The 57,671-nt window shown below is 37.9% G+C and carries 44 protein-coding genes and 1 tRNA gene; 19 read left to right on the top strand and 26 right to left on the bottom strand.

Translation table 11 applies throughout. From position 1 onward, the window contains the following. Positions 1-138: 138 nt before the first annotated feature. Complete coding sequence (locus KO529_RS01280) at positions 139-969, bottom strand: hypothetical protein (protein ID WP_215946116.1); 831 nt, start codon at positions 967-969, stop codon at positions 139-141. A 140-nt stretch (positions 970-1,109) separates the two neighbouring features. Here KO529_RS01280 and gcvP point away from each other — a divergent pair, with 140 nt between their 5' ends. The 4 genes from gcvP to KO529_RS01300 all read left to right on the top strand — a co-directional run bounded on the left by gcvP (position 1,110) and on the right by KO529_RS01300 (position 6,824). Next, positions 1,110-3,959 carry an aminomethyl-transferring glycine dehydrogenase gene (gene gcvP / locus KO529_RS01285; RefSeq protein WP_215946117.1) on the top strand — a complete coding sequence of 950 codons (2,850 nt, stop codon included), beginning with the start codon at positions 1,110-1,112 and terminating at the stop codon, positions 3,957-3,959. A 168-nt stretch (positions 3,960-4,127) separates the two neighbouring features. Continuing rightward, the gene (locus tag KO529_RS01290; protein ID WP_215946118.1) at positions 4,128-5,186 is read left to right on the top strand and encodes a 3-oxoacyl-ACP synthase III family protein; all 1,059 of its coding nucleotides are present in this window, start codon (positions 4,128-4,130) and stop codon (positions 5,184-5,186) included. Between the two features lie 105 nt (positions 5,187-5,291). Continuing rightward, positions 5,292-5,834, top strand: coding sequence for a class I SAM-dependent methyltransferase (locus KO529_RS01295; protein ID WP_215946119.1), 543 nt, complete (start codon positions 5,292-5,294; stop codon positions 5,832-5,834). A gap of 135 nt (positions 5,835-5,969) precedes the next feature. Next, positions 5,970-6,824, top strand: coding sequence for a glycosyltransferase family 2 protein (locus KO529_RS01300; RefSeq protein WP_215946120.1), 855 nt, complete (start codon positions 5,970-5,972; stop codon positions 6,822-6,824). 40 nt (positions 6,825-6,864) lie between these two features. Here the strand turns inward: KO529_RS01300 and pafA are convergent, their stop codons facing one another. Beyond that, the gene (pafA, locus tag KO529_RS01305) at positions 6,865-8,568 is read right to left on the bottom strand and encodes an alkaline phosphatase PafA (RefSeq protein ID WP_215946121.1); all 1,704 of its coding nucleotides are present in this window, start codon (positions 8,566-8,568) and stop codon (positions 6,865-6,867) included. Between the two features lie 115 nt (positions 8,569-8,683). Here pafA and KO529_RS01310 point away from each other — a divergent pair, with 115 nt between their 5' ends. Further along, on the top strand, positions 8,684-9,421 hold the full coding sequence (locus tag KO529_RS01310; protein ID WP_215946122.1) for an MlaE family ABC transporter permease: 738 nt from the start codon (positions 8,684-8,686) through the stop codon (positions 9,419-9,421). Further along, positions 9,421-10,188, top strand: a complete 768-nt coding sequence (locus KO529_RS01315; protein WP_215946123.1) for an ABC transporter ATP-binding protein — start codon at positions 9,421-9,423, stop codon at positions 10,186-10,188. Before KO529_RS01310 ends, KO529_RS01315 begins: the two co-directional genes overlap by 1 nt. On the opposite strand, the gene KO529_RS01320 is transcribed toward KO529_RS01315, so the two are convergent. From KO529_RS01320 to KO529_RS01330, 3 genes are read right to left on the bottom strand one after another with little or no spacing between them, the layout of a single operon-like run. Next, positions 10,185-11,645, bottom strand: coding sequence for a DUF389 domain-containing protein (locus tag KO529_RS01320; protein ID WP_215946124.1), 1,461 nt, complete (start codon positions 11,643-11,645; stop codon positions 10,185-10,187). The genes KO529_RS01315 and KO529_RS01320 overlap by 4 nt on opposite strands. Positions 11,646-11,647: 2 nt before the next feature. Next, positions 11,648-12,727, bottom strand: a complete 1,080-nt coding sequence (locus tag KO529_RS01325) for a mannose-1-phosphate guanylyltransferase (RefSeq protein ID WP_215946125.1) — start codon at positions 12,725-12,727, stop codon at positions 11,648-11,650. 11 nt (positions 12,728-12,738) lie between these two features. Further along, entirely contained in the window at positions 12,739-13,341 is a 603-nt protein-coding gene (locus KO529_RS01330) for a SprT-like domain-containing protein (RefSeq protein ID WP_215946126.1), read from the bottom strand. Positions 13,342-13,532: 191 nt separating this feature from the next. Between KO529_RS01330 and KO529_RS01335 the strand changes: the two genes are divergently transcribed. Further along, positions 13,533-14,603: an AI-2E family transporter gene (locus KO529_RS01335; RefSeq protein ID WP_215946127.1), complete on the top strand. Its 1,071-nt coding sequence runs from the start codon at positions 13,533-13,535 to the stop codon at positions 14,601-14,603. Here KO529_RS01335 and KO529_RS01340 read toward each other — a convergent pair. The 7 genes from KO529_RS01340 to porV all read right to left on the bottom strand — a co-directional run bounded on the left by KO529_RS01340 (position 14,598) and on the right by porV (position 21,712). Then, positions 14,598-15,239: an HAD family hydrolase gene (locus KO529_RS01340; RefSeq protein ID WP_215946128.1), complete on the bottom strand. Its 642-nt coding sequence runs from the start codon at positions 15,237-15,239 to the stop codon at positions 14,598-14,600. The two genes, KO529_RS01335 and KO529_RS01340, sit on opposite strands and share 6 nt — an antisense overlap. Positions 15,240-15,251: 12 nt before the next feature. Further along, positions 15,252-15,932 (bottom strand): SDR family NAD(P)-dependent oxidoreductase, encoded by a 681-nt coding sequence (locus tag KO529_RS01345; RefSeq protein WP_215946129.1) that lies wholly within the window; start codon positions 15,930-15,932, stop codon positions 15,252-15,254. Further along, complete coding sequence (locus tag KO529_RS01350) at positions 15,932-16,963, bottom strand: M28 family metallopeptidase (RefSeq protein WP_215946130.1); 1,032 nt, start codon at positions 16,961-16,963, stop codon at positions 15,932-15,934. The genes KO529_RS01345 and KO529_RS01350 overlap by 1 nt, the downstream gene beginning before the upstream one ends. 185 nt (positions 16,964-17,148) lie before the next feature. Continuing rightward, a complete protein-coding gene (locus KO529_RS01355) occupies positions 17,149-18,792 on the bottom strand; it encodes a pyruvate dehydrogenase complex dihydrolipoamide acetyltransferase (protein ID WP_215946131.1) in 1,644 nt (547 codons plus the stop codon). Between the two features lie 4 nt (positions 18,793-18,796). Further along, entirely contained in the window at positions 18,797-19,795 is a 999-nt protein-coding gene (pdhA, locus tag KO529_RS01360) for a pyruvate dehydrogenase (acetyl-transferring) E1 component subunit alpha (RefSeq protein ID WP_215946132.1), read from the bottom strand. A 196-nt stretch (positions 19,796-19,991) separates the two neighbouring features. Further along, entirely contained in the window at positions 19,992-20,477 is a 486-nt protein-coding gene (gene cdd, locus KO529_RS01365) for a cytidine deaminase (protein ID WP_215946133.1), read from the bottom strand. A gap of 89 nt (positions 20,478-20,566) precedes the next feature. Continuing rightward, positions 20,567-21,712 carry a type IX secretion system outer membrane channel protein PorV gene (gene porV / locus KO529_RS01370; protein ID WP_215946134.1) on the bottom strand — a complete coding sequence of 382 codons (1,146 nt, stop codon included), beginning with the start codon at positions 21,710-21,712 and terminating at the stop codon, positions 20,567-20,569. Positions 21,713-22,141: 429 nt separating this feature from the next. Between porV and gldJ the strand changes: the two genes are divergently transcribed. Then, positions 22,142-23,806 (top strand): gliding motility lipoprotein GldJ, encoded by a 1,665-nt coding sequence (gene gldJ, locus KO529_RS01375; protein ID WP_215946135.1) that lies wholly within the window; start codon positions 22,142-22,144, stop codon positions 23,804-23,806. A gap of 67 nt (positions 23,807-23,873) precedes the next feature. Beyond that, a complete protein-coding gene (locus KO529_RS01380) occupies positions 23,874-25,148 on the top strand; it encodes a UDP-N-acetylmuramoyl-tripeptide--D-alanyl-D-alanine ligase (RefSeq protein ID WP_215946136.1) in 1,275 nt (424 codons plus the stop codon). Positions 25,149-25,169: 21 nt separating this feature from the next. Here KO529_RS01380 and KO529_RS01385 read toward each other — a convergent pair. The 3 genes from KO529_RS01385 to KO529_RS01395 all read right to left on the bottom strand — a co-directional run bounded on the left by KO529_RS01385 (position 25,170) and on the right by KO529_RS01395 (position 27,721). Next, positions 25,170-25,244, bottom strand: a tRNA-Val gene (locus KO529_RS01385). Between the two features lie 234 nt (positions 25,245-25,478). Further along, the gene (locus KO529_RS01390) at positions 25,479-26,948 is read right to left on the bottom strand and encodes an arylsulfatase (RefSeq protein WP_252734273.1); all 1,470 of its coding nucleotides are present in this window, start codon (positions 26,946-26,948) and stop codon (positions 25,479-25,481) included. A gap of 95 nt (positions 26,949-27,043) precedes the next feature. Beyond that, complete coding sequence (locus KO529_RS01395) at positions 27,044-27,721, bottom strand: hypothetical protein (protein ID WP_247097836.1); 678 nt, start codon at positions 27,719-27,721, stop codon at positions 27,044-27,046. Positions 27,722-27,904: 183 nt separating this feature from the next. Here KO529_RS01395 and KO529_RS01400 point away from each other — a divergent pair, with 183 nt between their 5' ends. The 10 genes from KO529_RS01400 to KO529_RS01445 all read left to right on the top strand — a co-directional run bounded on the left by KO529_RS01400 (position 27,905) and on the right by KO529_RS01445 (position 38,168). Next, complete coding sequence (locus KO529_RS01400) at positions 27,905-29,137, top strand: alkaline phosphatase family protein (RefSeq protein WP_252734274.1); 1,233 nt, start codon at positions 27,905-27,907, stop codon at positions 29,135-29,137. A 334-nt stretch (positions 29,138-29,471) separates the two neighbouring features. Next, entirely contained in the window at positions 29,472-29,645 is a 174-nt protein-coding gene (locus tag KO529_RS01405; protein WP_215946137.1) for a hypothetical protein, read from the top strand. A gap of 508 nt (positions 29,646-30,153) precedes the next feature. Further along, positions 30,154-31,410, top strand: a complete 1,257-nt coding sequence (locus tag KO529_RS01410; protein ID WP_215946138.1) for a tyrosine-type recombinase/integrase — start codon at positions 30,154-30,156, stop codon at positions 31,408-31,410. 646 nt (positions 31,411-32,056) lie between these two features. Further along, the gene (locus KO529_RS01415; protein WP_215946139.1) at positions 32,057-33,091 is read left to right on the top strand and encodes a hypothetical protein; all 1,035 of its coding nucleotides are present in this window, start codon (positions 32,057-32,059) and stop codon (positions 33,089-33,091) included. Further along, positions 33,084-34,055 carry a glycosyltransferase family 2 protein gene (locus KO529_RS01420; protein ID WP_215946140.1) on the top strand — a complete coding sequence of 324 codons (972 nt, stop codon included), beginning with the start codon at positions 33,084-33,086 and terminating at the stop codon, positions 34,053-34,055. Before KO529_RS01415 ends, KO529_RS01420 begins: the two co-directional genes overlap by 8 nt. 160 nt (positions 34,056-34,215) lie before the next feature. Next, the gene (locus tag KO529_RS01425; RefSeq protein ID WP_215946141.1) at positions 34,216-34,494 is read left to right on the top strand and encodes a hypothetical protein; all 279 of its coding nucleotides are present in this window, start codon (positions 34,216-34,218) and stop codon (positions 34,492-34,494) included. A gap of 71 nt (positions 34,495-34,565) precedes the next feature. Then, positions 34,566-35,603 carry a BF3164 family lipoprotein gene (locus KO529_RS01430; RefSeq protein WP_215946142.1) on the top strand — a complete coding sequence of 346 codons (1,038 nt, stop codon included), beginning with the start codon at positions 34,566-34,568 and terminating at the stop codon, positions 35,601-35,603. Further along, positions 35,600-36,142 (top strand): hypothetical protein, encoded by a 543-nt coding sequence (locus KO529_RS01435; RefSeq protein ID WP_215946143.1) that lies wholly within the window; start codon positions 35,600-35,602, stop codon positions 36,140-36,142. Before KO529_RS01430 ends, KO529_RS01435 begins: the two co-directional genes overlap by 4 nt. A 247-nt stretch (positions 36,143-36,389) precedes the next feature. Continuing rightward, on the top strand, positions 36,390-37,376 hold the full coding sequence (gene lepB, locus KO529_RS01440; protein ID WP_215946144.1) for a signal peptidase I: 987 nt from the start codon (positions 36,390-36,392) through the stop codon (positions 37,374-37,376). A gap of 45 nt (positions 37,377-37,421) precedes the next feature. Next, complete coding sequence (locus tag KO529_RS01445; protein ID WP_215946145.1) at positions 37,422-38,168, top strand: methyltransferase domain-containing protein; 747 nt, start codon at positions 37,422-37,424, stop codon at positions 38,166-38,168. A 74-nt stretch (positions 38,169-38,242) separates the two neighbouring features. Here KO529_RS01445 and KO529_RS01450 read toward each other — a convergent pair whose 3' ends face one another. From KO529_RS01450 to KO529_RS01500, 11 genes are all read right to left on the bottom strand, one after another. After that, the gene (locus KO529_RS01450) at positions 38,243-40,189 is read right to left on the bottom strand and encodes a hypothetical protein (protein WP_215946146.1); all 1,947 of its coding nucleotides are present in this window, start codon (positions 40,187-40,189) and stop codon (positions 38,243-38,245) included. 4 nt (positions 40,190-40,193) lie between these two features. After that, positions 40,194-43,337, bottom strand: a complete 3,144-nt coding sequence (locus KO529_RS01455) for an efflux RND transporter permease subunit (protein WP_215946147.1) — start codon at positions 43,335-43,337, stop codon at positions 40,194-40,196. A 276-nt stretch (positions 43,338-43,613) separates the two neighbouring features. Further along, on the bottom strand, positions 43,614-44,837 hold the full coding sequence (lepB, locus tag KO529_RS01460; RefSeq protein ID WP_215946148.1) for a signal peptidase I: 1,224 nt from the start codon (positions 44,835-44,837) through the stop codon (positions 43,614-43,616). After that, positions 44,815-46,320 (bottom strand): TolC family protein, encoded by a 1,506-nt coding sequence (locus KO529_RS01465; RefSeq protein ID WP_215946149.1) that lies wholly within the window; start codon positions 46,318-46,320, stop codon positions 44,815-44,817. Before KO529_RS01465 ends, lepB (KO529_RS01460) begins: the two co-directional genes overlap by 23 nt. After that, positions 46,310-49,375, bottom strand: a complete 3,066-nt coding sequence (locus KO529_RS01470; RefSeq protein WP_215946150.1) for an efflux RND transporter permease subunit — start codon at positions 49,373-49,375, stop codon at positions 46,310-46,312. The genes KO529_RS01465 and KO529_RS01470 overlap by 11 nt, the downstream gene beginning before the upstream one ends. A 62-nt stretch (positions 49,376-49,437) precedes the next feature. Further along, positions 49,438-50,568, bottom strand: a complete 1,131-nt coding sequence (locus KO529_RS01475) for an efflux RND transporter periplasmic adaptor subunit (RefSeq protein WP_215946151.1) — start codon at positions 50,566-50,568, stop codon at positions 49,438-49,440. A 530-nt stretch (positions 50,569-51,098) separates the two neighbouring features. After that, positions 51,099-52,274, bottom strand: a complete 1,176-nt coding sequence (locus KO529_RS01480; protein WP_215946152.1) for a 6-bladed beta-propeller — start codon at positions 52,272-52,274, stop codon at positions 51,099-51,101. Beyond that, positions 52,225-52,677, bottom strand: coding sequence for a hypothetical protein (locus KO529_RS01485; RefSeq protein WP_215946153.1), 453 nt, complete (start codon positions 52,675-52,677; stop codon positions 52,225-52,227). Before KO529_RS01485 ends, KO529_RS01480 begins: the two co-directional genes overlap by 50 nt. Then, entirely contained in the window at positions 52,674-53,813 is a 1,140-nt protein-coding gene (locus KO529_RS01490) for a DUF4221 family protein (protein WP_215946154.1), read from the bottom strand. The genes KO529_RS01485 and KO529_RS01490 overlap by 4 nt, the downstream gene beginning before the upstream one ends. Positions 53,814-53,902: 89 nt before the next feature. Next, positions 53,903-54,133: a hypothetical protein gene (locus KO529_RS01495; protein WP_215946155.1), complete on the bottom strand. Its 231-nt coding sequence runs from the start codon at positions 54,131-54,133 to the stop codon at positions 53,903-53,905. 1,231 nt (positions 54,134-55,364) lie between these two features. Continuing rightward, the gene (locus KO529_RS01500; protein WP_215946156.1) at positions 55,365-57,266 is read right to left on the bottom strand and encodes an O-antigen ligase family protein; all 1,902 of its coding nucleotides are present in this window, start codon (positions 57,264-57,266) and stop codon (positions 55,365-55,367) included. Positions 57,267-57,671: the final 405 nt, after the last annotated feature.

The raw sequence follows: 57,671 nt of genomic DNA on the forward strand, positions 1-57,671 counted from the left end.
ATTAAGCTTCACGTATTGTTTTGCAAAACCTGTAAAACCTTTTCCAAAAAAAATACCGAACTAACATCTCTCTGCTCACAAGCCAACATTAAGACGCTTCCCATTGAGGAAAAGGAAAAGATGAAAACGAAGTTAAAATCAAGGACTTAAAAAGGCATCCAATACCAAAATACAGACCCACCAAAAAATTGGAATGGCCTCGACCCAAAAGGAAGAAAAAAATTGGGATTGATTTCTTCTGGTCACCAACATTAACATTCCTAGAACCAGAAATGCCAGGCCTTTACTCAACACCTCCAAATACGTCAGGGAATCTTTCATAAAAGTTAAAAAGAAAAAAACAACCACGCCGGCGGCACCCAAAATTTTTGTGTTCAGGTAACCATATCGTTGGGGCAAAGTTCTAAGTTCCGGATCATCATAATCCAAATCCCTAATTTCAAATGGCAACATTAGGATCAGCACCATTAAAAATCGCTGCACCAACTCCACTGCAACATCCCAATCCAAAACCATATCTGCAGCTACAATTGGTAAAACTACCGTTGTACCCGCCCACACCAAAGCCACTATAAAAATCTTGAGCCCCCCCAAACTTCTAAGATTTTTTGCGTTGGGCAACAACGGAACAGCATATAAACTAGTCAGAACCGACAAAACAGCAAGGCCGATCCAAGCTTCATAGGACACAAAAAAAGAATGGTACAGAGCAAAGGCCCCTGCAATAAAACTTACGACCTGAATATTCTTATGGTAAGTATTGGCCACTAAAAAATACTTCTTTGCCTCCACCCCATATTTCACAAAATTGTAGCACGCAATTGTACCGAAAAAAACAAGATACGAGATATGATTGTCCCTGGACAGACCGAAAAAAACGCAGGAAATTTCAATTAATGCAAACACCGATAATGCTACATGTATACTGGCATCCAAGTAAAAATGAAATAAGTAGCTACGCCAGTTCATAAATCAAAAATAACCAAAGTGTTCATAACCTCTTATTTTAGTTAAAAACTTTGAAGGAGTTGGAAGTAAAAGCTGCAAAATAAACATAAATAATGAGTATTTTTGCTCACCTATATTTTAGATTAAAAATGCTTGAATTTATGAGGACAGACGTATTTGCCTTGCGCCATATCGGCATTAGGGAGGAAGACCTTCCACAGATGCTAAGAACCATCAATGCCAACTCAGTGGACCAATTGATAACCGAAACAATTCCAGACGATATTCGCCTTGAAAAACCCTTGGCTCTGGAGCCGCCTATGAGTGAGCACGAGTATTTGTCCCATATCCAAGTTTTATCCGAAAAGAATAAAGTTTTTAAATCCTATATCGGTCTTGGTTATCATGAAAGTATAACCCCTTCAGTGATAAAGAGAAATATTTTGGAAAATGCAGGATGGTATACGGCCTACACACCTTACCAAGCTGAAATTGCCCAAGGGCGCCTAGAGGCCTTATTGAATTTCCAGACCGTAATAGCAGAACTCACAGGAATGGAATTGGCCAACGCCTCACTTTTGGACGAGAGTACTGCCGCTGCAGAAGCCATGACCATGCTCTTTGATGTACGAAGTAGGGATCAAAAGAAAAACAACGTTTTAAAATTCTTTGTTTCCGAAGAGATATTGCCCCAGACATTGTCCCTGTTAAAAACAAGGTCGACCCCACTTGAAATAGAACTGATCGTTGGAAACCACGAAAGCTTTGAATTTGGAGATGATTATTTTGGCGCCTTGTTGCAATATCCAGGAAAGCATGGCCAAGTAAATGATTATGCCCCATTCGTGGCCAAAGCGGTTGAAAAAAATATAAAAGTTGCCGTTGCTGCAGATATCTTAAGTTTGGCATTATTGACCCCTCCGGGTGAATTTGGAGCCGATGTGGTGGTAGGAACCACTCAACGATTTGGAATTCCTTTAGGCTACGGTGGACCTCATGCCGCTTTTTTTGCCACTAAAGAAGAGTACAAAAGAAGTATTCCAGGCAGAATAATCGGAGTTACAAAGGACACCGATGGCAAGCCGGCTTTAAGGATGGCGTTACAAACAAGGGAGCAGCACATAAAACGCGACAAAGCTACCTCCAACATCTGCACAGCTCAGGTCCTGTTGGCTGTAATGGCCGGAATGTACGCTGTTTATCACGGACCTAAGGGACTAAAATATATCGCAAACAAGGTACATTCCACAGTGGTTACCCTAGTGGATAGTCTTGAAAAATTAGGGTTATATCAAACCAACACTAGTTATTTTGATACCATAAGCATAAAGGCAGATTCCTCAAAAGTGAGGCCCATTGCCGAAAAACATGAGGTTAATTTCCTATACGTTGATGCAGACACCATATCGATTGCATTGAACGAAGCTACCTCCCTGAAAGATCTACAATTAATAGTAAATATTTTCGCAGAAGCCATTGGGAAAGAACCCATTGTTATCAATGGCCTTTTAGCACAATCCCTTCTTGAAAACAAGCTGGTGCGCACTTCAACGTTTTTGGAGAATAGTGTATTCAATTCCTATCACTCGGAAACCGAATTGATGAGGTATATTAAAAAATTGGAACGAAAGGATCTGGCGTTGAACCACTCCATGATTTCCTTGGGCTCATGTACCATGAAATTGAACGCGGCCTCCGAAATGTTGCCATTGAGCTTGGCGCGTTGGGGAAATATCCATCCCTTTGTACCTATTGACCAAGCGGAAGGCTATCAGATCATCCTTAAGGAATTGGAAAAAGATCTTAATATCATCACCGGGTTTGCCGGAACTTCTTTACAGCCAAATTCTGGAGCGCAAGGAGAATTTGCCGGCCTAATGGTCATAAGGGCATACCACGAGTCCAGAGGGGAAGGTCATAGAAATATTTGCTTAATACCTGCCTCGGCACATGGCACCAACCCTGCTTCAGCAGTTATGGCGGGCATGAAGGTAGTAGTTACAAAAACTGACGAAAACGGGAACATAGATGTGACCGACTTAGCTGAAAAAGCCGAGTTGCACAAAGACAATCTATCCGCTTTAATGGTAACCTACCCGTCTACCCACGGTGTATTCGAATCATCCATTAAGGAAATTACAAAATTGATCCATGACAACGGAGGTCAAGTCTATATGGACGGGGCCAATATGAATGCACAGGTAGGATTGACCAATCCTGCCACCATTGGGGCCGATGTCTGCCACTTAAACCTACATAAAACATTCGCTATCCCTCATGGTGGTGGTGGCCCTGGAGTTGGCCCCATTTGCGTGGCAGAACAACTAGTACCATTTCTACCAGGAAACCCCGTAATTAAAACGGGCGGAGACAAGGCTATTACAGCCATATCGGCTGCTCCTTGGGGAAGCTCGTTGGTATGTTTAATTTCTTATGGATATATAAAAATGTTGGGGGAAAACGGATTGACCCAGTCTACAAAGACCGCTATCCTAAATGCGAACTACATTAAAAATAAGCTTAGTGGAAAATTTGATGTACTCTATACGGGAGAAAGAGGTAGAGCTGCCCACGAAATGATTATAGACTGTAGACCATTTAAAGAAAATGGAATAGAAGTTACCGATATCGCAAAAAGATTAATGGATTATGGATTCCATGCACCTACAGTTTCTTTCCCGGTAGCCGGAACACTTATGATAGAACCTACGGAAAGCGAAAGCCTGACAGAATTGGACCGATTCTGTAGTGCCATGCTATCTATTCGTGAAGAAATTGATGCAGCATCCGTTGAGGACAATAACAATGCTCTAAAAAATGCACCCCACACTTTGGAAATGATTACCAATGACAAATGGGAGTTTCCTTACAGTAGACAACAAGCGGCCTTCCCATTGCCATATATTTTGGATAACAAGTTTTGGCCTAGCGTAAGACGCGTGGACGACACATATGGAGACCGTAATTTAATATGCACTTGTGCGCCCATCGAAGCTTATGTAGAAGCCTAAAAATCTCAACAAAATCAAGCCTTTTAAAGCCTTTCCATCAAATGTGAAAGGCTTTTTTTTGAGCAAATACAAAAGCTTAATTATCTTGAACATCATATCAAATCCGAAGGACATAAATTACCGCGGCCCAATTGGTTTATATTTATACTATTAAAATTGCACATTATTATGAACATAGGCATTACTGGCACTGGTTCTTACCTTCCATCTATCGTAACAAAAAATTCAGATTTTAAAAATCACGATTTTTTAAATGAGGATGGCACTCCCTTTAAGCATCCAAATGATGTGATCATTCAAAAATTCCAAGGCATTACCGGAATAAGCGAAAGGCGCTATGCCGAGGATAATTTAAACACCTCCAAACTGGCATTTTTTGCTGCAGAAAAGGCAATAGCCAATGCCCAAATTAACAAAGAGGAACTAGACTATATAATTTTTGCCCATAATTTTGGTGATGTATCAGTTGGTAAAAACCAAGGGGACACCTTACCAAGTTTGGCCACTCGGGTAAAACACCAATTACAGATCAAGAATCCCAAATGTGTTGCCTATGACCTCCTATTTGGTTGCCCAGGTTGGATAGAAGGAGTAATCCAGGCAAATGCATTTATCAAAAGTGGGATTGCCAAAAAATGTCTTGTAATTGGCGCAGAAACCCTATCAAGGATTGTGGACAAGCATGATAGGGACTCCATGATCTATTCGGATGGTGCCGGGGCAACCATTATTGAAGCCAGGGAAAATGCTGGCCAAATCCTGTCGCACAATAGCGCAACCTATGCCAATGAAGAAGCCTTTTTTCTCTTCTATGGCGAGTCCTATTCCAAAACTGCAAAAGACGATACGCGATACATAAAAATGCATGGCCGAAAAATATATGAATTTGCGGTAACCCATGTACCCCAGGCCATGAAAGACTGTTTGGATAAAAGTGGAGTGGCGATCAACGAAGTAAAAAAGATATTCATTCATCAGGCCAATGAAAAAATGGATGAGGCCATAGTAAAACGTTTTTATAATCTTTTCAATATGGAAGTGCCCAATAGAATTATGCCCATGAGCATAGAAAAATTGGGAAATAGTTCCGTAGCTACCATTCCCACCCTATTTGATATGGTGAAAAATGGAAAAATGGAAAATCAATCGATAAAAAAGGGAGATGTTGTTATATTTGCCAGTGTTGGTGCAGGCATGAACATAAACGCCATTGTCTATATGGTATAATCCATAGACTGCTAAACACTTTTTCAAATATCTTTGTTTCTGGTTTTTGGATAATTCCTTATTAAACCGTAAAAAACATCTTAACAACAAACCAGATTACCGCCGATGTACGAAAGAACCTTCCCGAACAAACGTTTTAAACATACTCTGGAATTTCTACAAAAACATGTGTCTACCGATCAATCTATTTTAGATCTTGGGGTTGAAAATCCCTTTTCCAAGATTATGAAAGAAAATGGTTACCAAGTGGAGAATACAACAGGTGAGGATTTAGACCTCGATTTTTCCGCTGCCTTGACCACCAAGGCCGATGTTGCCACTGCCTTTGAAATCTTTGAACATCTTTTGGCCCCATTCAATATTCTCAGCCAAATCAAAACCGATAAATTGGTAGCCAGTATCCCTTTAAGATTATGGTTTTCATCGGCCTACAAAAGCAAGACAGACCCTTGGGACAGACACTATCACGAGTTTGAAGACTGGCAGTTTGATTGGTTACTGGAAAAGGCGGGATGGGAAATTAAGGATCGGGCAAAATGGACCAATCCCGTGAAAAAAATTGGGATAAGACCACTGCTCCGTAGTTTTACCCCCAGATATTACATTGTTTATGCCGAAAGAAAAAACAGCAATAAACCAGTTCTTTAAAGACCAGCAAGTAAAAACCATCTAATAGATATACCGTAATTCCAAATAGGGAATACCAATTGAAATGTTTACACATGGATTACCTAAGATAGAAAGCAGACCGGCCCTACCAATAAATCAAATAAAATTTTAACGGTGAACTACTACATTATCATTCCAGCACACAACGAAGGCCAATACTTAATGGAGGCCCTGCAATCCGTGGTTATACAAACCATGCCTCCAAAAAGAGTTGTTGTAGTAAATGATAATTCATCGGACAATACAGAAGAAATAATAGACAGCTTCACTGCCAAACATAATTATATCTCAAAGATCAATGCAAAGTCTTCCACTGCCCATTTGCCCGGTAGCAAAGTTATTAATGCCTTTAATAAAGGCTTGGAGCAATTGGATGACGACTATGACTTTATAGTGAAGTTAGATGCCGATATAATCCTTCCCGAGTCCTATTTTGAAAAAGTAGCCAAGATATTTTCAACAGATGCAAAAATTGGGGTAGCAGGTGGTTTTGCTTATGAACAGGACAAAAACGGGGAATGGAAATTAAATCACCCAATGGACAAGGACCATGTACGTGGTGCTTTTAAAGCTTACAGCAAGAGGTGTTTTAATTCCATTGGCGGACTTAAAACTGCCATGGGATGGGACACCGTGGACGAGTTACTTGCCCAATACAATGGTTTTAATATCTATACCGATAGTAACTTACAAGTTAAACACTTACGGCCTTTAGGAAATGCATATAATAATAAAGCCAAATTACTTCAAGGAAAGGCCATGTTCACCATGAGATACGGGTTACTGATTACGTTTATTGCCTCCATAAAAATGGCTTTGAAACAAAAAAAGCCAAGAGCGTTTTCAGATAATCTTCAAGGGTATTTTCTGGCCAGAAAAGAAAAAATAGATTTTCTGGTAAGTCCCGCGGAGGGTCAGTTTATTCGCCAATTGCGATGGAGAAAAATAAAAGCCAAACTCTTCCAATAAGAAAAGTTTGGCTTTTTAATTTTTACAATAAAACTTACTATTATTCTATCACCTCTTCAATTGGCTCTCCTGTAGTACCTGAAGGAGCGTTCATTCCCATTAAGGCAGCTATTGTTGGAGCTATGTCCGGGATTTCAGTTCTATTTACCGTACTCCCTTTCTTAATGCCTTTACCATAAAATAATAAGGGGGCATGAGTGTCGTAATTCCATGGCGACCCATGCGTTGAACCTGTATTGCCATATTTTCCACTTCCTGGATCGAAAACAAAAAGTACATCACCTGAACGTTTTTGATTAAATCCGTTCTGTACGATATAAGGAATTCCGCTGGTATATTGATTCTGCCACATCTGATTGGCCGTAAACACCTTATATATACCATCATACTGGATTAACTCTAAAGCCAAATCTTCTTCAACATCATCAACATCCAAATCCAAACTCTTGATTACCCTATAATCCAAAAACAACTGATTATTGGAATTCTTCTTCACAATATCTGTAGTTCCATAGGTATATTTCAAATATTCAGTAAGCCGATCGTCCAATTTTTTTGATTCCACAACACTACCAGGAAGTTTCAGATCCCTTAAAAAAGCCGGAACATTAATAGCTGCATGATCAGCGGTTAGAAAAACAGTATATTCCCCAGTTCCCACTTTTTTATCCAAAGTTTCAAAAAGACGTTTTAAATCTTGGTCCAAACGCAGATAGGTATCCTCTACCTCCTTCGAGTTTACCCCCCATTTATGCCCCACATAATCCGTACTTGAGAAACTAATTGCCAGGAAGTCTGTATAACTATCCGTTCCAAGCGCCTCTTTATCCACAGCCTCCAAAGCAAAATCAGTGGTTAAACTATTCCCATACGGAGTACTTTTTAAAATACTATATTTACCATTATTATCCCACAAACCAACTAAATCGTGAGGAAAGGTTGGAGTAGACTGACCTTCAAAGAGCCCTTCGTAACTATTGTTATCCTCACCACTTTCCAGATAGCTATTGATGTCCTTAAGGGTCGTCCAAGGTTTTTTATATTTATCCACACTTTTTTGTGCATTAAATTCACTTACCCAATTAGGCAATTTGTCCATATAATAAGAGCTCGTAATCCAATTACCTGCGGACCCGCCATCAAACCAATATGCGGCGTTGGCAGTATGCCCTCCAGGCAGAACGGCACCTCTGTCCTTAATCGCAACAGCAATTACCTTACCGCGCATTTGGGTGTGCAACCTCACTTGGTCCGTAATGGTTGTAGTTTGAACCCTGTGTGGGGACATTTTTCCGGCATCTGAAGACGTTCCAACAGAATTATAATTAGGGTCTCCTGCGCAGTAAACACTTTCATCCGCGTATTTATCATACCAATCATTTGCAATTATACCGTGTATAGACGGCGTTGTCCCCGTATAAACAGAGGCATGTCCGGCACCAGTAACTGTTGGTGCATAATTAAAATGATTGTTTTTACAATTAAACCCATCATTCACCAATCGCTTAAATCCGCCATCCCCATATTGATTCCAAAAACGCGTCAAATAATCGTACCTCATTTGATCTACCACAATACCCACGACCAATTTAGGGGTGGTAGCAATATTCCGATCCGTAGCATTCTCAGCAATGGAGATGGCTTCTACCTTATTTTTTTTGGATTTTCTCTGGGCATTTACCTTAACAGGATTAAATCCTATTACAAGCGCTAACACCAATAGCAGCAGACTCTTATTTCGCATTCTTCTTGTTTTTAAAAAAACAAAAATATAGAAATAAAACCTTTAAATTTTAATTGGAAGTTAAATGATTCTTAATATTGTTATTTTTACATTCCTAAGCAATATTTTACATTGAATGAATTATATAGCATCAATAGGCAGTTATTTTATAATGATCAGGGAGGTTTTCAAAAAACCCACCAAATGGTCCATTATGAAGACCCTAATATTAAAGGAAATAGACGAACTGGTTTATGGTTCCATGGGTATTATTATTTTCATTTCCTTTTTCATCGGAGGTGTAGTTTCCATACAGACCGCCCTAAACATTACCAACCCACTTATACCTCGAAATCTTATTGGGTTTGCCACCAGGCAATCGGTAATACTTGAATTTGCCCCAACTTTCACCTCTATAATTATGGCCGGTAAAGTGGGTTCCTATATCACATCCAGTATTGGTACTATGAGGGTAACGGAACAAATTGATGCCCTGGAGATCATGGGGGTCAATTCTTTGAACTATCTTGTTTTCCCGAAAATAATAGCCATGTTGTTTTATCCATTTGTGATAGCAATAGCGATGTATGTGGGTATCTTTGGAGGTTGGACAGCCGGTGTTTTTGGAGGATTTAGCTCCAGTGCTGACTTCGTTGAAGGCCTGCAATTGGACTTCATACCGTTTCATATCACATATTCCTTTGTAAAATCGATAGTTTTTGCTCTGATTATTGCCACCATACCATCCTTTCACGGATACTACATGAAAGGGGGGGCGTTGGAAGTTGGCAAGGCTAGTACCACAGCCTTTGTGTGGACAAGTGTTGTGATCATTATTGTAAATTACATCTTAACACAATTACTTTTGGGCTAATGATAGAAGTAGACAATATACATAAATCTTTCGGGGAAAGCCATGTTTTAAAAGGCATTAGTTCCAATTTTGAAAAAGGCAAGACCAACCTTATAATAGGGCAAAGTGGTTCCGGAAAAACGGTATTTTTAAAATGTCTTTTGGGTCTCTTTACTCCTGATGAAGGCACCATTAGCTATGACGGAAAAATATATTCCGAACTATCCGCAAGCGAACAACGCAACTTAAGACAGGAAATGGGAATGGTATTTCAGGGTAGCGCCCTGTTCGATTCCATGACCGTACAGGGCAATGTAATGTTTCCCTTGGGCATGTTCACCAAACAATCGAAATCGGAAATGCAGGATCGTGTAGATTTTGTACTTAAACGAGTAAACCTTGTTGATGCCCATAATAAATTTCCATCGGAAATATCGGGAGGGATGCAAAAGCGGGTGGCCATTGCCAGAGCCATTGTAATGAATCCAAAATACTTATTTTGTGATGAACCCAATTCAGGATTAGATCCCAAAACAGCCATCCTTATAGACAACCTTATCCATGAAATCACCCAGGAATACGATATTACAACCGTAATCAATACCCATGACATGAATTCGGTTATGGAAATTGGCGAGAAGATAATTTTCCTAAAAAATGGCCTAAAGGAATGGGAAGGCAGTAATAAAGAAATTTTTAAAACTGAAAACGAAGCGGTAACCGACTTCGTCTATTCCTCGGAATTATTTAAAAAGGTGAGACAGATGTATATAGAAGAGCGGAATTAACTCTGTTCTTCCCTGACTTGAATCTTCGAATTCTTTAGCCTTAGTCGCAACCAATCCGTTAGTTTCTGGGAATCGGTTTTTATTTGCTGGGCGGGCACTCCCTTTTTCCACTGTACATTAAACACAGGGATAGTATCCAGTTTATTAAAATCCGTTGTAATGGTATACGAAAAGCCCAAGCTGGTCAAATTCTCATAATTGGTCTTGGCTTCGGCACTAATTTCCTGAAAAGGAATCTGCTGCTCAACTATCTTACTCATTTTTCCGACCTCTTCTTTTAAAACCTGAATCTGCTGTTCCTTACTAAGTAATTCCGCCTTTTTGGACTCATACAGTTCGCTGACATACCTCATTTGATCCAACTCTTGGTTTTTAGATCCCTGTACAATTTTTAATTCCACATTTTTAAGCTTGTCGAAGGTATTTTTTTGCGTATTCCAAGTTGCAATAACATTGTCCGGGATGGTTTCGTTACCCATAAACACCAATTCAATAAATCCATCAACCCCGTGATTGTATTGTATATCTGTTAAATTCTCCAAATAACGGCCTTCTCCCGGTAATTCATAAGGCACAATATTGTTGGTCACAAATTGCTTGGCCTCCTTTTTAAACAAGGACTCTTGAAACACATCATAGAAAGTAAATCCAGCAGGAATCATGACCAAAATAGCCACTATGGATGCCATTCGGGCAATAAACCTTCTTCTTTGTGAATTGGCATACCGCACCATGGGAAAACGCAATAATTTTATAACCAAAAACGTGGCCAGCGCAATAAAAATAGTATTTATCGTAAAAAGGTACATGGCACCGGTGGCATAGCTGAAATTACCAATGGCCAAACCAAAACCAACCGTACATAAAGGAGGCATCAAGGCTGTTGCAATGGCTACACCATAAATAACGCTGGCTATGGTCCCTTTTTTTGCACGGGCAATCACCAATGCCAATCCACCAAAAAAGGCAATAAGCACATCCCTAATGTCTGGAGCGGTCCTTGCCAACAACTCCGATGATTCATCCCTTAAGGGGAATAAATAAAAGAATAAAAAGGCCGTAATAACACTTAAGGCAACCATAACCGCAAAATTCTTGAGCGATCGCCTCAAGGTATCTATATCATTGATTGCCAAGGATAGTCCCATACCCAAAATAGGTCCCATTAAAGGTGAAATTAACATGGCACCGATAACAACCGCTGTAGAATTGGCATTAAGACCTACCGATGCTATAAAAATAGAGCATATTAAAATCCAAGAAGTATGGCCTTTAAAAGGAATATCCGCAACAATGGATTCTTTTGTAGCCTCCTGATCCGTATTCTTACGTATATCCAAAAGATCGGCCAGAAATACTTTAACACCTTCCAAAAGACCTCTAAAATCTCTCTTTATGTCCTGCCTACTACCTTCAGGGAATTCCTGTTTCTGGTCTTTATTTAAATTTTCCTCCATAATTAAGCAAGCTGATCTCCAAATTTATCTTTGATTTTTGCAAGTACCTTTTTAATATCCTGTTCCTTAGATTTGGGATATATAAGCAAAACCTCCTCTTTGTCTACTACAATATAGTCTTTTAATCCATCAATAACGATAATTTTTCCTTTTGGGGAACGAATCATATTCCCTTGGGAATCCTCGGCTAAAACCCGACAATTCACCAAAGCGTTCTGGTTATCGTCCTTGTCCAATTTATCGTACAAAGAACCCCAGGTACCAAGATCGTTCCAATCAAAAGTGGCCGGTAAAACAAAAATATTACTGGACGGTTCCAAGATGGCATAGTCTATGGAAACATTCTCTGCCTTGGGGTAATTTTCATTTATGAACGCCCTTTCCTGATCGGTATTATAGTATACTAATCCACTCAGAAATAAATTGTATTGTTCTGGTTGATATTTTTTAAAAGCATCTACTATAGTTTTTACACTCCACATAAAAATACCGGCATTCCACAAAAAATTTCCTTGTTTTATGAAATCCTTGGCCGTTTCATAATCAGGTTTTTCTCTAAACTGATTAACAGTCTTCAATGGTTCCACATCTTTCTTTTCAAATTCTATATATCCAAAACCGGTATTGGGAAAAGTAGGCTTGATACCCAAGGTACATAGAACATTTTCCTTTTCGCACTTATCAAAGCAGGTTATAACATCCTTTGCAAATGCTTCCTCATCCTCTATCCAATGATCACTGGGGGCAACTATCATAACTGCATCCGGGTTCTTCTTCTGTATTTTTAAGGCCGCATACAATATACATGGAGCAGTATTGCGCATGGCCGGCTCCAAAACAACTTGCTCCTGCTTAACCTTCGGCAATTGCTCCAAGACCAGTTCGTTATATCTTTCATTGGTCAAGATCAAAATATTTTCAACCGGTACAAACTTAGCCAGCCTTTTAAAGGTCTTCTGTATCAAGGTATCCCCTGTACCCAACATATCATGAAACTGCTTTGGATACGCAGTTGTACTTATTGGCCAAAATCTGGACCCTACTCCACCTGCCATCAAAACAGCATAATAATTTTTATTCATAGTGCTTTCCTTTAATCTTTTATTAATTCCACTTCGGCATTGGGCTGAAACAGATAGACCTTACCCGTAGCTACTTCGATACATTCGTATCGCTTTACCCTTTTATTCTTTTTTTGAAATAATTTTCCATTATATATCCTGAAAACACTGCCATGTGGCAATTCAAAAATATAGGATTTTTCACTATCCTGTTCATCAAATTGCTTTAGGGCCAAGGAGAGGCCGGCATCTGTATCACTGCTCGCCTTCGGATTTCTAAAATGTCTGGCCAGCATGGGCAAAAGATTGGTTGGAAAAACCTCCGGCCTTAAAAATGGCAACATCAGATATTGAAATGTTCTTTTCCACTCCAATCCGTGAGGTTTTATTTTACGTCCATATTTTTCGAAAGCAACCAAATGAGCTATTTCATGAACCAAAGTGATCAAGAATCGATATTTATTTAAAGTGGCGTTCACAGTAATTTGATGGGATCCGTTGGGCATCCTCCTATAATCACCATGACGGGTAACCCGTTGATCTACAATTTTAAGGTGTACACCATTTTCCTTTATAAGTTCCAAACTTAAACTTACCGCCCTTTCTGGAAGATACTTTTTCAAGGTGTCCTGCATAGTAACAAAATTAGAAATTTTAAGATTCCATATAGCCTTAAGTCTAAATTTTATCCAAAATACAATTAACGAAACCAAAAAAAATGTTTACACGAGAATATTTACACTTTTATTAACGACCAAAGACAACTTCTTTCCACTAACTTTGCATTCCCGTTGCACGGAGCGAAATACAAACTATTATTATAATTATGAACGAGTTAAGAACCACCAATAAGTTATTGCTTATTATAGTAATCCCCTTAGTGTTTTACTTACTAAAACTTCTATCGTTTATCTTTATTCCCCTTATTTTCTCTATGTTCATAGCTTTATTGTTCCTACCCATTATGCGCTGGCTCAATAAAAAGAATGTATCCAAGCCTATCAGTATTTTTATTGTTATACTGATTTTCATTGGGGCCTTAAAAATTGGGGGAGAGCTAATACAACTTACCAGCAAGGAAATACTATCTGCAGACAATGCTTTTTTCCAAAAGGCGGAGACCAAATTGGAAGCCCTATTATTAGGCATGGAAGATTATCTTGGAATTCCCTATTCCAAAGAGGAAAACATCATTAACAATTTTATCCCCAAAGAAAGTATGATGAAGAACTTTGGGTCGACCCTAGATTTTATTGGCAATACGGTCACCATGATATTAATGACGGTGTTTTTCGTTGTGCTTTGGTTGGCAGAATCAATAAACGTTCAAAAATTAATGAACAATACCATTCTAAAACAAAAGCACACCTCGGTTAAAACGTTTGTAAAAGTTGAAAAAGACCTTATTAAATTTATAAAGGTCAAATTTCTGGTAAGCCTTTTTACAGGAATCGGAATTGGGTTGGCCTGCGTGTTCTTTGATGTAAGCTTTCCAATTTTCTGGGGACTGTTCGCCTTTGCCATAAATTTTGTACAAATGGTTGGCTCCATTATTTCCGTAGTGTTATTGGCGCTATTTGCATTTGTAGAATTGGAGCCCACAAGTACACTCTTGTTCTTTGTTCTGTCCATAACCGGGGTACAGGTTTTGTTCGGATCAATACTGGAGCCCATATTCATGGGAAAATCTTTTTCCATTAACATAATTACCGTATTGGTAATGTTGATGTTATGGGGATATATTTGGGGGGTACCTGGATTGATCATGGCAATACCAATCACTGTTTTTATCAAGATTATTTTGGAGCAGTTCCCACAAACGAAAGTAATAGCAAGTTTAATTTCAGGAAACCAACCTTTAAAACCTAACCCCAAAAAGAAAGGTAGTTGGTTATAATTTAAGCAAGGAAATCAACTCTTTCATTTGCTCAAAGGTTTTGGTAACTTCATTTTCAAAATCAGGGTCCTCGTTTAACAGGGTATAACCATAAACATCGAATCCCCCTGAGGTGGCCGCCTTAGCCCCCTTAAAGGAATCTTCTATCACCAAGCATTCGTTTGGAGAATAACCCATGGATTTTGAGGCGTAGAGGTAAATAGCAGGGTCGGGTTTCCATTTTCCAATATCATAACAACTATAGATATTGTTTTCAAAGAATGAGGACAGGCCTGCCGTTGCCAAATTCCTTTTAATTTTTTCCTGTGGCCCGCTTGATGCAACACAATAGGGCACTGTTAATTTTCTCAAGACCTGTTCAACACCCTCTACCGGTTTCAGATGGGTAGAAAACAGTTCGTAGGACCTTTGGCGATATTCTTTTTCAAATCCCAAGGGCAATTGCTTTTGTATAATCGCCTCTACCTGTTTAATACTATCATTTAAAAACCCTCCTTTAAAATGTTGCATGGCATAGGAAATATCTATCCCAGCACCATGTTCATTGGCCATATCCACGAATACCTGATTGCCCAGCACCTCACTGTCTACCAACACCCCATCACAGTCGAAAATAACACACTTGTATTCTTTCATTGGCTTTAAAAATTAAGGTGTTGAGTTGGACACCTGTAACAATTTTCCATTGTACAGTTTATGGCCTGTAAGCGCAAAGTCCTTGATATATGTGGCCATTTCCAAAGCGGTTGTAGGTGCCTTATATCCTGGAAAAGCTTCCTCCAACATTTCGGTCTGTACGGCCCCTAAGGCCAATACATTAAATGATGGCCCCGTTTCCTTAAATTCCTCTGCCCACAATTCTGTCATGGTAATTACAGCACCTTTACTGGAACTATAAGCAGATAATCCTGCAAATTTCATACTGCCCTGAACACCTCCCATAGAACTAATAGTCACCACATGACCGGTTTTGGGCATTAAGGGAATTATTCTTTTGGTGATATTGGCAACTCCAAAAACATTCACTTTATAAACCTCTTCAAATGCCTCCATAGAAGTTTCCAAAAAAGGTTTGTTCAGCAATTTACCTGCATTGTTTATAAGGGCATCAACCTGTTTCCAGTTATTTTCTATGAATTCGTCCAATTGGGCGTAATTGGACTCATTGGCCAAATCAAATGAAAAACTGGATATATTCGGATGATTTAGTGCGGCAATAGGGGCGTTATTTCTAGAAAGGGCCAAGACTTTATGTCCTTCATTAGCAAATAACTGTGCCAATTGAAAGCCAATCCCCCTGCTACTTCCCGTAATTACAATATTCGCCATTACTTGTATTCTATCTCCCCCACCGGGGCATTAATAATATCTTCCAAAACAGGAAGGGTTTTATTTACCAATAGGGCCATATGTTCAAAATCCATTATGGCAACCTCATCGCCTACCTTGTGGTAGTGGTCGAAATTGGTAAAATCGAAGGTACAAAAGGTTTGGGAAGGAACCCCAAACTCTAAATGAAAGGGATAATTATCCGATCTTTTAAACAGATTGTATTCCTTTGCCGTGGGAAGAAATCCAACCAATTTTTCTTGAGCATAGGTATTGCAAATATCCGCTAAATTGGATTCCTCATATCCCGTTACATACATAAAATAGTCCTTCCCTACCAAAGGGACTCCCACCATTTCAAAATTCAGCATGGTATAGAGGTCCAAATTTCGGTCTTTTAGCTTTTTGGCCAAGTGTTTCGACCCCAACAGACCCTTTTCCTCACCACTGAACAGAGCAAAAATTACACTCCGTTTATTATTTTTAAATTTACCAAAATAACGGGCAAACTCCAAGACCGCGGTTGTACCGGAGGCATTATCATTGGCACCATTGGCAATATTATCACCGGCCACCGGATCAGCAGAACCTATATGGTCATAATGGGCACCGATTATTACAAATTCGTTCTTTAAGTGTTCGTCCGTGCCTTCAATATAGCCAACTAAATTGTATGCCGGTTTTTCAAAATTGCTCAACGTATCCCTGTAACTTTTAAAGTAGGGATCAACCCCATTACTCTTAAAAATTGTTTCTATATATTCCGCAGCCATTTCTATTCCTTCACTACCAGTTTCTCGACCCTTCAGGTCATCCGACGCCAAATAGGAAATTATGCCCCCAACCCTTTTTTCTGTGGAAAAATCAGAAATTACCGAAGAAACTCCCTCGCTACCATGAACTACCTCCACATCATTGGCAACTGCACCAGAACCATTGGTCCCTTTTGCCAAACCAACCGACTCATCTATTTTAGCGGCACCACAGCCTAAGGCAATAGATAATATGGCAAGACCTATAATGTTTTTCATAAATTGATTTTTATTTGTCATATAAACGAATTGTATTTTATTCACCAATTTTATACAAAGGCCAAGATGCAACATGAATCTGTTAGTACAATTCATATAACTATCAACAACCAGACAGGACTTAAAGTTAAAAAAGCATCCTGAAAATCAGGATGCTTTTTATATAATTGTTAAAAATATTCAATTTAAGCCAACATGGTAACCGGATTCTCCAGATACGCCCTAAGTGTTTGTAAAAATTGTGCTCCCGTAGCTCCATCCACTGTTCGGTGGTCGCAGGCCAATGTTACTTTCATGGTATTACCAACCACGATCTGACCATTTTTAACCACTGGTTTTTGGACGATGGCACCTACAGACAGTATTGCAGAATTAGGCTGGTTAATAATAGAGGTAAATTCAGAAATTCCAAACATTCCAAGATTGGAGACGGTAAAAGTACTGCCCTCCATTTCCGCTGGACTAATTTTCTTATTTCTTGCCTTTCCAGCCAAATCCTTCACTGAAGCCCCTATTTGGGTAAGTGTCATTTGATCCGCAAATTTTAATACAGGAACCAAAAGGCCTTCATCAACGGCAACGGCAACGCCGATATGAATGTGATGATTATATCTGGTAGTCTCATTGTTCCATGAGGTATTTACCTGTGGGTGCTTTTTTAATGCCATAGCACAAGCCTTAACCACCATATCATTAAAGGAAACCTTGGTGTCCGGCAAGCCATTGATCTGCTCTCTTGAAACCTTAGCATAATCCATATCAACCTCTATGGTCAAATAGTAATGTGGCGCGGAAAACTTCGATTCTCCCAAACGTTTGGCTATAACCTTGCGCATTTGAGAATTTTTCACTTCCTCAGTCCCCTCTTGCCCTACCGGCAAATTAATTGGGGCCGCAACAGCAGCTTGTGGAGAGGAAGCCTTTTCCTGGGCAGGAAGTGCTTTCTCGGCAGCTTTTTGTTTTGGTTGATATTCCTCTATATCTTTCTTTATAATTCTTCCTTGATCACCACTGCCTTTAACATCCTGTAGATTTATTCCCTTATCCTGGGCAATTTTCTTGGCCAATGGGGATGCAAAAATTCTTTGGCCATCATTGGCAGTAATAGGCGCTGATTCCTGACCGTTACTGGAAGAAGTTTCGGCCTTCTTAGTTTCTTCAGGAGCACTTTCTTCTTCAGAAGCAGAACCTGATCCAGCACTCAACACAGCTTCAACATCTGTTCCTTTTGGACCTATAACAGCAAGCACAGAATCTACCGGTGCTGTTTCACCTTCATTGATTCCTACATATAAAAGGGTACCGGAATAAAAAGATTCAAACTCCATGGTGGCCTTATCGGTCTCAATTTCTGCAAGGATATCCCCTTCTTCAACCTCATCCCCAACTTTTTTCAACCAGGTTGCCACGGTACCTTCTTCCATTGTATCACTAAGGCGAGGCATCTTTACAATCTCTACCCCATCAGGGATAGTAGCACCTGAAGCTTCGGACGCTTCCTTCTTCTCCTCCTTCTTGGCTTCAGCCTCTGCTTCTTTTTCCTCTTTGGCATCTGAAGATGCACTATTGATCAGCCCAGAGACATCTTCCCCTTTTTCACCAATTATGGCCAAAAGTGAATCCACAGGAGCCGTATCACCTTCTTTAATACCAATATATAATAAAGTTCCCTCATTGAAAGATTCGAACTCCATTGTAGCTTTATCGGTTTCGATTTCCGCTAAAATATCACCTTCTTCAATCTTGTCACCTACTTGCTTTAGCCACTTAGCAACGGTCCCCTCTTCCATGGTATCGCTAAGTCTTGGCATATTTATTACTTCTGCCATTTACTTATATTTTATGTTTTACAAATGGATAGTCCTCTTGATCGTATACCATATCATATAATTGATTTAGAGGCGGATAATCCGATTCCTCCGCAAATTTTTCACACTCCGAAACCAACTTTTTAACCCGAGCATCTATCTCCTTTATCTGGGCATCGCTGGCATATTTGTTTTCCTTTATAGTAGCCAATACTTGGGATATAGGATCAATTTTCTTGTACTCTTCTACCTCCTCCTTAGTCCTATAATGCTGGGCATCAGACATGGAGTGCCCTCTGTACCTATAGGTCTTCATTTCCAAAAAAGTAGGACCTCCTCCGGACCTGGCACGCTCAATAGCCTTGCTCATTTCCTTGGCAACTGTTACCGGATCCATTCCATCTACTGGCCCACATGGCATTTCATATCCCAATCCCAATTTCCAAATTTCCGTTGAATGTGAGGTTCTGGCCACCGATGTTCCCATGGCATAACCATTGTTTTCGCAAACAAAAACAACTGGCAATTGCCAAAGCATTGCCAAGTTAAAACTTTCATGGAGAGACCCCTGTCTTACTGCCCCATCTCCCATATAACAAAGGGTTACAGCATCCCTTTTAAAATACTTATCAGCAAAAGCCAATCCAGCACCTAATGGAATTTGACCACCGACTATACCATGGCCGCCATAAAAACGATGCTCTTTGGAAAAAATATGCATGGATCCCCCCATTCCTTTGGAAGTTCCCGTAACTTTACCATAGAGTTCCGCCATAACTTTTCTGGGATCGACTCCCATACCTATTGGCTGAACGTGATTCCTATAAGCAGTAATCATTCTATCCTTGCTAAGGTCCATTGCATGCAATGCCCCTGCAAGAACCGCTTCCTGTCCATTGTAAAGATGTAAAAATCCACGAACTTTTTGTTGAATATAGACTGCAGCAAGTTTATCTTCAAACTTTCTCCAGAACAACATGTCCTCATACCACTTAAGGTAGACCTCTTTGGTTATTTTTTCCATTAATTGATAATTTATGTAATAATTCGCTTTGATCAAAAACAAGTTTAAGTCAAAAACGGAAAACAAAAATACATATATAAATCAATAGGAAAAAAATTTAAATCAAAAGCTTCGCGTAAAGCGATTATATAAAACAAAATAGGGAATAGTTGAGAAATACCTAAAACCTAAAAATAGAAGGTCCCAACTTATTGTCCTAACCCAGGAATGTACTGTTAAAGGCTAATGGAAGAATATCGGAAACAGAATTACATTTTAAGATCTCTCCCGTTTCCCCGGACATAATTATAGATATGGGCCTCTGTTGTTTTATTTCATATTCCGAAATGGACTGCCTACAATTACCACAAGGGGCGGCGGGTTTATTCACTACAAAATTTTTGGAAGTAGCACTTATGGCTATGGTCTTGATACCAATACCTGGAAATTTTGCTGAAGCGTAAAATATGGCCACCCTTTCCGCGCACAAACCGGATGGGTATGAGGCATTTTCCTGATTATTGCCAATTACAATTTCATCGTTATCCAATAATACCGCAGCCCCAACATTAAATTTTGAATAAGGGGAATAGGCATTCTTCCTGGCTTTTACAGCTTCATGCATTAAAGCTTGATCCTCCTGTTCCAGTTCATCCACAGATTCATAGACCATTAGATCAAACACCACCCTGCGTAGTTTCATAGAAAATTAGCGTTATATAATTTAGCAAAAATAAACAAAACCTGCTTGTGGGCAGGTTTTGTAGTAAAGCTATATATTTTTTTAGCCCATTAATCGTTAAAAAATTCTTCTCCCAAATTAAATGTCAAAGAAAACCTCAGTGTATTCTCCAAAGGGTTTCTGACCTGAGATGTAGAGAACAAATAGGAAAGGTCTACCTGAGCTGATTTAAATCTAAACCCAGCACCCAAAGTGAAAAATTTTCTCGAACCCTTTAAATCGCTCTCATTAAAATATCCCGTTCTCAACATAAACGCATTTTGGTAGGTGTATTCCGCACCAAGTGCCCAAGTAAATTCTTTTAACTCCTCACTAAAGCCATCGGGTGCATCTCCAAAGGACTTAAATACCCCTTCAAAAAAAGTAGTTTGCTGATATTCGTCATTATCCGTTCCATCAATTACCCCATCCTCATTATAATCTTGTGGAGTAGGTACCAATAACTTATTAAATTCAGTGGTAAGCCCAAGCACATTATCTTGGTCCAAAATAAAATCAAAGCCAACTCCCCCTTTCAAATTGGTAGGAAGAAAATTCTCTTGTCCCGCATCGTCGTACTTTATCTTGCCTCCTAAATTTGAAATATTAAAACCAGCCCTCCATCGTCCATCAAAACTATTGTAGGCAATTTCACGAGAGCGATAGTACCCGGCAACGTCAACCGAAAAAGTACTCGCAGCCTTGGAATCCTCACTGCCATTATCCGGCAATTTAAGGTTGGAACTAATAAACCTACCGCCAACGGCCATAGAAAATGTTTCACTTAGCTTCAACGAATAAGAACCATCAAAAGCCAACTCGTTGGGCTTGGCCAATCTGGCCTGATCCCCTGCAAATTGCCTAAGTTCAATTTCTCCCAAGGTAAAGTACCTGATACTTAAGGCAAAGGCACTTCTCTCATTGATTTTATTATGAAAGTTTGCACTCAACAAGGCTATATCAGTAATTATACTTTCCAAATAAGGTGTATAACTCAACCCGATTCCCATTTTCCTTTCCGCAAAAGCAAATTTTGCCGGATTCCACTGTTGCGAGAAAGCGTCGGTAGATGTCGCAACCCCCATGTCCCCCATACCTGAGGCTCTGGCGTCTGCGGCGATTGTCAAAAACGGAACTGCTGTTGTAATAACCCTATCCTCTTGTGCTGAAACTTTACCCAGAAAAACGAACAGGAATAATATTGAAATTTTTTTCATTTCTAATAGTCTATAAAATTTGGTCGTAAAACTCTTAAATTTAACTGAATTATTAAGACAATTTTAGTTCATATACATTTATTAACGACCATTTTAATAATATCTTGTGTGAACGGTACAATTAATAGGATAATTTTACACATTTATATATAAATATATAGCTAGCATTCCAAAACAGATCTCGCACAACTAATTTATTGATATTTTTCAAAGAATTATCAACTATCCATACTATATTAAATTTTAAGTCGTTATTCATGTTAAGCGATGCTCTTTGCATGTTAAATAAATGATCAATTTTTTTTCATTTAACAAAATATTATGCCTTAATCATCGTTCTAAATGCCGAAAGCGACACAAAATATTAATAAAATATGAATCGCAAACTCCTTTAAAAAGTAGTTTGTCTTTTGAACTCAAGTCCTAATTATGAAAAAACAATTCATCAAAGTTGTACTCTCTTGCGCTATTGTAGCTGGTGGTTTTTCAAGCTGTAAAAACTCATCATCCTCTAAAAATGTTTCAAGGGCTACGGGCTGGAATATTAACGCCAAGGAAGGTGGATTTCAGTACAATTCAGACTTTAAAGAGCAGGAAACTGCACCAGGTTTAGTGTTTGTAGAGGGGGGAACCTTTACAAAAGGTCAGGTTCAAGATGATGTAATGCACGAATGGAACAACACCCCTACCTCACAGCACGTGCAGTCTTTCTATATGGATGAGACCGAAGTTACCAACGTTATGTATTTGGAGTATTTGGATTACCTGAAGAGTGTTTACCCTCCGGAAAATCCTAAATATGTACATATTTACACTGGGGCGTTACCGGATACATTGGTTTGGAGAAACAGGTTAGGTTTCAACGAAACCATGACCAATAACTACCTACGCCACCCAGCTTATGCGGAATATCCTGTAGTTGGTGTTAATTGGATCCAGGCGACCCAATTTGCCGAATGGAGGACAGACCGTGTGAATGAAGTAATGCTGGAAAGGGAGGGCTATCTTTCAGATGAGGCCAAATACAAAGTAATAAACGGTGAGGCAGAAGGAGGCTTTAGCACAGAGGCATATTTAAACAGACCGGAATCCGTATACAACGGACAAATAGACTCTTTACAGGGAAAAAAGAAAAAAGATTCAGTTTCTGTCTTTGCAAAAAGAAGCTCCGGGGTTATTTTACCAGAATATAGATTGCCTACGGAGACTGAATGGGAATATGCAGCCCAGGCTCAGATCGGAAGCAGGGAATACAATAACTACAGAGGTAGAAAAAAATATCCTTGGGAAGGAGATTATACCAGAAATGGACAAAGAGTTGGCAGAGGAGATCAATTGGCCAACTTTAAACAAGGAAAAGGAGATTACGGCGGAATTGCAGGATGGTCAGATGACGGAGCCGATATTACTGCGGAAGTTAAATCTTACAAACCCAATGATTTTGGATTATATGATATGGCAGGAAACGTGGCCGAATGGGTTGCGGATGTTTACAGACCAATCGTAGACGACGAAGTAAGTGACTTCAACTATTTCCGAGGAAACGTTTATATGAAAACGGCTATTGGAAAAGACGGAAAAGTAAATGTAATTCGTGACTCCATTGTGTATGACACCTTGCCCAACGGCAAAGTAGTAGCGGTAAATTTACCCGGAGAGATAAAAATGGTACCGGTAGATGAAGAAGAAACCTTCTTAAGAACCAACTTCTCTTCCAGTGACAACCGCGGATACAGGGACGGTGAACCAGGATCTACCAGATTTTACGATAGGTTTAGCGATGGGGACGAGGAAGAAAAGAATAAAAAGAAAATGTACGATGCTCCTGTCAGCAAGGTACAGGTAGACTCTACAGGAAATATTCTGAGAGCTTATGACAAATCCAACAACAGAACTTCATTGATCAATGACGAGGTAAGGGTCTTCAAAGGAGGTTCTTGGAGAGATAGGGCCTATTGGTTGGATCCTGCACAAAGAAGATATTTACCACAGTATATGGCCACAGATTATATTGGATTTAGATGCGCCATGTCCAGGGTAGGTTCCAAATCCAAAACAAAAAACAAAACCCCTAGAGGCAAGAAAGCCAAATAGGTACAACAACTAAATAAATATACGAAGAAGCCCTTTTTAAAAAGGGCTTTTTTTATATCTTAGATTTATGACAATAGAACATTTGCACCAACTCTTTTTAGAGTTTTCCCAGGTTTGCACGGACACTAGAAAAATAAGCCCTAATTGCATATTTTTCGCCTTAAAGGGAGATAATTTTAACGGCAACACCTATGCTGCCCTAGCACTGGAAAAGGGCGCTTCATATGCCATAGTCGACGAAGAGGAATTTGCAGGCCACGACAATACCATACTGGTGGAAAATGTACTTACAACACTCCAAAAGTTATCCCAATTTCACCGGAATTATTGCAAAGCAAAAGTAATTGGCCTTACTGGAAGTAATGGCAAAACCACAACCAAGGAGCTAATTACTGCTGTTCTTTCCAAAAAATACAAAACTATTGCCACAAAGGGGAATTTGAACAATCATATCGGGGTACCGTTAACATTACTTTCTATTACCCCTGACACGGAAATGGCCATTGTAGAAATGGGCGCCAACCATCTTAAGGAAATAGAGTTCCTTTGTAAGTTGGCCCAGCCAGATTATGGCTACATTACCAATTTTGGAAAGGCGCATTTGGAAGGTTTTGGAAGTGAGGAAGGAGTAATAAAAGGTAAAAGTGAGCTTTACGATTATTTAACCAGCCATGATAAATCCATTTTTTTTAATGCAGACGACCCTATTCAACAAGAAAAACTATCTACCGTCATAAAGAAATTTGGGTATAGCCAGAACAATAGTGAATTCTTTAAAATAAATCTTGTTGGCGCAGATCCATTTGTTAAAATTGCCGTAGGTGATATTCATATTACAACCCAACTGGTGGGCAGCTATAATTTCACCAATTGCTGTGCTGCAATATTAATTGGAAAATATTTTAATGTGGAGCTAGACGAAATAAAAAAAGGAATTGAAAATTACATCCCCCAAAACAATCGATCCCAAATAATAGATAAAAATGGCCACCACATAATTCTGGATGCCTATAATGCCAACCCTACCAGCATGAAGGCCGCCTTGGAAAACTTTCAACAATTAAAGGCCGATTATAAGATTGCATTCTTGGGAGACATGTTCGAATTAGGAAAAACAGCAGAAAAAGAACATCAGGATATTTCCAATATAGCCACCAATATGAATTTTGACCAAGTGTTTTTGATTGGGGAAAACTTTTTTAAGACAAAAAGTGACTTAAGGAAATTCAAGTCCTTTGACCATCTTAAGGAAACACTTAATAACAAAACTTTGAAAAATGCCACTATCTTGATTAAAGGATCAAGGGGCATGGCTTTGGAAAGAATTCTCGATTTATTATAACCCGTAAAAATTAGGTTTTTGTGGGACATACTGGATTCGAACCAGTGACCTCTGCCCTGTCAAGGCAGCGCTCTAAACCAACTGAGCTAATACCCCATTATCTGTAACAACAGAAAAATAGTCCGCCAAAATTACACCAATTTTAAGAGTTTAAAACAACCTTGGAAAGTTTTTTTCAATAAATTGATTCCTTTGGATTCAAAATCGATTTCTCAACTGTTGAAACAAAGGCAGTATGCCTCCACTGTAGAACAAAGCTTCAACATCTCCCAAAAAAATAAAATCAACCCCTAACAAATTGGTATGGAATCCATTACTTTCTACCCTACCTTATTTCGATTTCCCAAATCTAAACACCTCTGAAGGAGTCCTGGCCCTTTTCAAAATGCTTTCCATTTCAGCAACCACCTCTGGAAAATCAGCCGCCAAATTATTCTCCTCACCGGTGTCCTTGGACAAATCATATAGTTCTATACGGGCATCCGGGTTCTGCAGTACATTGTACTTTACCGCCTTCCAGTCCCCCATTCTAACAGCTTGCCTACCCCCTTTTTCATGAAACTCCCAATACAAATACTCGTGTTCTTTCTGTTCTGTGGACTTGCCTAACAAGGTGGGCAATAAGGAAATCCCATCCAAATCTGGAGTTTCCCTTATCCCCGCTATTTCTTCCAAAGTGGGAAAGACATCCCAAAATGCCGAAACATGTCCCGTAACGGTTCCCGGTTTAATCTTTTTAGGCCATTTGACCATCATAGGGACACGAATACCACCTTCGTACAAATCCCTTTTATACCCCTTTAACACACCATTGCTATCAAAATAATCGGGATCCGCCCCGCCCTCTAGATGTGGACCATTATCCGAGGTAAAAATTATAATGGTATTATCTGCTATCCCCAAATCGTTAACCTTCTTAACAATTTCACCTACCTGATCATCCAAGATACTTACCATTGCCGCAAAGGCCGCATGGCTTTCTGTTTGGGAACCATATCCTCCAATCTTATACCTAGAGCCATCATCTATTCCTTTATACACTTTTTCTGGTAAATATTTTCCTCTAAATTTACTCTGCACCTCCTCAGGGGCCACCAACTCCGCATGTGGAATTATAGACGGTACATAAGCAAAAAAAGGTCTATCCTTATTCTCCTCAATAAACTGTAAGGTCTTATCATGAATAAGATTAGGGGCGTAAATACCTTTTTTCGTGCCCGAATTCTCCGGTAGCACTATGGAGTCTTGATTGGACCACAAGTGATAGGGATAATAATTATGTCCCATCGTCTGACAATTATACCCATAAAAAGTATCAAATCCTTGGTTATTGGGATCACCTTCAGACCCTGGATACCCCAACCCCCATTTCCCAAAAGCACCGGTGCTATAACCAGCTTTCTTTAAGACTTCTGCAATGGTAAGGGTGCTATCGGGAATAGGAAATTGACCTTCTGGTTTAATTCCATAATTCCCCCTAACCACCGTATGCCCCGTGTGCATACCGGTCATAAGTGCCGATCTGGAGGGGGCACAAACAGTGCTTCCGGAGTAATGCTGTGTAAAAAGCATACCCTCGGCAGCCAACTTGTCTATATGGGGAGTTTTAAATTTTTTTTGCCCATATACACTTAGATCCCCATATCCCAGATCATCGGCAAGGATATAAATAATATTTGGCGGATCAATTGTTTTTGATACTTCAGCCGAACCTAAATCGGAGGATTTTTTTTCCATTTTGCACGAAGTAAACCCACTAGCCACAATAATCATTAACCCAAATACAACTTTAAAATCCATTACTCATCTATTTTTTATAAACATACGGAGAATTATAAAAAGTCGCAGGTGGAAATTTTGAAAACCCATTGACAAAACCACCAATGACACCGTCTTTAAAATGCTGCAGGTAGTTCAGTTTCAAATGGAACGGTAAATTTAAGATCATGAAACCAATACACAGAGGTAATCACCTCTATGCTCATGGATTTATCGCTTAGCGACTCCCTATTGTACTGCCAAATTATATCCTTGGCATCCGGAAAAGCTCGACCTTCCAATTGGTCCGAAAACAACCTATTCAATAATGTATTCCTAGGCATCCCTGCCACCAATAATCTAATGAGGGATGCTTCAAAATCGGAATTAAACACGGACATATCTTCCTTTTTAGCGGCTTCTATAACCACTTTAAATCTTAGTGCCTCTGGCTGGGGAAACTTGCCATTAAAGGCCTGAAACAATAATTGCCCAGCATTAAAAAAAATTTCGTGCAATGATAAATCCGCATACTCCTCCCACATTTTTTCATGAAGCATTTCATGTGATAAATTGGCAATCTGGCTGCTATTTAAAATATCTTTAAACAAATAGCCCAAAACTATTTCCGCTGCCTCTGGGGGCTCAAAATCTGTTAAGGACAACATACACATTTCCTTCAATTCCGAAACCGGAATCTTGGACGCATCCCCAAACTCCATAACACCCAATAGCTCCATATAATTATTAGGGCTCCAGGCATTGGGCAATTCACGTATGGTTTCAAACTTATTTAGTTCAATTTTGTATTTCATAATTATGGATTTTCTAATTGCCAGCGCAATCCAAGTTACGTAAATGATAGCTAGGTTAGCACATATAAATCCCAGAAAATGCGTACTTCAAATTAATTCCAATTCAATATACTATTCCGTAAAATTAAAAGTAAATTTATCCCTGTCACATGCTCTAAAAGAAACCAATAAACAGTCTTCATCTTGAAAATTTATATCCTTATTATAATCAGTTTTATTTATAGCTCCACCCTCTTGGGACAGCCTCAAAATACCAAAATAGTGTTTGTTATAGTTGATGGTATTTCTGCTGACGTTTTGGAAAAACTGGAAACACCCAATATTGATGCCATTGCCAAGGAAGATGGCTATACCCGTGCCTACGTAGGGGGTGAAAAAGATAGTTATTCAGAAACTCCGACTATTTCCGCCGTCGGATACAACAGTTTGTTGACCGGCACCTGGGCAAATAAACACAATGTATGGGGCAACAGCATTAAAGATCCCAATTATAACTATTGGACAATTTTTAGATATGCCAAAGAGAACAAACCTGAATTGAAAACAGCTATTTTCTCTACATGGTTGGACAATAGAACTAAATTGGTTGGAGAAAACCTTCCTCAAACCAATTACTTGAAATTAAATTATCATTACGATGGTTTTGAATTGGACACCCTGAATTTTCCACATGACGAAGACCGACTTTACATTCATAAAATAGATGAAATTGTTGTAAATGAAGCCGCTAGGTATATAAAGGATGAAAGTCCGGATCTTTCATGGGTGTATCTCGAATATACAGATGATATGGGACACCGGTATGGAGATAACGAACAATTTCATAATGCCATTACCATAATGGATAAACAAATAGGGCGCATTTACGAAGCAATGGAATTCAGAAGAAAGGAATATGGCGAAGATTGGCAAATATTTATCACTACTGATCACGGTAGGGACAAGGAAACGGGCAAAGGCCATGGCGGGCAATCCGATCGTGAACGCCTGACCTGGATCGTAACCGACGCCGATAACATAAATGACTATTTCAAGAACGGAACCCCAGGCATAGTCGATATCTTACCAGCAATGCTCAGAAGTTTGAAGATCTCCCCTGAGCGCAACAGGGCGTTTGAAATTGATGGAGTTTCCATAACCGGACCACTTTCGTTGAGTGAACTAAAGGCGAGTATTCAAGGCAACGAGTTAACCCTAAGCTGGAACACCTATAATAGGGACAAGAAGCTCAAAGTTTACCTAAGCACAGAAAATGGTTTTAGAAATGGCATATACGACCATTATAAATTGGTCAAAAAAGTTAAAGGGACCAGCAATAGCACCAAAATCGATTTAAGTAAATATCCTTCCCGTTTTTATAAAATTGTGATAGAAGGAAAGCACAATTCTACCAATGCATGGGTAGTACCTAATTAAATTAGTCAATTGTTCCAAGTTCAATTGGCCCATCATTGGAAGGATGGTTTCATCTAAGGACCAGTCAAATACATTCAAACCGATTGTGCAGAAAATCCTACCATTTATACATTTCCAGATTAAACCATTGTTTATACTCCATATCTTCATTGAAAATTAAAATGATTCGATAGCCAAAGGCTAGAATTAAACTAATTTTTAAATCAAACTGGATCGCTTATTCAATACTTAGCCGGTTTATTTTAGAATAATTATATAACCTATTGAAATAATTATATAACATATTGCTTCCCCTATTTTCGACATTTGTATAACACCCAAAAAATCATTTATCATGTCACAGATCATAAGCATTATACTCGTATTGAATCTTTGTTTTGCAGGAGGCACCATTTTCGTAATCCTTCATGGAATGTATATTTCAAGAAAAAACCGTTCATTGGATATGGACTCCATTCACAATTTGGAAAAAAGAAAAATTGGCGAAGGCCCAAAAATTCAATTTTAGGCTTCTATGGCCAAATGCCCTAAACCATCATTTGTGAGGCAAACTCTTGGGGCATGCAATGGAAAATCGCTAGTTTAACTATAGATATACCTCCATCCTTAACACTTAGGTATCTGGATATTCCTACATAGCCCAAATTACGGGCATAAATACTACTTCCTAAAGAACTACAAATGATCCCAAAAAGACCTTATTTGGGTTTAAATTGTATTTTGGTAAAGTGAGCCTTTTCCGCTTTTTTGACCAAACAAAAAAGGCTCCCAATTTCTTGGAAGCCTTGTCTTTGTTACTGTGGGCCCTACTGGGTTCGAACCAGTGACCCCCTGCTTGTAAGACCCAAATTCCATACTACAAATCAATACAAAATACATCATAATTTATTGATTTACAGTAATTTAATTAAGTTTCAATAAAATTGGATATCATTTGATATCAAATGATATCCAAAAAAAGTGAGCCTAAAGTGAGCCTTATTTTTTACTAACTTTAAGTAAAATTTAAGGATAAAATGGCAAAGGTCAGGTTAATATTGGACACCAGAAAATCGGCAAAAAGCTCGATCAATGGACTCTACCCGGTGGCCATCCGACTATTTCATAAAAAAGCAAAGATCATTCGCCTCCCCTATCATTGTACCAAATCGGGATGGGACGACAGGTATATGCGAATGAAAAAGTCCTCCTTCAAAAACGACCATATAGATTGTGACAGGGCCAATGAAAATATTTACGACAAACTGCACACTGCCCATAAGCTCATCGTTGATCTTGGGGAAAGCATCAACACTATAGATGTGGATACACTGGTTGGTTACATACGCATGGCATGGGACAAAAAAGTGGATACCAAGATACGGGATGATGTTGATAATGGCATCACCTTGGGGGAATGGGGAAAAGTGATCATTGATAGAAAACGAATGTCCAACAAACCCGGGACCGCGGCCTGGTATGCCGGGGCCATTAGGACTCTTACCAAATTTAATAAGGGAAAAGATCCGCGATTGAACCAGATTACCGTTACCTTTTTGACCGATTTCCAGATCGCACAGGAGGCGAAGGGAAACTCCAAAAACGGGGTAAGCTCCTATTTGAGGGCCATAAGGGCGGTATATAACAGCGCCATTAAGGAGGACCAATTTTGCACGAAAAAGAACCCGTTCGAACATTATAAGATACCAACTTCCAGGCGTACCAAGAAAAAGGCCATCGAAAAGGCCGACTTTATAAAAATCAGGGATGTACGCTATACCATGGGCAGTCCCGTATGGCACGCCAAAAATTATGCCCTGGTGATGTTCAACTGCAGGGGAATGAATTTTGTTGACCTTGTAAAACTGAAGATGGGCGACATACACCAAGACCGTATATTTTACGGCCGCAGCAAGACCGGTGACCAGCTATCCGTCCGGATTACCGAAGAACTCGCGGATATATTGGATTATTATACCATGGGCAAATCAAAGGACGATTACCTGTTCCCGGCAAATTATAATGGCAGTACGACCCATTACGAAAAGTACAAGACCCTTAGACGAAGGATGAACGGCCACCTCAAGACCATTGCCAGGGATGCTGGCATAGAAGGGAATTTCACCACCTATACCATCCGCCATTCCTGGGCCACCATCGCCAAATATATGGGAGTACCCACAGAGGTCATCAGCGAAGGCCTTGGCCACAATTCCCTTAAAACGACCCAGATCTATTTACGGAGCTTTACCAATACTGTACTTGATGAGGCCAATGAGATGGTGGTTTCTTAGGTCATAACTCCCTTAAAAATTAAATCTGGTTACTCCTAATGTAATTATCTCCACTAACATTTTAAATAAGATTACATTAGCACCCTTGCTTTACCCTGTAGTCTTACTCTTTTCTACAAAAATTAACAGCTGGGTGTGCCACTATTAGTGCATACCGTTTTTAGTTTAAATTAAGTTTTATGTCTTGAATAAAGCACAAATGTCTTTGAACTAAAAATACGCCCAAACATTATTTTAAGGATATGCACGATAAATTTGCTGAAAATACCTACCCTTTTTGCTGAAAATGTCTGCCATAATATAAATGATTTTGTAAGATATTGGCTTCAAACCAACCTAGATATCTAAAAACCATAGAATGCTTTGTAAACGGGATTACTTTTTATTAATATTTATAGTTTTTATAGCACTAATAGTTTTTTTTCCAACGTTTTTCAATAGTTTTCAAAATAATTGGGACGATGCCTGGATTTTACTTGAGAATCCTTTTGTTACTGATATTAGTCTAGAAAACCTTAACTATCATTTCACACATTTCTATACAGGACAATATTCCCCAGTAAATACTATGGTATATGCTATTGTTTATCGTTTATTTGGCTATAACGCAATGGCTTTTCATACTACATGCTTGATAATACATTGTATGAATTCCATAATGGTCTATTTGGTTTTCAAAAATTTGCTTAATGTTCTTAATCCAAAATTCACTAAAAAAAATATAAGGATATATACATTTATTGTAGCGTTGGTTTTTGCAATTCATCCCTTACAGGTGGAGTCCGTTGCTTGGATAAGTGCATCAAAGATCCTCTTGTATTCTTTTTTTGTTTTATTATCCATACACTGTTATATTCTTTATATAAAAACATCAAAAATTGGCTATTATATTGGTGTAATGGTGTTTTATGCCCTAGGATTTGGATCCAAGGAACAAGCAATAATCCTACCGATAGTATTGTTTCTGTTCGATTATGCATACAACAGGTTTGAAGATTTAGGTTCGTTTCATGATTTATTGAACAAAAAAGTGATCTTGGACAAAACACCTCTTTTTTTAATGGCTTTTTTCTTTTGGTATTTTTCTTCGGCAAACAACACAGGCCTGGTTACTATGGAGAATACATATCCTTTTTACCAACGATTATTCTTTGGGATGCATAGTATGTCCGAATACATTTTTCGCTCTATTGCCCCTGTTAAACTATACTACTACTATTTTTTCCCAATGATAATAGGCAACCCTTTACCTTGGTATTATTGGGGCTATATGGTAATAACATTTATTGTTTTTGGTTTTATTTGGAAACAGTACAAAAAAAAGAACAAATTAGTACTCTTTGGGTTTTTATTTTTCATGGTAAACATTGTATTGGTATTGCACATTTTGCCTATGCCAAGACAAACTATTACCGCGGACAGGTATATGTATCTTGGTATTATTGGTTTGTCCATTATTTTGGTTTGGTTCCTAGATCATCTAAATAATAATTTCAAGAAAATCAAGAAAATTGTTCCATTTGTTGTTTCAGTCTATTTTCTAGGTTTGGGAGTTCATACTTTTATCAGGACCAAGGAATGGAAGAATAGCGAACTTATCAAGAGCAATGTCAAAGAGATTATAGATAAAAGAAAAATAGCAGGTAAATCCTTACTTGATAATCCTATAGCAGATGAATAATATTCTTTTATCCATAACAGTTCCCTGCTATAATGAAGAAAAAAACATAGCGATACTTGTTGCCGAACTGGGTTTGGTATTAGAGGAATACGATTATGAAATTATATTGGTAAACGATGGAAGTACGGATCAGACTCAACAGGTTATCGAATTTCTTGCCATTGAAAGCGATAAAGTAAAATTCATCTCCCTATCCCGAAATTTTGGACACCAAAAAGCTATAAAAGCTGGAATTGACCATGCCAAAGGTGATTGTATAGTGACTATGGACGCCGATCTACAGCATCCACCACAAACCATTCCCGAGATGATAGCCTTATGGGAATTGGGAAACAAGGTTGTAACGGCGGTAAGGTCAGTACAAGGACAAGGTTCTTTTTTCAAGAAATATACTTCCAAACTGTTTTATTTGTTTTTGTCGAAAATATCGAATCAAGATGTAGTTGGAAATAGTTCCGATTTTCGGCTGTTCGATAAAAAAATAGTGGATATTCTACGAAAGATGCCAGAGCAGGACCTATACATTAGGGGGCTCGTTCCTTGGATTGGTTTTAAACAAACTACTATTAAGTTTAATGAAGGCAGAAGAGTCTATGGCAAGACCAAATATACCTTAAAAAAAATGCTATTGCTAGCAAGCAATGGAATAACCTCTAGTGGCATAAAGCCATTACGGTTTGCCCTATCTGCAGGTATATTGTTTGCCATGTTAGCGTTTGGATATGGCATCTATGCTGTAATAGCCACGTTCCTTGGCCTAACGGTTTCCGGTTGGTCTTCCATTATAGCCAGCATTATGTTTTTATCCGGTATACAGTTAATGGTATTAGGGGTTATGGGAGAATATTTGGGAAAAATGTATATGGCAAATAAACAAAGGCCCAACTATATCGTATCAAATACAAACATCTCTAAAAAAATAGAAAATGACAACCAACAAGAAAGGAGGGCTGCAATGTTTTAATCTGATTATGTGGACAGGAAATTCTTTTGTTTGCGGTTTAAAATTTTTATAAGGGAGCAAAAGGCGTGGAGAACTATATCAAGTTAACACGATAAAAAACACGACTTGATTAATAAAACTTACAAAGTCGTTACAAACATTAACTAATAACAATTAAATTATGAAATCAAATTTTAGAAAAATTATCAATCTAGCTGCAATACTTATATTCTTAGCTGCAATAGGGATAAATATAAAGGTAACACTTGATGACCCTTTTGAAATGGTAAATGAAAAGGCTTTAGCTCAAGAGACCACCGTAATTATTCCTTCATGCTCCTCAATGTGTTCATCTTTTGACGAAGTTATCTGTCATTATTATATTGAAGCCGCAAATGGAGACAGGATGCTTATAAGTTGTCCAGATTATTCCCCAAAAACTGCAGGAGGTACAGCTTAAAAAATAATACATGATTTATATAGGGGCGTTTAAAAATGCCTCTATTTAAATCATTAAAATTTAGATACGATATGAAAACAATATTTATTTATTTTATAGCAATACTCTTTTTTAGTTGCAATAAAACCAGTAACGTAGTTCGTGAAAATGCAGAAATAAAATTTAGTGACGACGATTTTAAATTAAGTAGAAAAATCTATGGGGAATTTGTTCAAAAAGTTAATGACTCACTTTTGAACCCGGGAACTCCATACATAATTGGAGATTATTTAATACTCAGAAAAAAAAAGTCTGAAAAGCTATTTAGTGTTATACGTATTACAGATGAAGAGTACTTAGGAGACTACATGAATACAGGCAGAGGGCCTGGAGAAGGATTATATGCTTGGAGATATTTCACATCTGAAGAAGGTAATTTAGGAGTGTACGATGTTAAGTTGAAAAAAATTGTAGAGTTTAATTTGGATTCCTTATTGATGAAAAATGAATTCTTGAAAGAATATCAATTACCTTCATATGTGCTTTCTAGTGATGGGGTTTTCAAGAGTCGAAATAAGATTTATTTCAATAATATTTATGGAAATACTAGCCATTTTCTATACTCAGCTGACTTAGACGGGAATAATTTGAAAGGGTATGGGAAATTGCCAATGTTGGATAACCGCTTCTTGAATTTAAAATTGAATTTAGTGGATGTTTTTAACGTTAACATGGATAATTACAACCAGATAGCTGCATTTTCATATTCTAAGATTCCTTTGTTGAAGGTATTTAACCTGGAGAATAAAAAATTAATTGACATAGCTGGTCCTGCGAATTACATCCCTAATGCCAAAGACTTAAGTTTTAGGTCAAAGCAATTTTATAAAACTATTCAAGTAACTGAAAAATATATTTATGCATTATATAGTGGCCAAGATTGGATTGCTGACAGTCCGCTAACACAAAATGCCTACACTCTTTATTGTTTTTCTCATCAAGGGCAACTTATTGAAAAATTACAGATTGACAAAGGAATTTATACTTTTAGTGTTTATAAAGACTCCATAATATATGGTCTTGGCAAAGATATAGAGGGGACAAGTAAACTAATAAAATTTGAATTTTGAACAAAAGTAGAATTTTACCAATTGTAATAATCATTAATTTGTTATTTGCTGGATGTGTCAAATACTCAAAACAAAATAAAGATTCGCCCTTAACAAAAATTAATGAAAAATGGATGGATGAACAACTAGTTTTACCTTTATCCCTCGAGAGATTGAAAGATAGTTTACCAATCAAAAATGTTAAACCCTATACTATTATTGCTTTTTATAACGGCAATTGCAGTGCCTGTTATCTTGAATTACACAAATGGAAAAAAGTAATTCCACAACTCTCGAAAGTGAATCAAGTAGAATTTAAATTTATACTGACTGGGCCTAGCAAACCTTTTCTTCAATATAATTTGGAAGAAATAGACTTTTCAATTGATTTCGTTTTTTATGACAAAAATGATGAATTTATCAATCATTATAATTATATGAACTCCGCGGGCTATTTATTTTCATCCTTGCTTGTAAATCGTGACAATGATATATTATCAATTGGCAACCCAACCATTTCAAATGATGATTTGATACGTTTTATTAAATTAATGGAATAATAGACACTAAAATTAATAATTCAATTTGGCTAATTCACCTAATATTTTGCAAATACTTTTATATATATCTTTAAGCATTTGCTTTTTACTACTACTTCTATTAGCCATTTACTTTTTACTGAATAATATATATTGGTTAACGGTAATATGCCTCTTTACATTAATTTTCCCAATATTAATTCATCCCAAATTACGATTTATTTGCAATACTGAAATGCGTCAAAATGTTTGGTTATATTCTATTTCTATGTTGTTTATTGTTTTATTATTGGCCATTGGCACAAGGCTTTTTTTAGTGGAAATTTATAACATCCCTAGTAATTCAATGAAAGAGAGCCTAGTTAATGGAGATATAATCTTATTAAGCAAATTACATTATGGTCCAAAATTACCCGATTCCCCTTTTAAAATTCCATGGGTGAATTTTTTTGTCTATATGAATGATGATGCTCGAAAGGCAATAGATTCAACTTGGTGGCCTTATAATAGATTGAAGGGACTTACGCAAGTAAAAAAAAATGACGTAGTTATCTTCAATCATCCTGAGGATAGCAAATATTCCTACGTAAAACGATGTATAGGCCTACCTGGAGAAAATATTAAAATCAAAAAAGGCGAAATATACGTTAACAACTCAAAATATAATGATTTTGTTGAAATCAGATATTCTTATAAAGTATGGCACAAAAACACTACCAATTCAACAACACCTTTAAAAGCAATAAAGCTGATTGAAAATACAATCAATAACAATAAGCAGGATACTTTGTTATTAACACATCAACAATATAAATTACTTAAAAAATCTGACTTAATAGATTCAATAAAATTATTAGATTATCCAATTAAGATTAGCAATAATTTTTCCAAAAATAAAGATTCAATTATAATGTCAACGAATTTTTGGGGCCCTTTCCAAGTACCTCAAAAGGGAAAATCCATAAAACTTACTACTGAAAATTATATTTTATACGAAAAAATATTAAATGTATTTGAAGGTAAATATTTACAAAAAAAGGATAACAGATTTTATATTGATGGTGTAAATTCTGATAACTATAGGTATAAACAAAACTATTATTTCATGATGGGCGACAATCGCCATAATTCAGTGGATTCACGATATTGGGGTTTTGTTCCCGAACAAAATATTATCGGAAAAGCAATTTTTGTGCTATTTTCTAGTAAGAAAGGTCGAATTAATTGGAATCGGTTTATGAAAATCATAGAATGATTCCAAGTAGCTTAAGTTTAAAAACAATTAATCCAATACTAATATATGTTTGAGAGTTTACCAAAAATTAGAACAAGATTACCCTTGGCTTATGAAAAAATTTACGATGAACATTATCAGAATAACAGAGAAGGTAATGGCAAAACAACATCTATTTCAAAAAAAATGGAAAGTTGGATGCATAAAATTGTGGCCAAAGACGTAGTATTAGGATGTATTGATGGAATCAAAACATTGGAAATAGGGGCTGGAAACTTGAATCATTTAAAATACGAACCAAATGGAAATAGCTATGATGTTGTGGAACCTTATTCAGAATTGCTAAACTCCTCATGTAAAAAAAACAAGATAGGTACTACATACACTGATATTAGCCAAATTAGTAATAAAAAATATGATCGAATTATATCCATAGCCTGCTTTGAGCATGTCTTAAATCTTCCTCTTTTAGTTGCCCATTCTTGTAAATTATTAAATACAAATGGTCAATTGAGAGTCGCCATTCCTAATGAAGGTACCTTTTTGTGGAAATTAGGAACCATGGTTACAGGATTCGAATTTAAAAGGAAATATGGTTTAGATTATGAAATCCTAATGAAACATGAACATGTAAATACTGCGGATGAAATAGATGCAATTTTGAATTTCTTCTTTAAAGATGTAAAATGTAAAGTTTTCGGCATAAACAAAAAAATTGCCTTTTATAGATTTTACATATGTAAAACCCCAAATACTAAAAATGTTAAGTACTATTTTTCAACAAAAACAAATAGTACTTCCAACTCTAATTAATTTTTTGCAATTTAACTTAAAAAACATTAAACATGGACTTATAGTTAAGGATACACATAAAAGGCACTATTCGTTTAATACCATATCTGCTCACCGTTCCTATACTCAAAGATCCTTTCTTGACGGCCCTCATCTAAGCACTTTAAGTATAATAAGGCATTTTTGGGGACATTTTTGTACTTCAATTCATAACCTTCCGCTTTTTGTTTGCCCAAGGAAACAAAAACACCCTTGTCTACATAAAATAACTCATAGTTGAGCCCCTTTAATACATGATTAAGATTATTTGGAGGGGCGAATCTGATTTTTGAAACATTTTGTTTAATCCCCAGATCTATTCCTTTCCAAGTCGATGGATTATTTTTTGTGGACGAACTGTTCATTATAAAACTGCCCTTTAACTGTGTTTCCTTTTTTCCTGAACCGTCATCACCAAATAAATCTATCTCTTTTATAGTAATAGAATTTTTGGAAAAAATCCGAAAATATCTATATTCTTTATCAAGATTTAGTGGAATCTCATATGGCCTTAGCTCAGGATCAAAATCTATTTTTAACAGAGTTACGGCGTCTTTAAAGTCTTCTCTATTGGCTGCCTGTACCAATGCCCCCTTAATAAGTTTGGCATCTTTTTCCAAGCCATTTTTGGCCCAGTACTTACGTGTTATTGTAATTTCATGTGTATTTTCATCAGGAATAAATTTTGTCATTTCTCCATTATGATCCAAATGAAAAGGATTACCAAACGGGATGACAGTACCATTTTTATATAGTACAGTTTGGTATACTATATCTGTTCCCATTTTCTTAAAGATCAAGGGTCCATCTTCAATTCTCCCCCACTGCACGGGAACCCATTGTTTGTTGACCCCAAGTACAGAGAGGTAAGCATAATATGTGTTTTCGGGTATTTTACCAGCAATATCGACGGAAACATCTACTGCGTTGAAATATTCGTCTGAAACATCCTTTTGCTTCACATTTTTGAACAACAATGGTATATTTTCCATTTTAACTCTTTTATCGGAAAGCGGACCTGTTAAATGTGTTGAAAAAGTGTGTCTATAAATTTTTGGTAATCTCACGTTGCCTGACCAATCATCATCAAAACGATTACTATTGATGGTATCGTTGTAAAACCAGCTATGGTCCTTTTCCCAATAGGATTCAAAATAAAGTGTCTTTCCCCCATATAAAAGAGCATTCCATTGATGGTCATCTTCCCTGTGACCCCAGGCAGGAACAAAATCAGCTACCATTGGTACTCCTTCTGTATTAACTATATATGTGTTAAACCAGCTTTTTACAGTACACTTGCCACTTTTCATCTTCATAAAGTCCTTAAACTTTAAAATGGGCAAACCTTCTGTCAACTCATAATTGAACACATACTCCTTATATTGTCCAAATAAGGAATCGCAGGCTTTGGTAAATGGAATTGGATATGAGTTCTCTAAATGATACTTGTTCTCCCTTTTAAAGAACCCCCGCCAATCCTCAATAGCCTTTCCCTGAATAAGTCTATACGGTAAAACATACTCACAAAAATGTTCGAAAGGAACACTATCATGTGCATATGGGTTCCTTTGCCATGAGTCAAAAGCTTCATCAATATTCTTAATAAGAAATTCACCGGTAACAAACTTAATATCTTCCAGTACAGGTCTGGAATAAACACTGGCCGAAGGTGAATACCTTGTCTTAAGGTTATCCCATAATTTATTTAACCTATCGGAATCAATAACTCCATTTTGTTCCAATTGTGATTCTGCTATATTAGGGATATCCCTAAATTTCTTAAGATAAGTAGTATCATAGGAATAGTTATAGGGAAGATTGGAAATAAGGAATTCCGCCGCCGCCATTTTCAGAGAGTCACCCTTTTTTTCATAATGCTCAAGAACCTGGATCAGTTCAACTTTGTTTCCTTCCGCCATATCCAGTGCTTGCCTTATTTCAGGACTATATTTATGACATGAAAAAACACAAAGAACAATGATTGGTAACACAATTTTTTTCATAATGTTATGTATTTCTTTTTGTTATAAACAATGGCAGATAAATCATTATCCCCAATAAGGAAAACAATAATCCTCCAATAGAACCGGCCGCGAACGAAAACCAAAAGACTTCGTTTTGACCGCCCCAAATAAATGGTATTAAGCCTGCAATAGTAGAAACAATAGTCAATATTACCGGAATTATCTTATAGTGAAATGCTTTAAAATAAAGGGAGCGGAGATCCCTTCCCGGATATTGCTTTTTTAAATTGTTCAGGTCGTTGACGATATATAGGGCCGAATTGACACTGATTCCGCTTAAAAGAATAAACGAGGCATATCCTCCTTGATCAAAGTTCAGGTCGAACAAGTAAAAGGTCAAGAAAACCCCGATGAACGAAATAGGAATCATACATATAATTCCCAACGGTTGCCTTAGGGATTCCAACAATATGGAACATATAAAAAAAATAATAGCCACGATCACAAAAATGTAGTAATACTGTTTTTCATCACTTTTGTCCCACCAGCCGTTATAATTTTGTTCTGACACCCTGTAACCTATGGGCAATATATTGGAAAGTTCTTCAATACAGCTTTTTTGGAATTTCTGGGCCAAAGGTCGTGGCCCGATAAAATCATAGGCCACTACCAAACGGTATTCCTGGTTTAATTTTTGTATGGAATTCCCGGATTTCTTTTTTTCTATCGTGGCCAGTTCCTTTAGTTTATATTGACCATCATTGATAGCAAAGGGACTGTTCTTCAAATCCCAAATATTGAATTTTTCATGCCTATCAGATATCAGTTTTACCTGCTGCCATTCATTATCGTTTACAATTGGCCGGAGCCTCCCAGAATGCAATTGGTTCTTCAACCTTCCATACAGTTGGGACGGCGAGATACCTGCCAATGCCAGACGTTCAGGGTCGAAATCGAGATAGTACTCGTACAGGGCCTCGTTACCCCAACCACCACTATTGATTTCTACATCCTTGACCCTCCCATTAGATCGTTCCTCCAACTGCTTTTGCAATATTTCGGCAAAACCGAACAGATCATCATAATTATAGCCTTCCAAGACAACCCTATCACTTTTATAGCCGGTTCCGAGGGCATTAGAGAACCCCCGTCCAACACCACTAACGGTCCAATCGAGCCCTCCCAAACTTATTGCCCTCGTCTCCAACAAACTTTTTAAGGTGTAAGGAAAAGAGCCGAACTCGAACTCCTCTTTAAAATAGATGGAAACTATGGAATTCTTGTAATCCATGATCCGCGTCTCAAAAAGTTCCACCTCGTCAAACGAGGCTATATAGTGCTCCATTTTCCCTATTACTTCGTTCAACTGTTCTATGGTACCACCGTCGGGCATAGATCCCGTAACCCTGAGGGTCGTACGCTCAGGTTCTGCATAATACGAGTTCTCGAACACATTTTCAGTAAAGAGACGTAAGCTGCCCCCGATTAACTTTTCTATTGTAGGCCGCACTTCATCGGAAAACCATTCATTTCCCAAGGTAGTATTGTACAGACCTTCCCAAAAACCCTCTCCTTCCATTTTTTTTGGGGCCAAATGCAGGGGCAGTCCAAAGCCCAGTACGAAAGCGGTTATAAGTCCCCATTTGGGCAACGGCCTTTTAATGAATGTTATGATCCGGGTATAGTTTTTGGTGAAACGAACGATCCTTCGTTTCCGCTTACGGGAAAAGCGTTTTCTTTTTTTTGTCAGATCATATTTTTCCATGAGGGCAGGAACAAAATAAAGGGACACCAATAGAGAGACTCCTATATTGATCGCGATGACCAACGCAAAGTCCCACAGGTTCAACCTTTGGCCCTCTTCCAGAAGGAATATGACCAAGACCGCACCTATGGTGGTGAGGGTAGCTGCCAGTATTGCCAAAAAAGCCTTTTTATCCCCCTTGTTCCTTAAATGGTCGATCATAATGATACTGTTGTCTATGATGATCCCAAAGGAAATGGTAATGCCCGCAAAGGAATATAATTGCAATTGTACATTTAGGATATAATAAAATATAATCGCCACCAAAAGGTTGACAATTATGCTCAAGAACAGTATGGAAAGATATTTTAAGTTCCTATATACCACGATAGTGAGTACCAATAGGATCAACAATGAAAATAATGTCCTAAGCTTTATCTTTTGCAATTCATCTACGAGGTAGGCCGTGGTATCCTGGGTCAATTTCATCTGATAGCCATTGGAAATTTCCTTTGCCAGACCTTTAACAACATTTTTTACGGTTTGCGCCAGTTCAATTGTATTTACCTCTTTTTCCGGATAGATTACCATATTAATAGTATTCAACCCATTGACCCGATAATAGGCTTCAATTGGGCCCTCCACAAAACGGATCTTGGCAATATCTCCTAAATGGACGAGTCGATCAACTATCTTTTTTATGGGTATACTTTCCCAATTGAATCCTTCCTGAGATCTAAAATTGAGCTGCATGGAAATCTCCCGTACGCTCCAATTGTCCTTAGATATCATTTCCCCTTTTCCTAATTCGTTTTTTTGCAAATAGGTATTAATGGCGTCAGATATCTCGTCAATGGTCAATTGTAGTTCAAAAAGTTTATCCGCATCATAGGTGATGGCCCATTCATAAGGAGCGGCACCATAAACTTTGACCTGGCTTACCCCTTTAATGCGGGATAGTTGGGGAAGAATATGGTTGTCCGCATATTTCTTAATATAATAAGGGCTCTCGTTGGAATTGATACTGTAGGATAGAATGGGCGATATGCCCTCCGAGGCCGCACTAATGGATAGTTGCGGATAACTTACCCCTATTGGAAGTTTGGGGTAACTTTGCCGGATAAGGTTGGCCACCTCAAAACGCACGGCATCCATATCCGTATTCTTTTTGAACGAGATACTTATATTGCCATTTCCCTTGCTAGAAGTGGAACTGATCTCCTTGACCCCGTCAACGGCATTGAACAACCCTTCCAATTTAGAGGTAACCTCTTGCTCTATGACCTTGGCCGAGGCATCATACCAAGAAAAATCGACACTTAAGTAGGGTGATGTACGGGAAGAGGTCAACTGTACGTTTAATACAGGAATCAACCAAGCACCAATCAGGGCCAGTAATATAAAGACCATGATAATGCTAAAGGATGATAATCGCTCTTTCATCTGTTTGTTTTTATTGTCCGCCCGGTACGGACGGGTTTTTCATGCCGATAGCTACCGGAAGCCATATATAACCCCTGCCTACCGCTGGCACGTTTGATTATTAAAATAATCATTGCCCTGTGAGTTTAAAGATTAATTTAATCATGTCCTTTTATCTGTTCATTTCTTAATTATTTTTATAGGTCAGACCTAACTGTATATAGGTAGAATTCACATAAAAAAACATATCGGTCAGTATCAACTTCTTGATATGGCTCATTTCATGAAATTATATTTTTACAGGTCGATACGCTTAAATAAACGTTGCCAATCAAATCCACCTCCATAATTGGAAAATAACACGCACTGTACCTTGGCTATGATATTCTCTTTGGGAATAAAACCTATGTACCTTGAATCCATGGACCCTTTACGATTATCTCCCATCACAAAGTAATAATCTTGCTTAAAAGTATATTGATCGATATTTTTACCGTTAACATAATAAACCCCATCTGTTTCTTCACATACTACTTTTTCATGTTCATGCAACACCTTCTTGTACACCCCAAAAGTAAACGGGTTCAAACATACGGTCATGCCTTTTTTGGGTACTACCAACGGCCCCAAATTATCCAAAGTCCATTGGGTATCCCAGGGCATGGCAAAAAGCCCTTTATTTTGGGAGAAGGTATCTAATTCTTTTTTAACTAACTGTACTCCTGCCAGACCTTCAACCGTCTCACGTTGTTTATACGAAAGATTGCCATTTAACCAAAATGACGTAGTGCCGTTCCTGAATATGCCCGTATTCAAATCCAAAGAATCCAATTGCCTATAAAACCTGCGCTTATTTTTAATTTTTATTAGATAGTTGTTTTTTATAGTTTCAGGAGGCCTAAACTTTTTATTGTCTGTAAATATCTCCCCATTTACAATGGCCAAGGAATCTCCGGCAACTGCGACACAGCGTTTTACCACAAAAATGGTCTTAGAAAATTGGTACACCAATATATCGCCCTGTTCTATTTCCTTACTTCCTTCAAATCTTTTGTATGGCCACCAGTCCTGTTCCATTTTGGCCCTTGCCCTACTATTTAAATAAAACAAAAGGTTGACCCATGAAATCTCAAACGGACTCCGGGGCAATTTGGGACCGTAAATCAATTTGTTGACCAAAATCACATCACCGGGAAATAGGGTATCTTCCATGGAACCACTGGGAATTCTGTAAATATCGAACACAAACAGTTTTATTCCAATACTCAATGCAAAAATGGACAGAACAATAAGCACTCTATTTATCCATTTCTGAAGGACACTGTATTTTATTTGTTGAACAAGATGCGAACCTGTCCTATATATAATGGCAAGGAACAAAATAGCGAAGGACAACCACAACAGCCCATAAAATACAGGAATCAATACGGCTACAGTTATAAAACCAATTCTCCAATACTTTTTTGTCCATTCTACTAAATATTCCTTTTTCATTTCCCTAATCCTCCAATAGTTTTTCAAAATCATGGCCTAAGGAGGCCTCGTCCATAAAATTGTACAAGGTCAACCGCTGTACCCCAAAGTAATATTCCCAATAGCTTTGCAGGCTCTGGATATATCCCTCCGATGCCGTTTGCCAAGCTTTTCTGGCACTCAACAAACGTAAAAGATCTATCTTGCCCGACAAGAACCGTTTTTCGGTTATATCATAGGATTCCCGGGAAATGTCCCTGGTCTTCAACGCTACCGTGACCAGTTCTTCCTGCAGGTTAAAATTATTTACCGTTTGCAAGATTTGCCTATCGATGTCGTTTTCGGCCTGTTTGATCTCTATGTCCGCCACCTCTTTGTTCATCCGAGCTGTCTTAATATTACCTTTACGCTCTCCCCAATCCAATAATGGCATGCTAAATTGTATAGCCACCATTTGTTGGTCCAGAAAATTACTGTAGGCAGCCGCAAAATCATTGGCCTGTTGGTTGAGCCCATAGCTCGCATTTATGGAAAGATCGAACCTGTTCCCCCTTACGGCCCTGTCCAGATCACGTTCAGCATGTATCTTTTTGATGTCGATATCTAATAATTCCGGATTGTTCTGCCTGGCCAGCTCTTTGGCTTTTTCTAATTTTATCTTCAAATTGGGTATCATTTCGGGAAGTTCGGGGGTAAAACCGGATAGATTCTCTACATCCAAGAACAGTTTCAAATCGGAGACCACTTCCTGTAATTGTTGTTCGGCCTCTGCCAGACCTGTATCCGCAGTAAAGGTCTCCAGTTCCAGGTTCAACAGATCGTCCCTTTCTATAGACCCCAATGGGTACCTCTTCTTTCCGATCTCATAAAGCCTTATGGCGTTTTTTTTATTTTCCGTAGCTATTGTTACTTTGGTACTGGCCAATGCCCATTGAAAAAATAAAGAGATTGCCTTCAAATTTAGGTTCTGTTCCTGATATAAATAATCCCTTTTGGCCTTCTCATATTTCAGATCCGCTGTCTTATTGCCCCATTTCAGTTCGTTGAATGCCATAAGGGGCTGGCTAAGCCCAATCCTGATAGGGGTGGTATTGAAGTTTTCTATGGTGTTATCCCCATAATTGACCAACCTGTTAAAACTCGAATTCACATATACCGTCGCACCTGTAGCCATAATGTTCTGGCTAAGGGAAAGCTGTGAATAGGTATCCAGGTTTTGTTGTTGGCGATATACGTCGATATTATTTTCCGGGTCGTATCTCTTTATAAAGGATCTGTTATAGGTAAAGGGCTGTAGGTCCAAATCCACTTTAGGGAGCAAACGGGCCTTAAAGGAGCGATATTCCCAGAATCCTGCCCCATACTGTCTTTTAGCCTTGAACGCGTCCAAAGAATTTTTGTTTGCCAACTTTAAAGTTTCGGGTAGGGTCAATGGTTTTTTTTCCTGCCCGTGGGCGAGCAACGTAAAGGCAACATAACTTAATACTAAAAAGGGCAATCTTAGGGATATTGATATTTTCTTAAACAGCATAGGATTTCTTTTTGGCCAAGTAATAGTAACAAAGGGGTATAAAATATAGGCTAACCACAGTACCGACCAGCATTCCCCCGATAAGTGCCACGGCAAGGGGTGCCTGAAGCTCCCCTCCCAGGCCGCTCGTGAACAAAATGGGGATCAACGCCAAAATGGTGGTAAGGCTGGTCATCAATATGGGCTTTAGCCGTCTTTGCCCCGCTACCAACAACGCCTTCATAAGGCTATGGCCCTGTCTTTGCAATTGGATGATGGTATCTATTTTTAAAATGGAATCGTTGATCACGATCCCGCTCATGACCACAATTCCTATCATGGACATCAGATTGATGCTCATGCCAAAAAACAACAGGAACAAGAAGGCACCGGCCATCGAAAGGGGGATCTCCAATAGAATGATCAAGGGCAGGGTCAACGACTCGAACTGTGAGGCCAGTATAAAATAGAGAAGTAACAGGGTAATGCCCAATACGATGGCAAGCTCTTTGACCAATGCCCGGTCCTTGGCAAGACTTCCCGTAAAAAGCACATTGTATTGGGGGTCTTTATCGACTACAGATCTTATCTTGGCCATGGTCGATTCTTCATGGTCCCCATCTATGGTAAGGTCAATGGAATAATATTCCCCTTCCTTTCCTGCCGTAATGGTCTTTAGATCTTGGCCGTTGGCCACCCTTACAAATTGGTCCAAGTTATAATAGGTACTGTCATTGGCCTTGAGCATGGTTTCATTGAGCACCTCCCCTATGGTCTTTTCCCCGCCTCCCAGGATAACGGGGACAAAATCCTGGTTATCGATGATCGACAGCACTTCCTTTTCGTTGAACGCGCTTTTCAGGGCATTGCCCAAAAGGTCCGCTGAAACGCCATATAAGATCATTTTCTCCCTATCGGCCAACAATGTTGTATGATCCTGCCAGGCCATGGGAGGGAATTCCATATCGGATAATTGCTCCTGTAGTGCTTTCCGTAGGTTTATGAGCCGTTGGTTCTGTCCGGCACCTATCGATTCTACATTCCGTAACCTGGCAGTCAAGGGGGCGCTACCATCTGAAAAGATAAGGCTGAAAATATTGTCCACTTCCCCATAACTTACAACGGCATTGGGGTACTTTTCCATAACAGATCGATGTAGGGAATTCTTGATACGTACAAGGTCCTTCGGGGATTCCGCCCTGATATAAAGCGTGGCTTCCGATGGCTTGGCATCCGAGTCCTTATCCAACAAAAACTGTTGGCGGCCAACTTGGGCGGTGTAATCCTTAACGGTATCCCGTATTGGCCGGATCAACTCCAAGATCCGCCGCTTGTTCTCCCCTACATTAATGGGCTCGTTCCAATCCAACCTCAAAAGTGTTTCGGTACTGGTCAGTTCGGGCATTTGGCTTTTGGGGAGCATAAAGAAAAGCAATAGTGCCATAGCGGTCAATAGTACGAATATCCCGAAGGCCATAGGCTGCTTTCTCATGATAGATCGAAAGCCTTTTTCATATAGGGAGGCATAGTCCAAGGTATTCCATTTTTGGATAAGACGGGTTATTCTACCCGTATTCGTGCCCTTTACATAAAACTGCCTATATAAAACGGGCAACAGGGCAATGGAGACCAATAGGGACACAAAAAGCCCTATGGTGATGGCCATGGCCTGATCATAGAACAGTGCTCCTGTAATACCGCTTAAAAAGATGAGCGGAACGAACACGGCACAAGTGGTCAGCACCGAGCTCAACAGGGGCCTGAACACTTCATTGGTCCCTATTGCGCAAGCCTTTGAAAGGGAATGTCCATTTTCCCTGTACTGGGCGATATTGTCGATGACGATGATGGAATTGTCGATCATAAGCCCCGTACCTAAAACCAGGCCCGAAAGCGAGATTATATTGATGGAGATTTGGAACAGGTGGAAAAAAAGCAGACAGACCACCATGGAGACGGGGACACTGATACCGATCAGGATCGGGGACCTTACATCTTTCAAAAACAGGAACATGACCACGAAGGCCAACAGAACCCCCCATAATAGACTTTGTGCAAGGTTGTTGATGGCAAAATCCAACAACTTGGTCTGGTCCCTGTTTATCGAAAAATCCATATCCGTATATTCCATACCCATATTTCCGATAACTTCTTCAAGGGCATCCCTGAGATCGGACATACGCGCGTCGCTCTGCTTGATAATGGCCATGGCAACGGCCTCTTTCCCATTGGATACGACCAGTCCTTGGCGCTTTTGCGGTTGCTCGGATACCTCTGCCAGGTCTTTAAGCTGGTACAGTTTGCCATTTTTATTGATATGGATGTTCTCAAGATCCTTTATATTCTCCAAAGTATTTCCAAGACGTAGGTTGTATTGGTATTGATTGTCCTTTACCAGAATGCTCCCGATTTCCAGATCTTCCTTTTTTATCGTGCTTTCCAGCTCTTCCAAACTTAGGCCCAAAGCAATTAATTTGCGATTATCGGGAATGACCACGATTTCCGGATATACCAGACCGCTCACGTCCACCATAGCGACTTCCGGAATCTGTTCGATCCGCTTTCGCACCACCTGGCTTACAAATCGGTTAAAATCCACGAACTCTTGGGACACCTCTCCATCGGCCTTGGTGCCGTGTACATCTTTTAAGGTAATGTTTAGGTAAAAAACGGGAATATCCGTGGCACTGGCCTTTATTACCCTGGGACGTTCCAGATCCCGGGGCAGGGTGGCCATGGCCCGGTCCACTTTTTCGTTTACCTCTATGAAGGAGTAGTCAATTTTGGTGCCATGGACAAAGTTTAACCGTACAATGGACAGTCCATTGGAGGTTTCACTCTTTATATCCTCCAAATGGTTGAGTTGCATCAAATTAGCTCGGAGCGGTTTAACGATGGCATCCTCCAATTCCCTCGCGGATATGTTCTCCGCACTTACCTGTATGGTAATCTCGGGAATATCAATATCTGGCATCAAAGAAACCGGGATATATGTAGAGGCCAAAATACCCAGTACAACGATTCCCAAAGTGGTCATGAGAACAGCAATGGGCCTATGGATCAGGAATTTTACCATTTACGACCCAAATTAAAATCCTTGTAATCAATCTTCCGCTTCAAAATTGTCATGCACTTCAGCTAGTTTTTTATGACCACTTCGGTATCGTGGGCCAAATTAAGATTGCCGGAAATAATAATGGTATCGCCCTCGACCAAGGTGGCCGAACTTTTTTCGGGGTCAGGTACGATTGAGTAATCGGTACTGTTCTCATTGGTCGTATTTACGTAGGTCCAAAATGTCCTCCCCTTTTGGTACTTGAACAGTACCTCTTGGTTTTGTCGTAAAATTACGGCACTTTTGGGCACTACCAATTGATCCGGGACCTCTTTTTGGATACGCACCTTTACGTTCATCCCCTCTATAAGTTCACCATCGTTCTTTAATTTGGCTTTTACCAGAACGGTACCGTTCTTTTCCACCAAAGGGTTGATACTGCTTATCCTGCCTTCATACTTTTTATTCGAACTGAATGCCAATACTTCCACAACTTCGTTCACTTTGATTTTGTTGATTTCCGATTCTATCAAATAGAACTCCACCTCAAAAACAGAGTCGTTTATGAGGGTCATAAACTCTGTACCAGAATTTATCTGTTCATGGACTTTAAATTGTATGCCTGCCACATTACCGTCAAAGGGAGCAAAAAGCGTTGCTGAATTCAGTTCGAAACGCGCATCCTTCAATTGGTGCTCCGCCTCTTGGTACCCGGAACGTATGGCCGCCATTTCATAGATATTGTCGGGAATATCTCCCCTAAGGTCTAAATCATATCCCCTTCCCACCAACATGTCGCGGAACTCTAGTTCCCCTTTTTTCAGTGCCATTTCCGATTTATCCAATTGTTGTTGATATGTGAATTTTTGTAAAGAGGCCAAAATTTGGCCTTTACGTACATAATCCCCATTCTTTACGTATAGTTTTTCCAAAGCACCCCCCACTTCAAATTTAAGTACGTTTTTTTGAAGGGCTACTAGTTTGCCGTTGGCTAAAAGCTCTTCCTTGAAGGGTTGATTCTTTAGCACCTGTACACCGACCTCGTTTTTTTGAGGTGTATAAAGTACTTTTCCGATTGCAGCAGCTTCTTCTATTTTGTTTTCTTTACAACCTGGAAAACAAATAAAAAAAATAAAGTACAAATTCAAATATGCAATTCTATATTTAGAATAATTGATTAACCTGATTAAATAAATTGCTTTTTTTAATCTCATTTTACTTTGATTTTATAGGATACAAATTAAAAATATAAAATTAATGTATTTAAAATGATTAGATCAATTAGGTTCTTATTTCATAAGGATTCAATAATAATTAATCAAAAAATAGTTATAATTGTTATATCAAAAATTCCCTGAAATGCTATTGTATTTTATTCTTTCTTCAGAATAATTGTTTTATTTTCTGGATAAATATTGGGGACATACTCATTTGAAACCATCGTTCTATTCTTTTCTTCACCTAATAAAACATTTCCAGACTTAACTGTGTAGACAAAATTGTCATCAAATTCCAATTTAGCGGAGTTTATGACTTCGTTATTTTCATTAATTAAAATAGTTTGTTTATAAACTTTTTGTTCTCATCTTGAAAATAAGGGCATCCAAAATTAATGTCTATACTATCGAAAGCCTAAAAAGTCATTCATATTCCAGAGGTTTTTTATTTTATCAAGAACGTTATTCTCTTTATATATCAATCATTTTTCACATTCATTGAACCTCAATTTTTCAACTTACTGATACTATTTTAGCAAAGCAACAAACAATATAGGGTTGTCATTCATTTCACAATCAAGACTTTTTAATTCTTCTACATCCAAATAAGCTGGACTGACAACACAAACAATTTGATCATCGTTAATATAATTGGGGCGAAAGGCCAGGGTATTTTTAAAGTAGTCATTATGAATGCCAAATCGAACTCTTCCATTATCCAACTTATAATCTTCTTGAGTGTATTTAATATGACCTATAACTTTCTCGTTAGCCTTATTAAAAACTGTAAAAAAAGTCGATTCATTAAAATAATATGTTAAAAAAAAATAATTTTCACTTTCATACATGTCCGAAAGATGAATTTTATTTTTTGCTTCATTATTTTGTAAAATATTTACCCCCTCAGCAGTTGACATTTTGTTATCCCCTAGATTTAATACAATATGAGGTTTTAAAATTGTATCATAGACTTGATAAATTGTGTCAACAAAAGGCTCTTTGTAAAATACTTTATTATCAAATCCGTAAGGGTTACCAACCTGAAAAATGTGCTGTTCCAAGTTAGAATATTTATCTGGGTTTTTTGACTTAAAAGAACTTATTCTCGTAAATGATGAATCATAGATATTAAGCATTTCTCTATCTTCCTCATTGTAATTTTGTATGATAGGAACTATAAAATTGTCTTCTTTATTTTTATATAATCCTGCTGGACGAAACCCCGTTTCTATAGTCTTAATATAACTACCTTCAAAATTGTAAATCAAAATTCCGGCAATATCAACTATATGAATCCAATTTCGAGAGTTATCAACGAAGACTTTTAAAATTGTTGTATACTCCCCTGGCCCTTTCCCAGAAGCATCTATTTGATTTTTATATTTCCCCTTACCATCAAAAATTATAATTTTTTCTTCAGACTTATATATAATTATTTCCTTGTCTAGATAAACAAGGCTAGAAAATAATCCGATTAAGCTTTCTCTCTTTGTTTCCAAAAAGATTGTATCTAAATTGGAGGTTATATCTGACAAATTACACTCAACTAGTTTGTTGTAAGGGTTAATCTTAAGAGATTTAATTTTATTCTTCGCACTTTCATCCGAATTACAACCAATAAGTCCACTTAAAACTATTAAATATATTATTACTCTATAGTTGATCAAACACATTAACGCCTGGCTTTTGATAGTCGATTTCATTCACTTCCAATTTGTTACAGTCATATTTAACCAAAATAGGATAAATATTATCGTATGGTAATATTTTGTTCTCCAAGTCTAAATGCACATTTCTCGATTTCTTTATATCAAAACCGACTTTATGACTAAGGGTTTTTAACGAGTGAATCTTCGTTAAAACAAATAAAATTTTCTCGTTTGTTTGGTTTTCCTTGAAAAAAAGTTCTGCTTCCGTGATACATCCCTTACAACCAGAACCCGGCAAAATTATGACGTAATCATAACATTGTGACAATTCTGAAACTATTCTATTTAATTCTTTACCGATATATTCTCTATCAGTCCTATCTGAATCACATGACAACAATAAAAAGAGGCAAAGTAGATTTATTAAAATCGAGATAATGAATTGGTTGTTTTTCATTCCTTTATAATTTCTTGCAATTTGTAAACATCAAAACTGAGGTAATCTTCATTTTCTAAAGAATTCTTCTTTTGAATTAATACTCCATCAGGTGAGACAGAAATTGTATGTAAATTTTCCAAGTAAAAATCAAATGAATTTTTAAAGACCTTTTCACCTACTATATTGAATTGATTATCAAGGATTATGATTGATAAATCTCTAGAATTCTCTGTTCCTTCTAGAAATTCTCCTGGTAATAATGTTAATCTATAATAAACTTTATTAAACTCATCAAACAAAATGCCCAAATAATAACCATTCTCAGTACAATATTCAAAAACTTCCTCCGCTCTTCTGCTTTCTTTTCTATAATCAGGAATAGCCTGTATATATTTACTTCCCGCACAATGTTCATTATCATTAATAAAATCTTTTGTAGAAAAAATTGTATGCGAAGCGGGAAAACTTACCACGAATAAATCGTCAATTGAATTATATGTATATGATAGACCCGTTCTGTAATGAGCTCCACCAAAAAAATATTTGTTATATAATTCTGGAAATTTATACATATATGATTTCTGCGTTAACGATTGATTAATTTTAGCAAATGGTTTTGTTAAACTATCAGCCTTCAAATTTGACATTTGAGCGCCGCCAAGAATAATTTCATTATTTGAAAATAATATTGGCAGAAAAGTATTGGGTTCTGCGAAAAAACCATTTGTCTGGGTGTTGGGGTTAACTCTCAATTCCTTTAAGATTTTTCCGTTTCCATCTTGAAGAGTCAAATTATTCGACCAATATTCATATGATACTACTTGATCCCAATTAATTATTTCATAACCAGAAATTTCATTACTACCGTATAACTTTATGGTCTTATATGGCTCCCTGTTAAAATAATCATATATGTGAATTGAATTAGTATAAGTATTTAAAAATGATAGAAAAAGAGAATCGTTTATTTTTAAAAATTTCAAATATTTAGTAGAAGGAGCTGTAACAGAGTCGAGAATAAACTTTACTTGCTTATCTTTTATTAGACTATATTTTTCAATCTGATTATCACACTTATTTTGATTTATTTGTTGATTTTCGGAACATGATGTCAGAAAAAGCAACAGCAAGATTAATCCATTAAAAAGTTTCATGTTAAAGTGTTTCAAGGTTGATTGAACTGTATGAGTCAACAAGGAAAAGAGACTAACGGCATAATCAGTTAGCCTCTTTAAATCCCAATTTATGAGCCACAAACCTTATTTGAATCGCTACTGTCATAAACGCAGGTACTACCACCTCCAACTTCAAGCCTACATACCCCTACACTGCCTGAAGGGCATTCGGCATCAGCGGTATTAATGGCAATAAGATCCGCTAACTGTAAATTAGAATCGACACCAGAGATATTCGTATTAAAAGCCAATGTGGCGGCAATAACCGCAAATCCAAAAATTCCAATTACTTTTTTCATTTTAAAGTATTTTTAAGATTAACAAATTTTCAAATATTTTTATTACAAAAGTCCTAAGGGAGGCACCACCTTTGTTAAATACCATGCCCTCTCATTCCGAATGATTGGACATCGCTAAAAAACTTCCCCTTTGTTTGTCTATACTTACATAGGCACAAGTTTTATCTATTTAATATTTATTTCACTTGATGCCTTATACTACGAACCCTGAGGTATTTCCAATATTTTGTTCATTTCCAATCTTATCCTCAAATAGCGAAGTAAGAAATCATTACTTCCTTGGTATACACTTCCTCATATTGGCAATATCATTTTCTTATTGTCCCGATTCTTGATATAATTTGACCAACAAATAACTGTAATAGTTAGACCTATTATCGTATGTAGTCTACGCTTCCTCATATTTTTTTAAATACTTTAAGGGAGCAGTCTAGCACAGTTTATAAAATGCTATCCCAATTTGAAAATCAGAGGCATTGTTACCCCAGGAATCGAAATCCGCTTGACAATACTCCCTAAACTAACATAACATGAATAACAAGAACACTTACCTACCCTCGACAATTTATTATTCATAATCGAGAAAAATGACTTAAGACAGTGTCACCAATAATGGACAGATGCGCTTAACAAAACACAGTAGCCAATTAAAATCAAAACGAAACTAATCTAGTCATTTGTGAATCACATTCCTACAAACATAATAAAAATTCCCAATACCGGGATATTTTAATTTACAATTACCCATATTAATTATGATTAATGTATGGTCAATTCATATTATTAGATGTCAACAATCCAAATAGCGGCTGTATTTATGGGTCACACTCGCCACCATTAGGAGAATAATAGCAGGTGTACGTGCCTGATGTCGACATATAGCACCTTCCCAAAGTACCTGCTCTACATTCGGCATTTGCACTACTCATATTTAACAACGAATCTAAGTTCAACGTATTCGAACCAATATTAATTGTTGAGTAAGACAATAACAAAGCTGCCAGAGCAGCGACTCCAAAAACTATAATTACTTTTTTCATCATATTACATTTAAAATATTACAGAAGAACTAGGCTTCTAATTATTAATACATTTACTTGCTAAGGTTCTTTTGGGGAGGCAACACCTTTACCATATGCCATGCCCTTTCATGATCATTAGACGGGCAATGTTAAAAAAATCCCCCTTTGTATCTTTATATCTTCATAGGCATAATTTTAAGATTGGACATTTATTTCACAGATATTTCATGTTTGAGCTCTAGAGGCTTTTCCAATATCCTTTCCATTTCTGACTTTATTTCCCTAATGGCCTTAGAAGGAATCTTCACTTCCTTAGCAAAGATTTCTTTAGCTTTAGCTCTGGCCTTTTCAATTTGTCCGGATTCATAATACAATCTGGCCAATAAATATGGTGGATAAAACCTATGCGGTATCATATTAGCAGCATGTCGGTAAGAGGTCTCTGCTTTGCTATAATTTCCCATCGCTTTATAAGCATCGCCCAATGCCGTTTCTATAATAGTCGTGTTCAAGTGGTTTTTTGCCCGTTCCAAAATCTTAACAGCTCTTTCATAATCTCCGGCCATGACCAGTGCTTTACCATAATTCATCAAAAAATCCCCGTCGTTCTTCAGTTGTGGCCAGGCCTTCTTAAATTCCTCACAGCTATCTTTGTACACTCCATAACCATATAACTCCATTGCCTTATTCCAATCTCCAAAAGCCGTCCCTACTGTTTTAATATAAAGGGAAACATACCATATAATTACCATGGCCGTTACCACCGTTACCATTTTTAGAACCAAATCTTTTTTTGCTTTGTGGCGTCTTTTTAATTTACTGAAAAAATTGTACTTTTTAACATCAACTTTTACCAACAAGGCCAAAGTTGTTACCCAAATTATCTTGATGGGCAGTATTTGTGCTGGGTACGAGAACATACCAAAGACCAGAACAGTCAATAAAATACTGAGACCAATAACTTTTAATTCATTCTTTTCGGGGCGGACCAGGACTTTAAGCAGCAAAAACACCACAATCGTAGCCAAGACCAACCCCAACAATCCATTCTCGATCAAAAATTGCAGGAGTTCGTTGAACGCATAATAAGTATTGTCAGCGGCCATTGATGCGGGGGAGTTCGAATCAGTTACAAAATATTCGGCCTGAGCGTCCATATAATGCGCCTTGAAACGGTCAAAGCCTACGCCGAAGACAGGGTTTTCCTTAACAATATTTTTCGAAATTTTCCATATCACTAAACGACCGTCCGCAGAACCCTTTTTGAATATGTACAATCCGAAAAGAGTAACCATTAAAATCACAAAAAAACTCATTGCAACAGTAACTTTCCGGGTTCTGCCCAATGAACAAAGCTTTTTCCATACACTATACCGATATCCCAATAGTATTAAACTCCCCATCAATACGGCCAACCATGCGGACCTTGAGCGAGTTGCAGGGAGAACAATAGCGATAGCCATCAAACCAATTATAGGGATATACTCAAAAAGTATTCGGACAATCCTATTTTTTGGATCCATCCTATGATTGTCCAAGGACAATATCATGGCCAAAATACTGCCCCTAAAAAGGTACATTCCCAATGCAACAGGCCAAACCGTTGCCAAAAAACCAGAATAAGGTCCAGGATTGAAAAAACTTCCACTGATGTTGAACCCTGAATGGTTTGAAGAATAATACCCTAATAGTTGTAGGCTTCCATAGATGGCCTGGAGGGTACCGGAAACCACAATGCCCAATAATAACCATAAGAAGATTTTTATGGACAAAGTTCTTAAAACAATATATAGAACCCCTAGGCCCAGCAATTCCATATACCGTATGGAAAAACCAAGATTAGGCTGAATAACATATCTATTTAAAGTGATATAGCTTACAAAGAGCAAAAGAGCGATATCCAATTTGGAAATCCGAACCGATATTGATTTGGATATAATAATCTTCGTAACAAGTCCACCCAAAATTAGCAGGCAAGCATAAGCAAAAAAGATAAATTTACTTGTGACGGTTGATTGTACATAATCTGGAATGTTTATCTGGGGCAATATGACCAATAACAGACAAATTACGGCCAGCAAAAAATAATATGGAGTTTTTATTAACGACATTCACTTGAATTAAATGCAAAAAATTAACTAGTACACACATTATTCCATTATGAGCTCTATATAATCATAACAATAGTATTCCTACAAACATAATAAAATATTCCCAATATTGGGAATATTTTATTGATTATTACAGGCACCTACAGATTCCTTAATCGAGTACATAAGAGTTCTCAGGAATGCCCTTGTTTTATAATGATGATAATAACTTTTAAATCCAATACCTTATCCACATAGGTTCACATTTTATCACAAAGTTGGGACTTCCTGGCACTTTCAGTATTCATAGCGGGCTTACTGATTTGTTGTTACACAAATGAACAATAGAGCAGAGGTATTACTGGCTAGTCTTTTTCGGATCCAGGGCCGGCCCGTTCGTTTTTGACCCAAAGAGCGTTGATGACA

The sequence above is a fragment of the Arenibacter algicola genome (genome assembly GCF_018860365.1).
In the GTDB taxonomy this organism is placed as follows: domain Bacteria; phylum Bacteroidota; class Bacteroidia; order Flavobacteriales; family Flavobacteriaceae; genus Arenibacter; species Arenibacter algicola_B.

What these genes read in the sequence shown, in the direction of transcription:
- KO529_RS01280 (WP_215946116.1), bottom strand. Translation starts at nt 969, where the DNA reads ATGAACTGGCGTAGCTACTTATTTCATTTTTACTTGGATGCCAGTATA.
- gcvP (WP_215946117.1), top strand. Translation starts at nt 1,110, where the DNA reads ATGAGGACAGACGTATTTGCCTTGCGCCATATCGGCATTAGGGAGGAA.
- KO529_RS01290 (WP_215946118.1), top strand. Translation starts at nt 4,128, where the DNA reads ATGAACATAGGCATTACTGGCACTGGTTCTTACCTTCCATCTATCGTA.
- KO529_RS01295 (WP_215946119.1), top strand. Translation starts at nt 5,292, where the DNA reads ATGTACGAAAGAACCTTCCCGAACAAACGTTTTAAACATACTCTGGAA.
- pafA (WP_215946121.1), bottom strand. Translation starts at nt 8,568, where the DNA reads ATGCGAAATAAGAGTCTGCTGCTATTGGTGTTAGCGCTTGTAATAGGA.
- KO529_RS01310 (WP_215946122.1), top strand. Translation starts at nt 8,684, where the DNA reads ATGAATTATATAGCATCAATAGGCAGTTATTTTATAATGATCAGGGAG.
- KO529_RS01315 (WP_215946123.1), top strand. Translation starts at nt 9,421, where the DNA reads ATGATAGAAGTAGACAATATACATAAATCTTTCGGGGAAAGCCATGTT.
- KO529_RS01320 (WP_215946124.1), bottom strand. Translation starts at nt 11,645, where the DNA reads ATGGAGGAAAATTTAAATAAAGACCAGAAACAGGAATTCCCTGAAGGT.
- KO529_RS01325 (WP_215946125.1), bottom strand. Translation starts at nt 12,727, where the DNA reads ATGAATAAAAATTATTATGCTGTTTTGATGGCAGGTGGAGTAGGGTCC.
- KO529_RS01330 (WP_215946126.1), bottom strand. Translation starts at nt 13,341, where the DNA reads ATGCAGGACACCTTGAAAAAGTATCTTCCAGAAAGGGCGGTAAGTTTA.
- KO529_RS01335 (WP_215946127.1), top strand. Translation starts at nt 13,533, where the DNA reads ATGAACGAGTTAAGAACCACCAATAAGTTATTGCTTATTATAGTAATC.
- KO529_RS01340 (WP_215946128.1), bottom strand. Translation starts at nt 15,239, where the DNA reads ATGAAAGAATACAAGTGTGTTATTTTCGACTGTGATGGGGTGTTGGTA.
- KO529_RS01345 (WP_215946129.1), bottom strand. Translation starts at nt 15,932, where the DNA reads ATGGCGAATATTGTAATTACGGGAAGTAGCAGGGGGATTGGCTTTCAA.
- KO529_RS01350 (WP_215946130.1), bottom strand. Translation starts at nt 16,963, where the DNA reads ATGAAAAACATTATAGGTCTTGCCATATTATCTATTGCCTTAGGCTGT.
- KO529_RS01355 (WP_215946131.1), bottom strand. Translation starts at nt 18,792, where the DNA reads ATGGCAGAAGTAATAAATATGCCAAGACTTAGCGATACCATGGAAGAG.
- pdhA (WP_215946132.1), bottom strand. Translation starts at nt 19,795, where the DNA reads ATGGAAAAAATAACCAAAGAGGTCTACCTTAAGTGGTATGAGGACATG.
- cdd (WP_215946133.1), bottom strand. Translation starts at nt 20,477, where the DNA reads ATGAAACTACGCAGGGTGGTGTTTGATCTAATGGTCTATGAATCTGTG.
- porV (WP_215946134.1), bottom strand. Translation starts at nt 21,712, where the DNA reads ATGAAAAAAATTTCAATATTATTCCTGTTCGTTTTTCTGGGTAAAGTT.
- gldJ (WP_215946135.1), top strand. Translation starts at nt 22,142, where the DNA reads ATGAAAAAACAATTCATCAAAGTTGTACTCTCTTGCGCTATTGTAGCT.
- KO529_RS01380 (WP_215946136.1), top strand. Translation starts at nt 23,874, where the DNA reads ATGACAATAGAACATTTGCACCAACTCTTTTTAGAGTTTTCCCAGGTT.
- KO529_RS01390 (WP_252734273.1), bottom strand. Translation starts at nt 26,948, where the DNA reads ATGGATTTTAAAGTTGTATTTGGGTTAATGATTATTGTGGCTAGTGGG.
- KO529_RS01395 (WP_247097836.1), bottom strand. Translation starts at nt 27,721, where the DNA reads ATGAAATACAAAATTGAACTAAATAAGTTTGAAACCATACGTGAATTG.
- KO529_RS01405 (WP_215946137.1), top strand. Translation starts at nt 29,472, where the DNA reads ATGTCACAGATCATAAGCATTATACTCGTATTGAATCTTTGTTTTGCA.
- KO529_RS01410 (WP_215946138.1), top strand. Translation starts at nt 30,154, where the DNA reads ATGGCAAAGGTCAGGTTAATATTGGACACCAGAAAATCGGCAAAAAGC.
- KO529_RS01415 (WP_215946139.1), top strand. Translation starts at nt 32,057, where the DNA reads ATGAATTCCATAATGGTCTATTTGGTTTTCAAAAATTTGCTTAATGTT.
- KO529_RS01420 (WP_215946140.1), top strand. Translation starts at nt 33,084, where the DNA reads ATGAATAATATTCTTTTATCCATAACAGTTCCCTGCTATAATGAAGAA.
- KO529_RS01425 (WP_215946141.1), top strand. Translation starts at nt 34,216, where the DNA reads ATGAAATCAAATTTTAGAAAAATTATCAATCTAGCTGCAATACTTATA.
- KO529_RS01430 (WP_215946142.1), top strand. Translation starts at nt 34,566, where the DNA reads ATGAAAACAATATTTATTTATTTTATAGCAATACTCTTTTTTAGTTGC.
- lepB (WP_215946144.1), top strand. Translation starts at nt 36,390, where the DNA reads ATGTTGTTTATTGTTTTATTATTGGCCATTGGCACAAGGCTTTTTTTA.
- KO529_RS01445 (WP_215946145.1), top strand. Translation starts at nt 37,422, where the DNA reads ATGTTTGAGAGTTTACCAAAAATTAGAACAAGATTACCCTTGGCTTAT.
- KO529_RS01450 (WP_215946146.1), bottom strand. Translation starts at nt 40,189, where the DNA reads ATGAAAAAAATTGTGTTACCAATCATTGTTCTTTGTGTTTTTTCATGT.
- KO529_RS01455 (WP_215946147.1), bottom strand. Translation starts at nt 43,337, where the DNA reads ATGAAAGAGCGATTATCATCCTTTAGCATTATCATGGTCTTTATATTA.
- KO529_RS01465 (WP_215946149.1), bottom strand. Translation starts at nt 46,320, where the DNA reads ATGCTGTTTAAGAAAATATCAATATCCCTAAGATTGCCCTTTTTAGTA.
- KO529_RS01470 (WP_215946150.1), bottom strand. Translation starts at nt 49,375, where the DNA reads ATGGTAAAATTCCTGATCCATAGGCCCATTGCTGTTCTCATGACCACT.
- KO529_RS01475 (WP_215946151.1), bottom strand. Translation starts at nt 50,568, where the DNA reads ATGAGATTAAAAAAAGCAATTTATTTAATCAGGTTAATCAATTATTCT.
- KO529_RS01480 (WP_215946152.1), bottom strand. Translation starts at nt 52,274, where the DNA reads ATGAAATCGACTATCAAAAGCCAGGCGTTAATGTGTTTGATCAACTAT.
- KO529_RS01485 (WP_215946153.1), bottom strand. Translation starts at nt 52,677, where the DNA reads ATGAAAAACAACCAATTCATTATCTCGATTTTAATAAATCTACTTTGC.
- KO529_RS01490 (WP_215946154.1), bottom strand. Translation starts at nt 53,813, where the DNA reads ATGAAACTTTTTAATGGATTAATCTTGCTGTTGCTTTTTCTGACATCA.
- KO529_RS01495 (WP_215946155.1), bottom strand. Translation starts at nt 54,133, where the DNA reads ATGAAAAAAGTAATTGGAATTTTTGGATTTGCGGTTATTGCCGCCACA.
- KO529_RS01500 (WP_215946156.1), bottom strand. Translation starts at nt 57,266, where the DNA reads ATGTCGTTAATAAAAACTCCATATTATTTTTTGCTGGCCGTAATTTGT.